The sequence below is a fragment of the Acetivibrio cellulolyticus CD2 genome, from assembly GCF_000179595.2.
GTDB classification, from domain to species: Bacteria; Bacillota; Clostridia; order Acetivibrionales; family Acetivibrionaceae; genus Acetivibrio; species Acetivibrio cellulolyticus.
The window spans coordinates 476024-532047 of sequence record NZ_JH556653.1 but is presented as its reverse complement, the minus strand read 5'-3'; the positions used below and the strand labels follow the sequence as shown (position 1 = coordinate 532047).

Below are 56024 nucleotides of genomic sequence, written 5' to 3'. Positions count from 1 at the left end.
GAGTCAGAATTACCGACAGCGCCATCATTGCATGCAGTGTGTTGTCAAACAGGTATATCAGCGACCGCTTCCTTCCCGACAAGGCCATTGATTTGATGGACGAAGCTGCGGCTATGATAAGGACTGAAATTGACAGCATGCCCACTGAACTGGACGAAATACAGAGGCGAATCATGCAGCTGGAAATTGAGCGACAGGCGCTTAAAAAGGAAGAAGACGAAGCTTCAAGGGAAAGACTTTCAACCCTGGAGAAGGAAATTTCATCCCTGAAGGAAAAATCTGACGGCATGAAAGCACAATGGGAGATGGAAAAAGAGAATATAAAAAGAGAGAAGGAATTAAAGGAGCAGATTGAGGAGGTAAAAAGGCAGATAGAAGAAGCAGAAAGGTCCTACGACCTTGACAAGCTGGCAGTCTTGAAGCACGGAAGGCTTCCTGAACTCCAGAGGAGCCTTGAGGAGGAAAAACAGCGTAAGAAATCGAACGAAGGTGTACTGCTGAAGGAAGAGGTTACCGAGGAGGAAATTGCTGAAATTGTTTCACGATGGACAGGGATACCTGTAACAAGACTGGTGGAGAATGAACGGGATAAGCTTTTAAACCTTGAAGAACTTCTGCACAAGCGTGTGGTAGGTCAGGACGAAGCGGTTACAGCAGTAAGCAATGCAGTAATTCGTGCAAGGTCGGGCTTGAAGGACCCGAGAAAGCCTATAGGCTCCTTCATATTCCTTGGCCCCACCGGAGTAGGTAAAACCGAGCTTGCCAAGGCACTGTCCCAGGCCCTCTTTGACAGCGATGAGAATGTAGTGCGAATTGATATGTCGGAGTATATGGAAAAGCATGCGGTTGCAAGGCTTATTGGTGCACCACCTGGTTATGTAGGGTATGAAGAGGGAGGACAGCTAACCGAGGCTGTAAGGAGAAAGCCCTACTGTGTGATTCTCTTTGATGAAATCGAAAAAGCACATCCTGAAGTATTCAATGTGCTTCTTCAATTACTGGACGATGGCCGGCTTACCGACAGCCAGGGCAGGACGGTGGATTTCAAGAATACGGTTGTCATCATGACCTCCAACATAGGAAGCCAGCACCTATTGAATGCTATAGGAGCAGATGGAGAAATTGATGAAAACACAAGAGAGTATGTACTGGGAGAATTGAACAGGCACTTCAAGCCTGAGTTTTTAAACCGTGTAGATGAGGTTGTGCTGTTCAAGCCCTTAAGAAAGGCAGAAATTGTTAAGATTATCGACCTGGCCTTGGCGGACATCCAAAGAAGGCTGGATGACAGGCGCATAGGGCTTAAGGTATCGGAGGCAGCAAAGCAGTACATGGCTCAAAATGCATATAATCCTGTGTTTGGTGCAAGACCTGTAAAACGGTACATGCAGAAATTCATTGAAACCGAGATAGGTAAAAGGATTATAAATGGCGAGGTAAGTGAGGGTAAAAATATTCATATAGACGTTTTGGACAATACGCTGAAAATCCATATAGATTAAGGCTTTCAGGAAAAATATTAAAAATTTTAAAAAAAATTTGAGCAGCCTTGACAGTAAATTTGAGATTTTATATCATATTATTAGCACTCTAATTGAGTGAGTGCTAAGTGATGCTTTAATATTCTATCATTGACTAAGCTTATCAGCGGGGTCTAAAACGCTATTAACCTTAAAAGTGTGAAATAGTAAGGCATTTTTTGTATCCTGGCAGGGGAGGTGGTTCCAATGTTTTAGGTAAGCACTATAAAAACTAAAGATGATTAGAAAATTAAAGCATTATTGATTGGTTTGTTGAAATCTATGTAGTGTACGGAAGGAGATGATTATCATGTTAAGAAAAGTGATATTTATATCCACTATGTGTTTCATTCTCATATTCAATTCTGTACAGGCTTTTGCCCAGGATATTCCTAATGGTATAGAACCAAGGAAGCTTACTGCGACTCTTGAAGAGGAGCATCCAGGCAGCTTTTTGGATCTTTTGCCTGACGGTACTGGAGGAAAGCTTTCCGGTCCGCTCTTTGAAGGAGCCAGAACCAGTATACCCTATAAAAAGAAATATACGCTTGAATTTTATAACGTAGGTGCTTTAAAAGGTGAGCAATACTCTGAGGCCACATTAAAGATTGAGACCATTGCAACAGGCAACGGCAAAATCAGTACAAAGGAGCTCAGCCCGAAGCTTCAGCCCCCGCTTATTCAGAAGGATGCTGAAACACGTCCTGACTTTAAGGCAAAGGAATACAAGCTAAAGTTCAGCGGCGGTCCTTATGGGAGGTTTACTTACAAGGAGGGGGACACCGAAATAAGGATGTCCATGTCAAATAACGGGAAAAATATTGTGTTTGATGTTCCAGGGTACTCAACAAAGCCGTTGGCTTTGGAGGATCAAAAAGCCTTTGAGGCATGGGTGGAGACTGTTGGAAAGCCGGCTGCTGCAAAGCAGAAAATACTTGGTATGATAAACGAGTATAAATATACTGTTCCTATAGCAGGAGCTATATTATTGCTTGCAGGGGTGGCAGTAGCTGCGTTTGTTATATGGAAATATGGAAAAGGCAAGCTTATGCCCCATTAAATACCGTAAGCCCATTCATACGATAGATAAAAAAATATATATTCTTTCGGTATATAAATGCCGGCATTTATGTGGTCAACCCGTCTGTCATATCTAAAATGCCTGATAAAAGGATTTTGTCCTTTGAAGAGGATGTGATTCCAAGGCTTGTTGAAAATAATTTCAACGTGGCGCTTTATAAAAGCGGGCACTACTTTATTGATATAAACTCAATAGAAAATTACATAAAGGTTCATAGGGATATGCTGAGCGGCCTGTATAAAATACCAGGACTTACACTCTCACAAGATATCATAATAAAAGGTGTCAACAGCAGGATACACCCCGATGCAAGAATTACAGGCCCTGTCTATATCGGCAATAATGTTGAGATTGGGCCCATAGGACCGGATACCGTTATTGGAAGCAAGGTGCGTATCAATATGGGCAGCCGGATCATAGGAAGCATTATATGGGACAATGTTATGGTAGAGCGGGACTCCAGAATTATCAATACCATTGTTACCTCAAATGCCAGAGTAGATAAAAGATATAAATATAAGAATGTCATATTTACAGGTCATGATTTGAAAGATATCGCCATTTAAACATATGAAAATCAATTAATTAATAAACAGCAAAAGAGGTGTTTATATGCTTTATCCGTATAAAATGATGCCCGTATACAAGGACTACATATGGGGAGGACATAATCTAAGAAAGCTGGGTAAATCCATACCGGATGGACAGGTGGCAGAAAGCTGGGAGTTGTCGGGCATATCAGGAAGTGAAAGTAAAATAGCCAACGGTCCGCTAAAAGGACAAGTTCTGACAGAGGTAATAAGAAGATACGGCAGGCTGGTGCTTGGAGATAAGTTCGCATCGGAAAAAATTAATGCAGGGCTGCCGGTGCTATTAAAGTTTATTGATGCAAACGACAGGCTTTCCATCCAGGTTCATCCTGATGATGAATATGCTGTAGAATGTGAGCATGGCAAAATGGGGAAAACCGAAATGTGGTACATCATAGATGCAAAACCGGAGGCTTCTGTTTTCCATGGCTTTTCTGAAGGCTATGATAAAGGCAGGATTCGTGACTGTATTCTAAAGTACAAGCATGGAGGCTTGTATAGAGAGGTCAAGGTAAAAAAGGGTGACGTGGTTTTTGTTCCAGCAGGCACGGTACATGCCTTAAATGATGGGCTGGTGGTAGCTGAAATACAACAGCACTCAGACCTGACCTACAGGCTGTTCGATTATGACAGGACGGATGCCGCCGGAAAGAAAAGACCGCTCCATATAAACAAGGCTCTTGATGTACTTGACTATAAAAACCGCAAGGCTTTGTACAAGGGCCTTACGGTATGCTATGACAAAATAGTGACAAAGTATTTAGCCTTAAGCGAATATTTCTGTGTCAGACAGCTTGAGGGTAATGGTACACCGGTAGAATTGTTTGCAGAGGGTTCCTTTTCAGCCTTCATGTTTATAACCGGTGAAGCAGAAATAATGTATGATACTGAAAAATTACACGTTGATGCGCTGGAAACAGTCTTTATTCCCGCATATATGGGAAGCTATAAAATTGATGGTGAATTTTCTGCACTTCAGATTTTCATACCAGACTCTGTGATGGATGTATATGCCTCTTTAATGGAGGAGGGCTTCTCTAGTGAAGAAATATTTAATTGCATAGCAGGGGCAGAAAACCTTTGTGTACCATTGAAAACAGCGGTTTGAAAAGAAAAGCTCAAAATAAAAACTACTGATAAAATTGGAGGGGTTTATTCATGATTACTTTATTAGATGCTATGGAACGGAAGGAAAGTGCAAAAAGAATCAGGAAACTGGGGTATGTTCCTTGCAGCATTTACGGATCGGGAGTCGACCGCAACATGGATATCCAGATTGAGGATAAGGAAATAAACAGGTTCTTGAAAAGCCATTCTATAGGTGCAAAAGCTAAGGTGAAAATTAATGCCAGCGAGCTGCCATGTGTCATAAAGAGCATACAGTATGAGCCAATAAGCAGCAAGCCTATGCATATCGAGTTTTATGCTTCCTCAGAGGATAAGCTTGTAAAAGTAAAAGTACCTTTTAAGTTTAAAGGAAAGGAGCAGCTATTCAGTAACAAGCTTGTTTTGAATATTCTCGAGGATGAAATTGAAATTCAAGGGGTATTGAAGGATCTGCCTGAATTTGTTGAGATAAATGTTTCATTAATGAAGGACGGCAGTGTAATTACGATGGAGGATATCGCCCTGCCTGAAGGCATAAGGCTTCTGTCCAGAAAGGATGAGGTAGTGGTACGGGCATCAGAGGCCTCTCAACCTACCCTGCCTGTTCAGAACGAGTTTGTCGTCTAATTGCGTTAAGTGTTGATTATACAATCATCTGAGCACTATGATAAAAAACGGAAGCAGGAGCGCTGCAAGCATCAGAATCAGGATGCCTGCAGCACCTGCCTTGTTTTTACTTTCCCAGGCATACCTGGCATAGCTGAACGTATATATATTAGGGCAAATAACAAGCAGCATAATTAAGATTTTCATTATTCCTTCCCCTCCGATGTGACGATTTCAGAGCTTTTTAAAAGACCGCCGGTTCTCCTTATTTTAAATTTGACTTTTGTAGAAACCTTTGCTTCCTTAAAATGCTTGTTCCAGTGATATGCCTCCCATTCCTCTATGGTCCAAAAATGTCTAACTGCTGTCCGCCCGAAAAAGAAGGTATCGCAGTTCAAGGCCTGGCATTTTGATATGACCTCATCCAGACTCTTCTTGAGATGGTTTCCCACAGCTTTTTCCAAGAGAGGCAGCATGTCAGGCTTTTCATAATTAATCCGACTTTGTATGGCGAGAATATCTCCCTCTGTATCAAGGGCAAGGGAAATAAGCGGAACAGCTCCTTCAAAGCTGACCTTTATTTGCGGTTTGCGTGAAAGCTGAAGCTCAATGGGGATGATAAGCTCTGGAGCCTTAGGGTCCTGTATTGTAAATATACCCCTTTGAAAGTCACCCCTTGCAAGCAGCATCATCCGTGTGTCATGACCATCCAGCTTGCCAACCATCCTGTCGCCGTCAAAAAGAGCGCTTCCCAAAAACTCAATGGAATTTCCGCCTTTTCTGGGGACTTCTCCGGCAAAATACCGTCCTGTTAGATTGAATTTGCTTCCCCATTTTTCTCCATTCTGCTGAAAATTGGCAGGGTCATGCAGCCCGCCCAATGTTACAACCGGCTGGCGATAGGTGGACTTTACGGCATTGTAGAAATCATTCAGCGTTACATGGGGGAAATAGCTGGTATTCTCCGCTTCAAAGGTTAAATCCTCAATTGCGGCAATGGGACTTCCACCCAGATAAGGCTCTGTCTTTTCCACAAAATCCTGGGCAGAGCCTTGTGAAACCACCACATCCAGCGTTCGCCTGATTTCACGGAAACGAATTAAAGGAGCAATATACTCGCCCACCAGGCCGCTTTGTGCGAGGTCCTCAGAAATAACCAGCAGCTTGGCATGCGCAAATTCAAGCTTTTGCGGCACATTTGTGTTTAACAGGTTTACTCCTCCGTAAAAGGAAGGAGCATCGATAGTGACGGATTTGCTTTCAGCAGGCTGAGCCCCTCCACTGCCGCTGCTATCCTTGCTGCAGCTATGAGTAGCGATTTTTAAGGTTAAGCGCCATTTGTCCTTTACGCCCCTGTCTATACCGATAAATTGAACATATGCAGTATCGGTTACCTCCCGTGCATCATAACAGGAGGTTAAAAGAGCAGCGAAAAGAATAAAAATGAGCAGCAATCCTGTTTTTTTCATTGGCATATATTCCTCCCTTTTTTTCGTATGCTTGCTGCCAGCAAAGTGATGGCAGGAGGGATATAGAAGAAAAGCCATCCGTATTCCCTTAAAAACTGAACCATAATGTCGGTGACCTGTGTTATACTCATGGGAAGCATGCATAATACAAGCAATATGATGGCAAAGGGAATTATAAGAGGCCTTTTATCATCAAGCCGGAACACATGAGAGTATACAACCAGGGATAAGTAAAAAAGGACTGCCACCGAGATAATTGTACTTATATTCCAGATGAAAAAGAAAACAGGCTCAATCCTTTGAATGAAATTCCCATATTCAATGAGTGAGGCCATAAGGTATATGGGTGCAGTAATTTCCTGGCCGGTATAATAGGGGAACACCAGTGAAAATGCAAGCAGGGCGGAGGATACAATCAGTCCTGATAAAGCAAGACCGATATATGCCGCTCGTTTGGCATGCCTTGCACCTTGGAGGGAGTTGACCATTATTCCGATAATGATGATTTCACCATAGGCAGAGCTTCTTCGCAATCCATGGGTAATTGTATCCCGTAGCCCATGCCCCAGTATGGGGAAAAGGCGGTGCGGCTCATACAGGGGTATGGCGAGGATTAAAACAATAACAAATCCGGCCAGCAATATATAAGCTATAAGCTTCGAAAAACGTGCGAGGGTTTCCAGACCCAGAAAAGCCAGCACCGAAGCAACGGATATAAACAAAATAAGCAAATAGCTTGGAGGGCTTGCCGGAAGCACATATACCTTCAACACATCAATAAACTCCCGCAGGTTTGCTATTGCGGTAACAAACAGAATGGCAAACAGCAGTAATGAAAAAAGCACACCTATTGGTTTGCCAAGGATGGCTTCATATATATCCAACAGGTTTTTTCCCGGAAAGCGCTTCAACAAAGTACAAAGCAGAGCAAGGGCTATAAAAGCTCCCCCCATAGAAACCAGGGTCATATACCAGCCTGCGGTTCCGGCCACGACAGCTACCAGAGAAGGGCTTGAGAAAAACACCTTTGCAGTAATGGTAATGGTTAACAGCCATACAGCTTCATGTACACCGAACTTTCCATCCTTTATCATTGGTCATCTCCCCCTTTCTCCTTGGTCCACTCCATTGCGTTATTCCCTGCTCTTTTCCTGTTAGGGGTGTTAAAGCCATCGGAACGCATTTTTTGTCTGAATATGGGGTGGCGGATGATGACGTCCGGATTTATTTTAACCCTTGGGGCGACAGGAGTTAAAAAAGGGACTCCAAAGGATTTCATATGGCAAGCAATCGCAGCAACTAGGATAAAGGCAAGGGAAATACCGTAAAATCCTGCAATTCCTCCGGCGAAAATAAAGAAGAAACGCAGAATCCTTATGGATATAGCCATGGAGAAATTGGGCATGGTGAAGCTGCCAAGTCCCGTAAGCGCCACTATAACAATGAGGAGAGGGCTTGCCAATCCCGCAGCCACCGCTACCTGCCCTAATATGAGAGCGCCCAGAATACTAAGCGTTTGACCGATAACACCGGGTATGCGTACACCGCCTTCACGAATCAACTCAAAGGAAATTTCCATTAATATAAGCTCAATAATTGTAGGAAATGGGACATTTTCACGCATTCGGGCTATGGATTCCAGCAGGGGTGTAGGAATCATTTCATGGTGATACAATGCCAACGCCACGTACATGCCCGGTATCATCAGCGCTGAAAGAACACCAACAAGCCGGATCATGCGCAGAAATGTGCCGTATTCCCAGCGCAGCATGGAATCCTCCGAGGAATGGAATAACCTGAAAAAGGACATGGGTACGGCTATGGCAAAGGGGTCGCCCTCGGTAATGATTACAACCTGTCCTTCGGCAAGGAAGGAGGATGCTCTGTCCGGCCTTTCTGTTGTCACAACCTGGGGAAAAAGCATGAAGGGATTATCCTCAATAAGCTGCTCAAGCATCCCGTTGCCTTCAATAAAATCTATATTGATGCCTTTTATTCTACGCCGGACCTCCCTGACAATTTTGGGGTTCGTTACACCCTCAATGTAAAGGATTGCACAGTTGATTTTGTTCAGCTTGCCGACAGGAATAACCTCTGTGATAAGCTTTTCATTCTTGATTATCCTTCGCAGCAGTGTCAAATTTGTGCGCAGATTTTCCGTGAAGCCCTCCTGGGAGCCCCTGACCACCTGCTCGGTAATAGGCCTGTCGATGCCGCGTTTTTCAAAGCCGCGGGTTTCAATCATCAAGGCCTCGGGACATCCGTCAACAAAAAGTATGGATAGTCCATTGAGGGCTTGTATCTTTGTAATATTAAAATCTGCAGTTTTTGTTAATTGAGTAATGGACAGGACATCTTCCATGATATAATCCAATGGGCAATCTCCGCTGAAGCCAGCCAAGCATTCGGGGTTCATTAGCTGGGGCAGCACAAATTGATTGATAGAGGTTTTATCTACCATTCCATCGATGAAAACAATAAATGCTTTCAGCTTTCTGGCGATGCGGAACTCACGAATCACTATATCCTGGTTTTTTGGCATGCTAAAGCTCTGACGGATGTATTCCTTGTTCACATTTAGGTCAGTGGAAATGATATTTTGTCTCATGTTTGAAGTTGGTATCTTTCCACCTTGATTGTTTTTTTGTTTGTTCCATTGCTCAACTTTTATAGGTTGCTTAACCGTGGCCCCCTTTTTTGATTTTTCCTGATTAGATGGATTCCCGGTATTCACACCGTATTTTTCAGAAGGTACTTCTTCGGTATCGGACTTCTCGAATTCATCCTCAAGAAGTTCAAATCCACCTTCTGTGTCAACAGGTCTCCTATATGTAAACAGCTTTCTGATATTGGTTAACAGATTTCTCAATGTAATCCCCTCCGTTCCTTGTAAAATTATTGACTGATTTTATGTCATGTATACCGAGAAAAATACTTGCTGATTGAGAATTACACTTTTATAAAATTATTTCTTGAAATTGAAATTTTCTTATTTTAAAATTATTATGAATGCCTATGGTGGCAGACTAGGACCGCTGCATTAACAAGCCTATCTGTCAGTATGGCATTCACAGCTTTTGACAATTTTAATGTACAGTTTTGTTTGAAGGTGTTGAACAGAGGATGAAATGTGAGGAGTATAATGATTTAATACATAAATTGTGCACAATTTCACAAAAATACGGATATAGCCCTGAAGGTGCTTTGAATGCAGTATTAGTCATGCAAAAGGAAAATGAAGGCATGCATGATAATAAAATGTTTTTTACCATAATTTGCAGCTGTGCCATTGCCCATGGGGTGCTTCAGAAGAAGTTTGATTTTTTGTACGAAATATACGGTCTTTTGCTGGAGTGCGGACTACTTCATGAAATTGAGTCGGCTAATAATTTCAAGGTGTTTTACTCAGAAAACGGAGAGGGAAAAAAGCAAAAAACGTTCATGGCACTGAAGAGATACATAGAGTTTTTACAGGAGCTTCACAACATTGGAGTGGAATATTCCATTTGCTAAAGCTGTAAAGAATAAAATTCTCTCAAAGGGAAAAAATAGGCATGAATAATATATTTGGGAGTGATGATATGAGTCTTGTGCCATGGAATCCATTCAGGGAAATGGATAATTTCAGCAAGGATATAAGCAGCTTGATTGATTTTTCACCCTTCAGATTTTTTGGTGGGATGAACTCGCCGAGAGTTGATGTATTCCAGACGGATACTGATGTAGTGGTTAAGGCGGAAATCCCCGGAATAACCAAGGAGGATTTGAATGTATATGTTGACGAAAACTCCATAAGGTTGTCGGGACAATCTAAACGAGACAATGAATACAAGGATGAAAACATTTATAGAACGGAAAGGTACTACGGGAGCTTCTCCAGGACGATACCTTTACCTGTGGAAATAAAATCGGAGCAGGCAAAAGCGGAATATAAAGACGGTATTTTGTCCATAACTGTTCCAAAGGTAGAGCAGGCTAAGGCAAAAGGTAAAAAGATAGATATCCAGTAAGGTTCTCAAGATAGCAAGTCCTACATTATAGAAAACATGCAAGACTTGCTATTCCTGTTTAACGGATTTCCAAATCAATCTGTTCATGGTATTTCTTATATACCTGCACTATTTGTTCTATATTGTGATTTAAGGCTTCAACAACATCAGGGTCAAAACTTTTTCCACTTTCTTTGTCAATAATCTGCAGGGTAGTTTCTATATCATAGGCATTCTTGTACACCCTCTTGGAAGTCACAGCATCAAAAACATCAGCTATTGCAACAATTCGGGCAGGAAGAGGAATGCTGTCGCCAGACAAACCGTAAGGGTAGCCTTTGCCATTGTACTTTTCATGATGTCCTTCAGCGATTTGAATGGCAAAATCAAAAAAATGCTTTCCTTTCCTTAATAGATTACTACTGGATTTTCTTAATATTTCAGCACCGATCACCGTATGCTTTTTCATAACCTCGAATTCTTCGGGAGTATACTTTGCCGGCTTCAGGAGAATCCCGTCTGCAATGCCTGCTTTGCCAATATCATGAAGGGGACTGAACTTGAAAATATTCTCAATAAAGTGCTTATCAATAATGTTTGCATATTTTTCTTTTGAAGCCAATGCTTGAGCAATAATTTTTGAATAGCTTTGCATGCGTTCAAGATGAAAGCCGGTATCGCTGTCTTTAGCCTCTACAAGCTTGGCTAAGCCTGTTACAGAGGACAATATCAAGTCATCTACAAGAAGGTTTCGTTCAAGAATTATTGCCATGTTACTGCTGATGATTTTTGCCATCGCCGCATGACTTTCGTTGTACCGGTTCTTCCTCCTGCAAGAGAACAATAATACCCCGATACATATGCTGTTGACGACTAAAGGACATGCCAGGCTTGACATTATCCCCTCACTCACCATCAGTTTGGTTGGAGCCGATTTTGGATGAAGTTTCAAATACTCTTTATAATCGTTTATAATCCTATGCTTTTTCATTTTTACAATTGTATTGAGAGAAGTTTTGCATAATTTTTCAGAGTATCCTTCGTCCAAAACGGGAGAATGGTTTGTACGAACCTCATAGGCATATATGGAACCATCGCTTTCTAAAAGGGTTATTCCAATCCTGTCAAAGGGTATATACTTTCTGAATGTGTCAAAGACATATGTCAACGCTTCGCTAATTGAAATACCTGTGTTTAGCTGCTCGTAAAGGCTAATAATTTGATTTAAAAATTGACTCATGACAACTGCTCCTTTGTAAAAAACAAAAAACGATTCCTTCAAAGTATAATTATATCAAAAACATGCACTTGGTAAAATAATACTATTTTACTAATTACATAGGAAAATAGGATGACAGCCCTATTGGGAAAGTATAATAAGAATAAAATTGCTAGGTTGGATTTTCATCCTCTTCGTCCTCAATCGCTCTAATAATTCTTATCAGTCTTTTAATAGATTCTGGAGAAAGATCTTTAACCTGTTTGAACATTATTTTCAAATCGCTTCTTTGGGAAAGCTTTTCAAAAAACTCAAGAAGAGACGGATCGTTTTGGATAGCCTCCAGTATTTTTAAACGGGAAAATTCAGCTTGAATAGCTTCTGTTTCACAATCTGGCTCGTAGAACCATGACAGGGGTTTGTTGAATTTTTCAGATATCTTTTGAAGCACCTTGTCAGATGCTTTACGAAGACCCTTCTCAACTCTGTAAAGACTTTGAGGGGTGACTATTCTGTCAATAGCCTCGACAAACTCTTCGCGCGATAGATTTCCTCTTATACCACGTATCTTGGCTCCTATTCTTTTGGCTAGAACCTGGTCTTCACATTTACTCATTTTGCAACCTCAATCATTTTGATTTCAGCTTTATTATATACCCTTTTGGAATAAGTATACAAACTAATTAAAGCAGAAAACAAAGATTTTATACCATAAAAGCTTAAAATAATGAAGCATATCTTTAAAAATCGTCAAGTTGCTTAATGAGCAAATATTAAAATGCAATCACAAAGCCTTAACGGCTAAAAGCTTAGGGATTACCATAAAGCAGCCATTCAACGGAAACATTGAGTGCGTTGGCAAGAGCGACTACTTCATAATCTGCTACAAACCTATCACCTGACTCGATTTTTGTTATGGACACCCTATCTATATGATAACCCAGTACGTCAAGCCTGGCGGACAAATCCTGCTGGGATATTTGAGGATTGGACTTCAAACGGGCTTCTCGCACTCGTTTGCCTATTATGTTTTTAGAGCCATTATGCCAATAAATTTTCATTTTCCTACCGCCTTGTTGTTCTAAAGTAGAACTTTTATATATTGATTATACAGGGATAATTAATTATAATTGTTCTAAAGAGTTACATTAACTATATAGGTTGGCAAACAGAATAGAAGATTTTTGGAGTGGAAAGGAGCTGTGAGAATAAAATTTATGAAAAAAGAACTACTTTTCGATATTGAGAAGCCACGGTATGCTAACACCCAATGCATCGGAGAGGGCAACCAGCTCAATATCGGTAACAGGGCGTGTTTGAGCCTCTATTTTGGAGATTGTTGTTTTTTCAAGCTCCACGCCTCTCACTGCAAGCCTGGCTAGCAGGTCGGACTGGGTGATCTTGGGCTTTGCATTCTCCCTGGCTTGCTTGACCCTTGGGCCTATTAAATTGCGGATTGCTTTATTTACCGGGTCTGTAATCAAAATTTAACCGCTCCTGCTTTCAAAATAATTAACTTGATTATAAAGCAAGTACTACGGTAAAATTTGCTTAATGAGCAAGTGTGGTAAATTTTAAATTGAGCAGGTCAATGGGTTGATATGCCGGATAGACAATGTAGCAGGGAGTATATCAAATAATGGTTTAGGCAAACTGCAAATGATGAAACTTAGAAGGTGATTTGATGTTGGAAATATTAAAGAGAATCGAGGCTTTGCGTGAAGAACTCCATAATGCAATAGATAAGGGAAATGCAGATGAGATTTTACAAAAAAGCAGGGAGCTTGATGAAGAAATACTTAAGCTGATAAACTCTGGTTCGTTATTGAAAAACAAGCCTTCGGATTATCAATCAAAGTTTGGCGAAAGTTTATGAATGCAAGTATCTCTGCTTTGGTTGCTTTATGCATGAGATACAGTTTATAAAAAAAGCGGAGGAAGGAGGAGCAATATGGAAAGCTATAAGTTAGCCGAGGCATATATAGAGCAAATCCATAAGAATCCTGTAGCGACTACTCTTTGGACAGCAGCAGCCGTTTTGTCAATCGCAGCAATTGTCATATACATCAAGTGGAAAGAACGAAAGAAAAACTAAAAGGAAGGTACTGGTAATACTTTCCCGAATATGTAATCTTCAATTACAATTCATGCTTGCCGCCTGTACAGACGCACAACGGATTGAAACTACAGGGAGAATGGTTGAAGGGTGCCTATGGCAGGTGACAATAAAGAAAATGAGTCTCATCCTGAACTTGATGAAGGCTCATTTTCTATGTGCAGCTACAGACAGGTTATTCAAAGAGTGATTCTTTCACGGCTTGTGATAGGCTTTTTATGACAAGCTCATAGGAATGGTCTATCATCCATGCCATCTCGTTGTCCGGCACCGAGCCGTCAATAACAACCGTATTCCAGTGCTTCTTATTAAGATGATAGCCAGCGGTGACTGCAGGGTACCTCTGTCTTAAATCCTCCGCGACAAAGGGGTCGCACTTTAATGATAAATTAATCCTGTTTTCCCTTCCTGAAACAAGGGCGAACATTTTTGAACCCACCTTTATAACAAGAACATCGGGACCAAACGGAAAATCCTCCGTAGCTCCCGGCTTTGACAGGCAGTATTCCTTTACTGCTTTTGAATCCAAATATAATTCCACCTCTCCATACACTGCATTATTCACTGCGGTGAATCATTATAGCTCGCCATGCTTTCAGCTATCTTATAAAAATCATCCGCTTCAGTTTCCATTGTATCATACTGCATGTCCATTCCAATAATGTAATTCTCCTTGGGAGCATCAAAAATAATATGCTTCAGCTCATGGAGGAAGGTTTTTTGTTTTGTGCCGTGGGGCAGTATCGAATTTATAAACACATGGTAAATCCCCTTGCGGCTTATGTACACGGCCCCCCAGAGATCAGGCTTGAAAGCAATCTCATGAAGCCTGATTCCGTGGGCGCGCAAAAGCTCATCAAAATCACATTCAGGATCATACAAGGACCTTATAAGTTTGTAGCTTTCATCAGGCAGCATCATAGCGTGAATCCTCCTCTGACCTACACCTCGGACCCTCCCGATTCCTCATCCTCGATGGCCTTTATTACCCGGATAAGCCTTCTGATTGATTCGGGGGAAAGGTCTTTCACTTGTTTGAACATAAGCTTCAGATCCTCACGTCCTACCATGCTTTCCCAAAATCCAATCAATTCAGGATCGGTCTGAAGCGCATCCATGATCTTGAGCCTTGCCATTTCGTTATGAATCTGAAGCTTGAAGCTTTCACTCGTATCGTCATCGTCATAAAACCACGAAAGCGGTTTGCCGTACTTCTCTCCTATTTTTGCAAGAACCTTGTCGGACGCCCTCCTCAAACCGGCTTCGATCCTGTAAAGGCTTTGGGCGGTGATGATGTTTTCAATACCGGCGACAAAGTCCTCCCTTGAAAGCTGACCCCTCAATTCACGGACTTTTTCACCTTGCCTTGCAGCCAGTTCGTTTCCGTTTGCAACGGTCATTTTTAAGTCTCCAATCCATATGCAGGTAAATAGCATATTTTCCACACTTATTATATACCAATATGGCATAACAACACAATATGCCTATATGGCATAAAAATAAAAAGTATTTCCAAAATACTGTAAAATATACGTTGAAAACAGAAGAAATTTAAACCTAAATGGTATATATGGCAGAAAAGAGACTTTGTATTATGCCAAGCCGCTGGAATAAAATCTATACCAAGGAGGTGAAATAATTATGCCAATTAGGAAGGAAGTTGGACAAAACATAAGAAAGGAAAGGGATAGAAAGCGGATGTCCCAGGAAGAGCTTGCCGGATTGGCAGGAACAACGCAGGAGTACATCAGCAGGATTGAAAACGGGACAAGGAATCCAAGCATGGACCTCCTGTACAATATCGCAGGGGCTTTGAAGTGTCCTGTGAAGAGGCTGGTAGGTTGAGGGGAAGGGAGGGAAACACCCATGACGGTAGGCTATGCTTCAAAACCAGATACACCAGAGACTGGAACAGAACTTTCAACAGAGATTGCTTATGATGAGGCAAGGCTCCTGTACTGGCTCAGGCAAAGAAACCTTGGAGAGTATGTCATTACTACCACAAGGGTTGCCTGGGATGAGTTCAAAAGCAAGCTGGTGCAAAAAGACGGACGACTTATCTATCCAGGCACAGGAGAGGCCGTTGACGGAGTAACCTTGGCCGCATGCCCGGCCGAACATCTACACCCTGATGAAAAGGAGGTGAACTAAATGCAAAGGCAATTTTTCAGGCTTCTTCCTGAACAGCTAATATTACAAATCCTCATGTTCGGACTTGCATGCGCAGCCCACGGCTGGCAGATGCATAAGGAATACGAACAGTCAATGAGAAAGGCCGGCTCCACCCGCCAAGATGAAAGCCAGCCCGTCCATTAGGAAAATACTTTTCCACCAACATTATACCATGAAGTTTTCTGAAAAGGTTACTAAATAATCGGAAGGAAGGATTAATTTGAAGCTTATATATATTTGCAGTCCGTACCGGGGAGATACCGAATCCAATGCCGCCAAGGCCAGAGGCTACTGCAGGTTTGCCTGTAGAGAGGGAGTGGTACCCATTGCTCCGCACCTGATATACCCTCAGTTCCTGGATGATGACATCCCGGAAGAAAGGGAAACAGCGATGCACCTTGGGACGGAGCTCTTAAAGCGCTGCGATGAGCTGTGGGTGTTCGGAGACAGGATCAGCGAGGGTATGAAGGCTGAGCTTGAAGCTGCAGAGAAGAGCGGAATAAAAATCAGGTATTTCAAGGAAAGAGGAGGAGAAATCCATGAGGATATGGCTTGAACTGACACAGGAGGAAGGAGAAAAGCTGTTTGAGGCAGTCAAAGGCTTTTCAGTGGACAGGATGCAGACTGCGGTTATGACTGCGCCTGCCGAAAAGGCAGAGAAAAAGAGTAAACAGGACAGCGGTAAAGCAGTAAAGGATGAAAAAACAGAAAAGATAGAAAAACCAGAAGACGAGCCTAAAGTCACCAAGGAAATGATAAGGGCGGTGCTCATTGAGAAAAAACTCCAGGACAAGGTTTTAAAAGACCTTTTTACCAAGTACGGAGCCAGCAACCTTTCAGGAGTGAAGGAGGAGGACTACCCGGCATTCATGAAGGATGCGGAGGCGGTGTAAATGGGAGAGCATGCTAAACTAAGCGCATCAGCCTCCCACCGTTGGATGGAATGTACTCCTTGTGTTGAACTTGAGGCCTCCTTCCCTGAAGCTAACAGTGTATATGCGGATGAAGGCTCTGCAGCACACGCTTTATCGGAATACAAGCTCAAAAGGCTTCTGAAAATCAAGTCAGGCAAAAAGCCAGTAAGCCAGTATGATTCACAGGAGCTTGAGGACTATACCGACCAGTATGTTACCTTTGCTTGTGAGTGTATAGCTGAAGCCAGAGCAAGGACAAAGGATGCCGTTATCCTGATTGAGCAGAGGGTTGATTTCAGCAGGTTTGTACCGGAGGGCTTTGGAACTGCAGACCTGGTGATTGTGGCTGATGGAATTATGGATATATGCGACCTTAAGTATGGACGCGGTGTGCCGGTATCCGCAGAACACAATCCGCAGATGCAGCTGTATGCCCTGGGTGCATACGGATTGTTTGAGGAGATATACGAGATCGAAAGAGTGCGCATGACTATATTCCAGCCAAGGCTTGACAATGTTTCCACCTACGAAATGACTGTAGATGAGCTTATGTCCTGGGCGGAAAATGAACTTAAACCCAAAGCTGAAATGGCGTCAAGGGGTGAAGGGGAGTTTAAGCCTGGAGAGCACTGCCGGTTCTGCAGAGCCAAGGCTGTCTGCAGGGCAAGAGCCAAGGCTAACCTTGAGCTTGCAAAGTATGATTTTGCAGACCCTGAACTTTTGTCGGATGAGGAAATGGGTGAAATTCTCGCCAAGGCGGAGCAGCTGCAGGCATGGGTGTCGGACCTATGGGAATACGCACAGGCAGAGGCAATCGCAGGAAGGAAGAAGTGGCCCGGCTTCAAGGTTGTGGCTGGACGGTCCAACAGAAGGTACAGCGATGAGGAAAAGGCGGCGGAAGTACTGTTGGTGAATGGCTACACCGAGAAGCAGATATTCAACAAAAAGCTGCTGGGGATAGGAGACATGGAAAAGCTGACCGGGAAGAAGCGGTTTGAAGAGCTATTGAAGGATTATATTGAAAAGCCCGCAGGGAAGCCTGCACTTGTTTCTGAGACGGATAAGCGCCAGGAATGGAACCGTGCGGCAGCTGATTTTGATTAATAAAAATTATGGAGGATGAGTGATATGGATAATAAACAAAAAGTTACTACCGGCAAGGTAAGGTTTTCATATGCAAATGTATGGAAGCCAAAGAGCATCAACGGCGGAGAAGAAAAATACTCGGTCAGCTTGATCATACCCAAGTCCGACAAGGATACCATCAGGAAGATTAATGAAGCGGTTGAGGAAGCGAAGAAAGCCGGGGCTGAAAAGTTCGGACAGAAATTCCTGTCAGGGAACCTCAAGCTGCCGCTGCGTGACGGAGATACCGACAGGGCGGACGATGAGAACTATGAAAACGCATATTTTATCAATGCGAATTCAACAACAGCTCCCGGTATCATCAACAGGCAGAAGGAAGAAATCCTCGACCAGACCGAGGTGTACAGCGGTTGTTACGGAAGGGCGAGCGTCACCTTCTACCCGTTTAATACAAACGGCAACAAGGGTATCGCCTGCGGCTTGAACCATCTGCAGAAGCTGGCAGACGGTGAACCGCTCAGCGGAAGAGGCAGGGCAGAAGATGATTTTGACGATCTGCCATATGACGATGAAGATGATTTATTGTCATGAGAACGCTGGCAATCGACATTGAGACCTTCAGCAGTGTTGATTTGACAAGCTGCGGTGTATATACATATACCGCAGCCCCCGACTTTCAGATATTACTGTTCGGCTATGCCTGGGACGATGATCCGGTAGAACTCATAGACCTTGCATGCGGAGAACGGCTGCCGGATGCGATAGTAAATGCTATTGAAAGCCCCGAGGTTATAAAGACAGCCTTCAATGCAGGGTTTGAACGGATATGCCTGTCAAAGCATTTAAATAAACATTTGAAAGCAGATTCGTGGAGATGTACGGCGATCCAGGCGGCAATGCTTGGGCTGCCCCTTCACCTTGATGGAGTAGGCACAGCATTAAAGCTTAAGGTACAAAAGGACAGAGCGGGTAAGGACCTTATTCGATATTTTTCAATTCCCTGCAAATCAACCAAGTCAAACGGAGGAAGAACAAGAAACCTTCCGCACCACGCACCTGAGAAATGGCAGAAGTTCAAGGATTATTGTGTCCGGGATGTAGAGGTAGAGCGTGAGGTCAGAAGAAAAATCGAACGCTACCCTATTCCTGAAAAGGAACTGAAGCTTTGGCTTCTGGACCAAAAAATAAATGACACAGGAGTGCTTGTGGATATGGCTCTTGTAAATCAAGCGGTAAAATGTGACACACAGTATTCATCAAGGCTTGAGGTTGAAGCAAAGACACTTACAAAGCTTGATAATCCAAATAGTGTGGCACAGCTGAAGGAATGGCTGAAGGAGCAGGGGCTGGAGGTGGAGAGCCTGTCAAAGCAGGCGGTGCAGAATCTTCTCACCGATGCAGATGGCGAAATTGAAAGGCTACTCACATTAAGACAGGAAATGGCGAAGTCATCCATTGCAAAGTATGCAGCCGTTCAGCGGTCGGTGTGTCCTGACAGCAGAGTAAGAGGGCTGTTCCAATTCTACGGGGCAAATAGAACCGGCAGATGGGCCGGTAGAATTTTTCAAATTCAAAATTTACCCCAAAACCATATGAAGGATTTGGAGATTGCACGGATGCTTGTTAAGCAAGGAAGGTTTAAAGAACTGGAGCTATTGTATGAAAGCGTCCCCATTGTGCTGTCGGAGCTTATACGGACAGTTCTTATTCCAGAACAAGGGTGCAGGTTCATCGTAGCCGACTTTTCTGCCATAGAAGCGAGGGTGCTTGCCTGGCTTGCGAACGAAGCATGGGTGCTGGATACCTTCAAAGGCCACGGCAAGATATATGAACAGACAGCCTCCCGTATGTTCGGAGTGCCGGTTGAAAAAATTGCAAAGGGCAATCCCGAGTATGAGCTGAGGGCAAAGGGCAAAGTGGCGGTTCTGGCATGCGGTTACCAAGGAGGAGTTAATGCTTTAAAGGCGATGGGTGCAGATAAGATGGGCTTAAGCGATACTGAACTGGATGACATTGTTCGGGCCTGGAGAAGCGCCAATCAAAGAATCGTCAGGTTCTGGTATGACGTTGAAAAGGCTGCTGTTCTCGCAGTACGGGAAAGAGAGCCTCAAAGGGTAGGTATTTTAAGGTTTAAGGTTGAGAACGGCATACTTTTTATAACCCTTCCGTCAGGAAGAAGGCTTGCATATATACGTCCCAAAATAGAAAAAGACCTGCGTTTTGACAAGGACGGACTCACATATGAAGGATTGGGGATTAACAAGCAGTGGTGGAGGCAGAAGACATACGGAGGCCGCCTGGTCGAAAATATAGTGCAAGGAGCAGCCCGAGACTGCCTTGCGGAGGCAATGCTGAGGGTGGATGCAAAGGGCTATAAAATTGTAGGTCATGTACATGATGAAATAATCACCGAGATGCGGAAAGGTCAGGGCTCCCTTGAAGAGCTGTGTGGCATTATGGGACAGGAGATACCTTGGGCATTAGGGCTTCCGCTAAGGGCGGACGGATTTGAAACCATGTTCTATAAAAAAGAGTAAGGAGTGATGAGTCGATGAAAACAGGAAAAACCATAAATGAACTAGCTCGTGAGCTTAATTGGCAGAACATCGTAAAGCGTGACTTTTTAGTGGATACACCAAAGCTTCTGATGGATGTGGAGGAGGATACCAACAGGATAAGGCTCAGGTTTGAGGACCCTGTGACAGGAGTATTTGATGACGGGTTTTCTATCACCCGTCTCGCCCATAGGCAGATCGGAGAGACGTTAGAAATACCAGCAAAATATTATGACCGTATGTTGGAGGAAAACCCGGAGCTGCTCATCCATAACACCAACAGCTGGTTCAGAGAGCAACCATCAAGAAGGATGGTGCGTACCCTTGATGGTCATGCCAGGGCTTTTCTAAGTGACAGATACAGAAGAATAGACAATTATGATATTGCACAGGCGGTACTTCCCATAATCCGAGAGATGCCCGATGCAAGAGTGGAATCCTGCGAGCTTACCGAAAACCGTATGTATCTGAAGGTGGTAAACCCAAGGCTTGAGGCTGAGGTTAAAAAGGGTGATATTGTACAGGCCGGCATTGTCATCAGCAATTCGGAGGTCGGCTTGGGTGCTGTTTCAGTACAGCCGCTGGTATATCGTCTGGTCTGCCTTAATGGCATGACAGTAAATGACCTTGGACAGAGACGGTATCATGCGGGACGGATGAACCAAGCCAACGAGGATTATTCCCTTTTCAGCGATGAAACCCTTAAAGCCGATGACAAGGTCTTCATGCTGAAGGTGCAGGACTTGGTAAGGACAGCAGTGGATGAAGTAAAATTCAAGGTGGTTGTAGACAGGCTGAAGGAAACAACGGAAGTGAAAATAACGGGGCATGTTCCACAGGTGGTGGAGCTTGCAAGCCGGGAATTTGGCATTACTGCCAACGAGGAAAAAGGGATACTTCAGCACCTCATAGAAGGCGGAGATTTGAGCCTTTACGGATTTGCTAATGCAGTAACCCGTCAAAGCCAGGAGGTTGAAAGCTATGACCGGGCTTCCGAGCTTGAGGGAATCGGCTGGCAGATCATCAATATGCCAAAGGACCTGTGGGCAAGGGTTAACTCGGAGGTGGTATGAATGGTACTGTCAGATGACGATTTGATTTTATTGGCAGAGTATATGATTATAAATAGGGCTACTGTGAGACAGGCTGCGGCAAAATTCGGAGTTTCCAAGTCAGGAGTGCATTCAGCGGTGACCCTAAGACTGAAGCAGATTGATACTGGAAGGGCGCATGAGGTAAGCGGAGTTTTGCAGGAAAACAGAGAGGCACGGGCCAGAAGAGGCGGGCTTGCAGTCTGGCAGAAGAAACGGAGCATAAATGACAGGGAGGTTTTAATGGTATGAAGATAAAAATAGCAGTGGCAAACAGCAGGATGGAGAAATTCTGGAGAAACAGGGATCTTTCGTGGGATGAGCTGACTTATAGATTGAGTAGCACCTACCGCACTGGAGAAACGGTTCAGGAATACCGGAATATGCCCAAAGCACAGCAGGATGCCGTAAAGGACATCGGTGGTTTTGTAGGAGGAGCCTTGAAAGACGGCCGACGCAAGAAGGGGCATGTGGAGTCGCGTTCAATTTTAACCCTTGATGCGGATTACGCAAGTTCCGACTTCTGGTCTTGCGTTAAGGATAAATTCACCTGCTGCATCTACAGTACACATAAGCATACTGAAGAAAAGCCCCGACTCAGGCTAGTGGTGCTTTTGAAGAGGGCTGTGTCTGAGGAAGAGTATCCGGCGGTGGCAAGAATGGTGGCAAAGGATATCGGACTTGAGATGTTTGATGATACCACCTATGAGCCTTCAAGGCTGATGTACTGGCCTTCCACATCAAGTGACGGGGAGTTCGTGTTTGAAAAAAGCGATGCAGGAGTTCTTGACCCTGACAAAATACTGGCCATGTATAAAGACTGGCGGGACAGCTCCCAATGGCCTGTGTCTGATCGCCAGAGGAAGCTTATAAAAAGCACTCTTGATAAACAAGCGGACCCATTGGAGAAGCCGGGTATTGTCGGAGCCTTCTGCCGTACTTACAGTATTGAAGATGTTATAGAAAAATTCCTTGAAGATGTGTATGAGCCTTGTGGGTATTTCCCCGGAAGGTACAGCTATATCCCAGCAGACAGTACTGCCGGGGTGCTGGTCTATGACGGGAAGTTCGCATACTCGCACCATGCCTCCGACCCTGCATGCGGAAAGCTTTGCAATTCATTCGACCTGGTAAGGATACATCGGTTTGGAGAGCTTGACGAGAAAGCTTCGGAGGATACTCCTATAGGCAAGCTGCCTTCTTTTATCGCCATGCAGGAGTTTGCTTCAAAGGATGCCGAGGTAAAAAAGCTGCTTGCGGAGGAAAGGACCAAAGAAGCGAAGGATGAGTTTGACGAAGAGAACTGGCAGGATGCATTGGAGCTTAACAAAAAGGGAACGGTAGTGGATTCTCTCACCAACCTCATCCTCATACTAAGCCACGATCCTATGCTGAAAAACATCGTGTTCAACCAGCATATTGACGGCATGGAAATCACGGGAGAGGTTCCTTGGAAACATCCAGAGCGCTGGTGGAGGGACGCTGATGACGCCCAGCTAATAAGCTACATTGACAGAACCTACGGATTGTTTTCAAAAGGCAAGTATAACATTGCGGTTACCAAGGTTAGTGATGATCGCTCGTACCATCCGATAAAGGATTTCTTAAACGGTCTGCCGGAATGGGATGGGGTACCGAGGGCGGACACCCTTCTCATAGAGTATTTCGATGCAGAGGATAACGAATATGTCAGGGAGGTTACAAGAAAAACCCTTTGTGCAGCGGTAGCAAGGGTGTTTGAACCGGGGATAAAGTTTGACTATATGCTTGTTTTGAACGGCAAGCAGGGCATCGGGAAAAGTACGCTCTTTAGAAAGCTGGGCAGTCCATGGTTCTGCGACTCCCTGCAGCTTTCGGACACCCATGACAAGACCGCTGCGGAGAAACTCCAAGGATACTGGATACTTGAGGTAAGCGAGATGGCGGGAATGAAAAAGACCGACATTGAAACGCTGAAGGCCTTTATCACAAGGCAGGAGGATGTGTACCGTGCCACCTTCGGAAAAAGGGCGGTACCGCACCCAAGACAGTGTATATTTGTCGGTACTACCAACAGTGACAGGGGATTCCTGCGGGATATCACCGGAAACAGGAGGTTTTGGCCTGTTAAGGTTCAAATGGGAAAGAAGGACCCCAGGGATATAACGCTGGAGGAAGTAAGGCAGGTATGGGCCGAGGTCATGGTGAGGTATAGAGCCAATGAACTTTTGTGCCTAAAGGGAGAAGCTGAAAGGTATGCGGAAGAGATGCAGCGTGAGGCTATGGAAACAGATGAACGTGAGGGTGTGATCGAAGCGTACCTTGACAAGCTTTTGCCTGAAAACTGGCAGAATTGGGATATGTACAGGCGCAAGGAGTATATCCGTGAATATGACGAGAAGGACTCCGTACTGCCAAAGGGAAAAACGGAAAGAAAGACAGCAAGTGTCCTTGAAATATGGTGCGAGGCCTTTGGGAATGTTCCCGGAACCTTAAAGCGTACAGACTCCTATGAAATATTCGGTATTATGAGGAAGCTGAAGGGCTGGGAATACAAAGGAAGGATTGTTACCTGTGGACCCTATGGCAGGCAGAAGGTGTTTGAACGGGCGCAACCGGAAGCAAAAAGCATTAAACCGTGAAAGTAAATAACGGTAGTGCTTTAGCAGTTGTGTGAAACCAACGAAACCAAATATATATATAAATAAAATATGTATATTTATAAGAATAAGGCACACGGGCATGCACACATATACACGTATATATATAATAGGGATTTTTGAGTTCAACAGTTGCAATAAGAATAAAAGCACTGAAAATACTGCATTTAAGCAGCAACTGAAAATGAACTGTTTTTTTACCAGATGCGAGGTGATAAACATGCTGGAAAAAGAACTTGAGAAAAAATTGAGAACAGCTGTAAAAGCAATAGGAGGCCTGGCTCTTAAATTCGTATCACCCGGTATGGCAGGGGTACCTGATAGAATGGTGCTTCTGCCTAACGGTAGAATATACTTCTCTGAATTGAAAAGGCATGGAGAGAAACTGCGGCCTTTGCAGCAAAAGAGGAAGCAACAGCTTGAGATGCTTGGTTTCAAGGTTTACTGTATTGATTCTGCAAGCAGCCTTGAAGGCTTCCTTCGGGAGGTGGGACTGTGATTTACGAACCTCATGATTACCAGAAATACGCACACGATTTTATTATAGACAAACCGGCATCAGCGCTTCTGCTTGACCTTGGGCTTGGAAAAACAGTAATAACATTGACTGCCATAAACGAACTTCTGTATGACAGCTTTGAGGTGAAAAGAGTATTGGTAATCGCGCCCCTTCGGGTGGCACAGGACACATGGGGAAGGGAGTGCCAAAAGTGGGACCATCTGAAGCAGCTTAGGATATCCAAAATTCTAGGAAACGAAGAAAAGAGGATTAAGGCTGTAAACACCAAAGCTGACATCTATATTATCAACCGTGAAAACGTTGAATGGCTGGTTGATTTGTACAAGGGTAGCTGGCCTTATGATATGGTTGTGGTAGACGAGCTTTCAAGCTTCAAGTCGGCAACGGCAAAAAGATTCCGGGCGCTTCGGAAGGTGCGGCCATATATCAAGAGGATTGTGGGGCTTACAGGAACTCCGGCACCCAACGGATTAATCGACCTGTGGTCACAGGTGTATCTCCTTGACAGAGGGGAGCGGCTTGAAAAAACACTGGGCGGTTACCGTGAAAAGTACTTCCTTCCTGACAAGCGGAGTCAAAACGTAATATTCAGCTACAAGCCCAAAGATGGTGCAGAAAGGGAGATTTACAGGAAGATATCCGACATCTGTATCAGCATGAAGGCCTGTGACCATTTGAAAATGCCGGAGCGGATAGACAATTTTGTACCGGTTCATATGTCCGAGAAGGAGGAAGAACTGTATAGAAAGCTTGAAAGGGAAGCACTCTTGCCTTTTGTAGACGGTGATGTTGATGCGGTAAATGCGGCGGTTCTGGCAGGAAAGCTTCTGCAGATGTCAAATGGAGCGGTATATGATGAAAACGGTGGGGTACGCAGCATTCACAGAAGAAAGCTTGAAATGCTGGAGGACTTGATAGAGTCAGCAAACGGAAAACCCGTGCTTGTATATTATGCATATAAGCATGACAGGGAAAGGATTCTAAAAGCTTTTAAGGCAAGGGATATAGATACACCAAAGGATATCAGCGACTGGAATGATGGAAGGATCGGAATTGCAATTGCACATCCGGCATCTGCCGGACACGGTTTGAACCTTCAGGCAGGCGGCAGCACCATCATATGGTTCGGGCTTACATGGAGTCTTGAATTATATCAGCAGGCCAACGGGAGAATCCACCGACAGGGACAGACCGAGACAGTGATAGTGAACCACATCATAACGGCAGGAACAATGGATGAACAGGTGATGGCGGCCTTAAACCGAAAGGAGACAGGGCAAACGGCTTTGATAAATGCAGTGAGGGCAAGGATGAAAGGAGGAGTGGCTGTATGATACCAAGATGCGAATACCCGGTATGCATAAGAATATCCGAAGAGGCAGTAAAGCAATGCAGGAAGCTTTTTGGCAGGCTTCCCAGAATGGAGATTGAGTGCGAGTTGACCTATTTCATCCGAAAACATGAAGAGGCAGGCAGAGTTTTTGGCGATAGTCTTAAACTAAACTTAGATTATAAAAGGACTGTACTTCTGAACCGGGTGGATGAAAGGAAATGGGAAGTTACAGGATTTGAAAGCAGGAAGGAGGAGAAGCACTGTGGACAAAAAAGCACTGGAAACAATCGTAGAAAAAGGATGCAGCCGGAGCTTCAAAAGAGTCCTTGTTGAGCTGACCTCTGCAGTGAACAAGGCAAGTCGGGATTACTACAAGGAAACCGAGAGCCTGCTTTACAAATACTCGGTTTTAAAGCAGAAGGTGATTGAAGATGAAAGGGATATACAAGAGGGCGAAATCCGTCTAAAGGAAAAATCAAAGGACATTATTCGTTTTTCCGGGAATGGAGGAGCAAAGCCGCCGGAAGACCAGGTGGCTGAGGAGTATTACAGAAGCCGCAGAGCCAGCATGGAAAGGACAAAGCTAAGAGTGAAGGAAATTGAAAGAGGCATTGATCGATTCCGTTCCGACAGGTACTTTCGGATTGTAGAGCTAAAATACGGCATACCTCCCGAGAATTTTGACTGGGAAGGAGAAAATCTTTCACAAAGGCTGGCAGAATTTGAGCCTTTATCGGTAGAGGAAATAGCATTGGAATTAGGCTGTGGGGAAAGCACTGTCAAGAGGAATCGCAACAGGCTGGTAAATGCCTTGAAAGTGGCTATATTCGGGGGCGATGCCACATAAAGAGGAAAATAAAAGTGGTCTTTTTGTGAACTTTTTGCGGTCTTTTTGCGGCCTTTTCATGAGCTTTTAAATGTGATATGATTTTAGTATCGAATTTTATAATCAAAAAAGAGCAGCCCTTCGACTGACAATCGAGGGGTTTTTGTTTTTGGGGGGATTTTATGAAGAGGCATATAGGAAATGATGATGTGATGCTGATTACGCGTGAGGCTGTAAAAGGGCTTGCGGGCAAAGACATAAATGAACCGAAGATAAGGCGCAGGCTGAACAGAATCATGGAATGTCCTGTGAAAATATCTGTTGACAATTTTACCTTCTGGGTTGACCCCGACTATATTGCTTATAGTAAAGGCGGAGGAGACTGCCATTACATATTTGCCAGGAAAAGCTTTATTCGGCGAGAGCTAGAGGATTTTAACAAAGCATTGGAGAAGCTTGCCGATGAGGAAGTTCAAAAGAGAGATCAGTATATTGCAATCATACACCAGTTCCGTGCTTTGATTGAAGAGGCTGAAAAAAAGGAAGTTGGACATTATTTGGATAAAGCATATGAAAAGCTGTTTGATAAGAGTCTTCTGAAAATTTCAGGGGACTTTTTTAATGGGGTTGGTAAGGATGCCTAAGAAACCACCGAAGCCCTGTGCAAAGCAGGGATGTCCAAGGCTTACCCATGAGAGGTTCTGCGAGGAGCATCAACGGGAGGAATGGCAGACATATAATAGGTTTTATCGAGATGAGTTCAGTAAAAGGTTTTATAGCAGCAGGGCATGGAGGAAGGTGCGGGAAAGGAAGCTTATGATAAACCCACTTTGTGAGCTTTGCATGAAAGAGGAAAGGCTGGCTGCAGCAACCGTTGTTGACCATATTATTCCCATCAAGGACGGCGGAGAGGTTTGGGATTTGGAGAACATGCAGAGCCTTTGCAAGACATGCCATGAACGAAAAGGTGCAATGGAGCGGTTCAACAGGAAATAAGCATTTGACTTTAAACAAGGTCGAGTGCTTTTTTTTATGCTTTGAAAGAGGAGAAGGGAGCTGTAGTATGATTACAATTAACGATTTGAAAAAGGACGAAAGCCTTCTTGAGGAGTTTATCAGGGAAAATCAGAGACTGGTTAGTATGGTTATCAGGAAGCAATTCAGCTATGTATACAACACAGCTGAATATGAGGATTACTTCCAGTCGGGATGCATCGGGCTTGTCAACGCGGCAAAACGGTTCAAGCCTGAATACGGAACGGCTTTTTCAACCTATGCGGTGTCATTGATAGCGGGTGAGATCATGCGGTATAGAAGGGACTACTGTGCAAGCGGCATCCATTCATCAAGGAATATCAAGGATAAATATTATAGGTACCAAGCGTTAAGGAATAGAGGAGTTGCTGAGGCTGAGGCATGCAGGGAGCTGGGGGTGGATTCAGCGGAGTTGAATAAGGTGATAAATGCAATGGAGCCTGGCTATTCGTTGGATGCAGTTATATATGACAATGACAGCGGAACTCCGTTAACCGGAGGGGATATCACTGCCGATGATTTTAATCTTGAAGAAGAAGCTATGGACTGGTTGGAGCTTGAAGAAATACTGAGGCATGTAAAAAATATACTTTCTGAGTCAGACCGTAAAATATTCAACCTTTATCTGCAAAAGAAAACACAAACCCAAATGAAAACAATGCTTGGAATGTCCCAGGCGAATATAAGCAGACGGATTAGAAAGATAAAGGAACTCTGCCGGTATGTAAAGGATTGCTATGATAAAGGCTTGAGTCTTAAGAATATAAGAGGATTGAATTCTATTCCAAAAGCTGGCTAATAAATGGAATATTTATGCATATTTTGATAAGCCCCCACCGGGTCAAAAAGCTACAACTTTTGAGCCTGTAAGGCGGGCGGCCCCTCAAACAAATAAATTCGCAAAATCAAAAATCAAAAAGGAAAAATCAAAATGAAACCTTCGGGGCGATGCATAGCAGAGGTTTTGAGTAATTTGGCAGGACATAAACACATTGGAGTTTTGAAAATAAAATCAAAACAATCAAAAATATTTGATTTATTTTTGATTTCATAGAGAGGATGAAGAGAAATGGGGAGCGGAGGAAGCAGACCCGGTGCCGGGAGACCTAAAAAGGCAGCTACGGAAAAAATACTGGAGGGGAATCGCGGCAAGCGTCCTATACATATACTTGATTTCGGTCAGGGGGCGGAGCTGCCGGAACTGCCGGAAACACCGCCTGATTATCTGCCGGATGATGCAAAGGCGATTTATTCAAAGGTGCTGGAGTGGCTTAAGCAGATAGGCTGCACCAAGGGGATACTGCCGTACAATCTTGAAGAGTACGCATTCCTCAAGGCAAGATGGATGGCTTTGGAGCAAATGAACACCAAGCACGGCTTTCTTGTGAAAAACCCTGTAACGGGCCAGGCAACAACCTCTCCATATGTACAGATGGCGCATCAGTACCTTAAGCTTACCAACGAGGTGTGGACAAAAATTTATGCGGTTGTAAGGGAAAGCAAGCTTAAGCAATATGACGGCTATACACCGAATGACAGTGTAATGGAAGCCCTGCTCTCAAGGAAAAAGGCATAACCAAAAAAATATTGAAAGGCAGGCCGATGCAATGGGTAACAGGCATGAACTGTGGGAACTTCGGCAGATGCAGAGCCTGCCTTTGGAAGTGAAGATAGAAAAGAGTAGGCTCCGCATCCGGGAGTTTTATGAACACTTCAACGGCAAGGTTACGGTAAGCTTCAGCGGCGGGAAAGACAGCACCGTGCTCCTCCATCTGGTGCGGAGTATATATCCAGAGGTGGGTGCAGTGTTCTCGGATACCGGGCTTGAATTTATAGAAATAAAAGAATTTGTAAAGACAATTGAAAATGTAACATGGGTTCGTCCTGACATGAGCTTTCGGCAGGTAATAGAGAAATATGGCTACCCTGTTGTGAGCAAGGAACAGGCCGACCTTATTGAAAGGGTACGGAATGGGGCAACAGGCAAAAAGATACGGCAGGCATTAACAGGGCTTAATGAGGATGGGAGTCCCACAAAGTACAAGATATCCGAGCAGTGGAAGTACCTGCTGTCGGCACCATTTAAGATAAGCTGCCAATGCTGCAAGATAACTAAAAAAATGCCTATGGACAGCTTCTACAAGGAAAGCGGTACATTTCCCTATATTGGGACCATGGCATGTGAGAGTATGCTCAGGCAGACCTCCTGGCTTCAAACCGGATGTAATGTGTTTGACGGAAATAAAATTTCATCAAAGCCGCTTTCATTCTGGATGGAAGATGACATATGGAAATACATCAATATATTTGATGTGCCGTACTGCAAAATATATAAACCCGAATTCGGAGGCTATTTAAGGACTGGATGTGTTTTTTGCATGTTCGGTGTCCACCTTGAGGAACAGCCCAACCGCTTTCAAAAATTGCAGAAAACTCATCCAAAGCTATGGCGCTATTGTATGCGGGACTGGGAGGACGGCGGTCTTGGACTTCGACAGGTGCTTGACTATATGGGAGTACCCTATGAAAACTATATGCTGTAAAGGAGCTGGAGATATGGAATTAAAAACAATAAAAATATCCGAACTGAAAGAGCATCCCAAAAATCCAAGGGTGCATCCCGACTCGGCACTAAAAAAGCTTGAGGTGTCAATTGCACAGTTCGGCTGGACAAATCCCGTCCTTGTCAGTAAGGACGGATACATTCTTGCAGGTCATGCCAGGGTAAAGGCTGCACAGCGGATGGGAATCACCGAGGTTCCTGCGCTGTTTTTAGACCTGGAGGGTGAACGGGCTACAGCATATCTGATTGCAGACAACCGCCTGCAGGATGAGACCTTTTGGGATGAAGGGCTGTTGGCTGAACTGTTTACAGGCTTTGAAGAAACGGGATTTGATGTGTCCCTGACAGGCTTCTCGGAGGAGGAAATATTTGATTTGCTGAACGGTGCTTCTGCAGATCATGCAGTGGAGGATGACTTTGACACTGGGAAAGCCAAATCGGAAATAGAGGCAAAGGGTGCTAAAACAAAGCCGGGTGATATTTGGATGCTTGGAAGGCACAGATTGATGTGTGGATACAGCGGCAGCCAGGAGGATGTTATAAGGCTGATGGATGGAAAGCATGCACAGCTTTGTGTGGCTTCTCCACCAGTGGGATGTATAAAGGATTATGAGGAAAAAGGTATTGATGCTTGGTTTGAAGCAATGCGGCCAGCCATAGGCAACATATGTAGGCATTCGGATATCGCAGTTATAAGCATTGACGATTTAATGGTGACGGGAAGCCAGTTCATAGAGCCGACCAGTGACTACAGCATACAGCTGTTTAGGGAAAACGGGTTTCGTCCCATATGGAAGCGTATCTGGCAGAAGCAGGGTATATCGTCAGGCATGCCTTCCTACCATACTGTGAGCAATAAGCCGCAGCCGCAGAGCGAGGATATCATTGCCTTTACCATGAACGGCGAAACAGTGGAGTGTGCGGTTGATGAGTATGCCGGGGTTTATGGCTTTGCCGGGCATGCATACAGGTTTGTTAAAAGGCTGACCAAGGATGAGCGTAAAGCCTGGGGCTTTAAGAAGATATGGCAGATTGCTGTTGTGCAAAAGAGGGAGGGTCAGCCTGCAACATTTCCGGTGGAGCTGCCATGGCGGTGCATCAAGCTTCACAGTGACAGGGGCGGAATAGTGCTTGAGCCGTTCTCAGGTAACGGTACGGTAATTATTGCCTGTGAGCAGACCGACAGGGTCTGCCATGCCATGGAGAAGGAATCGTTATATGTCGACCTTGCGGTTAAGCGCTGGGTACAGTTTACCGGCGGGGAGGATGAAGTATTTCTGCTTCGAGGCAATGATAAAATTCCGTATTCAGAATTAAAATAGGAGACCGCCGCAGGTCTCTTTGGGGACACAGTGCAAACACACCGCCAACCGCTCCGGGCGGGTGCTGGTTTACTCCTTTTCCCACTGTGTCCTCAAAAAGACCTGCGGACATATGAAGGGGACTCACTTTTATTTGGTGGGTTCTTTTTATTTTGCGCCGGGGGAGGTGGATGCTTTGAGGGTGGGCTTGATTAATATGGAGCCGCAGTACATCAATATTGCAATAGAAAAGCTGAGGCTGTTCCATCAATGCAGCGGAGACAGCGTGGAGGACTATATGCCGGAAAGCAGGGACTGTTATGACAAAATTTACTGCAGCAGCATTTTCAGCTTTACCGACAAAACCCAAGTTCCCACGGATGCCGTATGCGGCGGCACGGGATTTGATATTACAAGCAGGCTGCCTCCTGAGGTTGAGGAGATGAAACCAAAGCTGAATATTGGTTTTACCACACGGGGCTGTATACGGAATTGTGGTTTTTGTGTGGTGCCGAAAAAGGAAGGTGCAATTCGGGCGGTGGGAGATATCTACGATTTTTGGGACGGTGTGTCAAAGAAAATCATTATTTTAGACAACAACCTCACCGCACTGCCCGAGCAGTTTTACAAAATATGCGGGCAGATACGCAAGGAAAATCTCAAGGTTGACTACAACCAGGGTCTGGATATTCGGCTCATAACAAAGGAAATGACGAGAGAGCTTGCCTCAATCAAACATGAAGAGTATCATTTTGCATTTGATTATCCAGGACTTGAGCCGGTAATCAGAGAAAAGACAGCCACTCTTATAGGAAACGGTATCAAAAGAAGCACCTTTTATGTCCTTGTAGGCTATAACACAACCATACAAGAGGATTTGCACCGGCTCAGGGTATTGAGGGAGCTTAAGCAAAATGCCTATGTCATGCGGTACAAACGGGAAAGGGTGTATATTCCCATCGCAAGATGGGCGAATAACCACAGCTGGTTTCAGGCAATCAGCTTTGAGGATTTTTTGAAACGGCCAGAAAATGAAAAAGCCTACAGAGATTTGATAGAGCTATATATTTAAATTCGAAGGAAGTGACTTGTGATATGGAAATACGGAAAATTGAAACATTGAAAATAAAGCCTGCAGAATACAATCCGAGAAAAGACCTTAAACCGGGAGACAGGGAGTATGAACAGATAAAGCGCAGTATAAAGGAGTTCGGATATTTGGACCCTGTGATCGTCAACAGCGACCTTACAATTGTAGGGGGCCACCAGCGCTGGAAGGTTCTCAAGGACTTGGGATACAAGGAAATTGACTGTGTGGTGGTGGAGCTTGACAAGACAAAGGAGAAGGCGCTAAACATTGCCCTCAACAAGATTTCCGGCGAATGGGACATACCCCTTTTGAAAGAATTGATTGATTCTCTGGACAAAGAAATGTTTGATGTTTCACTTACCGGCTTTGATGCCGCCGATATTGACGAGCTGTTCGGAAAAGGCGGTGACAAAGAAGTCAAGGAGGACGATTTTGACGCGGATAAGGCTGCGGAGGAAATATCAAACCCTGTTACAAGAAATGGAGACATTTGGCTTCTCGGGAAGCACAGGCTGATGTGCGGAGACAGCACCATTTTACAGGATGTGCTTACACTGATGGACGGTAAAAAGGCTAATACCTGTGTTACCGATCCTCCGTACAATGTAGACTACACCGGGGCTACCAAGGATGCTCTGAAAATAAAGAACGACAGGCTGGAGGACGGAAAATTCTATGAATTTCTGCTTTCGGCTTTTAAAAATGTATTTGAAGTATTGGATAACGGCGGAGGCATTTATGTGTTCCATGCGGACACCGAAGGTTTGAACTTCAGGAAGGCTTTCAAGGATGCTGGATTCCACCTTGCCAATGTATGTATATGGGTTAAGCAGTCCATGGTACTCGGTAGGAGCGACTACCAGTGGCAGCATGAGCCTGTGTTGTATGGTTGGAAGCCGACAGGTAGCCATAAGTGGTATTCAGACAGGAAGCAGACCACTATCTGGAACTTTGACAGACCGTCAAAGAATGTGGAGCATCCGACAATGAAGCCTGTTAACTTGGTAGCTTACCCTATAAAAAACAGCAGCCTTTCAAACTGTATCGTGCTGGACCCCTTTGGAGGTAGCGGTTCAACTCTGATTGCCAGTGAGCAGTTGGGGCGTATCTGCAACACCATGGAGCTTGATGAGAAATACTGCGATGTAATTGTAAAAAGATTTATCAACCAAGCTGAGAGAACCGATGATGTTTTCCTACTAAGGAATGGAAGTAAGCTTTCATGGGATGAAGTTGAAAAAGAAAAACAGACAATTAAACAGTAAGTGGGTGGTGAGGATATGAGTGATAAGCTGACACTGGGTAGTTTGTTTGATGGAAGCGGAGGCTTTCCTCTAGGGGCACTGCTAAACGGTATCGTCCCCATATGGGCAAGTGAAATTGAGCCATTTCCTATAAGGGTGACAACAAAGAGACTTCCGTTTGTCAAACACTATGGTGATATACGAAAAATAAACGGTGCGGAGATAGAGCCAGTGGACATTATAACCTTCGGCTCACCCTGTACCGATATGTCGGTAGCTGGGAAAAGAGCCGGGCTTGACGGAAAGCAGTCGGTGCTTTTCCATGAAGCCATCAGAATCATCAAGGAAATGAGGTGTAAAACCAATGGAATGTATCCAAGATTCATCGTGTGGGAAAACGTGCCGGGCGCGTTCTCAAGCGGAAAGGGAGAGGATTTTAGGGCAGTCCTTGACGAAATCGCAAAAATCAAGGATGAAGCCGCTCATGTTCCTTTGCCTGACAAAAATAAATGGCTGTGCGCAGGAGAGGTCTTGGGAGATGATTTTTCCATTGCATGGCGAACTGTTGACGCCCAATTTTGGGGAGTCGCCCAGAGACGCCGTAGAATCTACCTTGTCGCAGATTTTGCAGAAGGATGTGCCGGAAAAATATTATTTGAGTTCGAAGGCCTGTCAGGGTATTCTCCGAAGGGCGTCTGCCCGTGGGAAACAGCTTCCCGAAATGCTGAGGATTGCATTGGAATGCCAGTCAGCTTTGAACCTGGAGCCGCCTCAAGATTAGGAGGACACTATTGGGATAATTCCACCTGCAGCCTTCGGGCGCAAATGGGTGACAATCAGCTTGCTGTTGCAATTGAAAATCATCCTTCTGATAGCAGAGTAGGCATTGATGACAGCGGAACCATCCAAACCCTGACCGGACGGATGGGAACTGGAGGCGGGAATGTTCCCCTTGTCATGAATGAATGCAAGGAAAATGATAAAATTGCTCCTCCCATTCACAATGAGCAGTGTGTTAATATTCCATTCTGCAAAGGAACAAGACCTCATAATAAGGAAGAAGCACAAAAATGGGATCATGCTAAAAAGGCAAACACAATAAATACCTTTGATGTAGGGGAGCAAAGGGCGAATGAACTTATTGTCAAAGCTTACGGCATCTGCTCCGACAAGAGCAATTCGATGCTTTCTGATAATCCGAACAGCGGTATCTATGAAGCGGACACCAGCAGGACACTTGACGGTACGGGTGGAAATCCGGCATGCAACCAGGGAGGGATAGCAGTGGTTGCACTGCAGGGGAACATGATCGGCAGAGAAGATAAAAATGGCCCGCGGGGTGATGGAATCAATGAGGATATAAGCTTCACCTTAAATACAATAGACCGGCATGCCGTGGCATTTGCCATGACTACTGGCTGTTATGCAGAAGTCAATGAGGAAGTTGTTGCACCGCTGATGGCAAGGGATTACAAGGATGCACAGATTGTAACCGAGCCGGCCAGCTTTTATCCTCAAATGAAAGCGGAAAGCCAGTGCTTTCGTCAGGACGGAAAAGCTAACACCCTTGTTAACGGCACAAATCCCGGCTGCCATAACGGAGTTGTAGGAACTGAATATACAGTAAGAAGATTAACACCCACTGAGTGTGCATTGCTCCAAGGCTTTCCTGCCGATTGGTGTTCAAGATTGGAAACTAAAAATCCAACAGAAGATGAAATAAACTGGTGGAGCAAGGTCTTTGAAGAACACCGTATAATTATGGGAACAAGTACAAAGCCCAAAAGCAGAAGCCAGATCATTAAATGGCTTAGGAATCCTTACTCGGATGCTGCTGAATATAAAATGTGGGGCAACGGTGTTTGTGTAAACATAGTGATTATGGTAATGGCAGCAATAAAATTTGCGGCAGAGGGCGGGTTTGAAGAAAAATAGCTTTCCATAATAAAATCAATTTTTCTGCGAACCAAAGTTTTTCAGCCATGAAAGCATATCATTGTTCTGCACCCACGATGGGAGATCCGGCACAGGTGAATCCGATACCTTTTCAAGTGCTTGGCGTTTCATGTTAAGGCTTGTTCTTGCATATACCCCAGTCGTACTGATATCGGCATGACCTAAGAAATCACGGACATAGATTAGGTTGTTGCCTGATTCATAAACATGCATGGCTTTGGTATGACGAAAAACATGGGGAGATATCCTTTTAGATATCACATCACCATTTTCCTCTGTCTGCTGAACATATTTTGTCAGGATATATCTTAATCCAGCACGGGTAAGGTGGTTTCCCTCACGGTTAGGGAACAAGGGGCAATGATTTTTCTCGGGGTCAAGCAGACGATTTTCGGATAAATAATTTTTCAAATTCTGCATGGTTGCCGGGAGTAAAGGAACCACTCTGGTTTTTCGCCCTTTGCCTGTAATCCTAACGTTTGCAGGATGTTCCAATCGAACATCAGCGACACGTAGATCGCATAATTCCTGTGCTCTTGCTGCTGTGTCATAAAGAACGCACAGTATTGTAGCATCTCGCCTGCCATGGAGAGTTAAAATATCGGGTTGACGAAGGATAACAGCAACTTCCTCCTTCGTCAAATGCCGTGGCGGTTTACTTGCCTTCTTTTTAATAGGGATATCCAGTATCTTCTGAAAGTTAAGAAGCAACTTAGGGTCTTGGGTCTGGACAAATCTAACAAAAGAATGTATTGCTGCCAATCTCTGATTACGAGTGGAGATGCTGTTTTTCCTCTCGTTTTCAAGCCATTCAAGAAAGCTGGCAACAAGCTCTGGCTTAATATCACAGAGTGACATTTTGTGGATTTTCATTCCCTCAGTGTCTCTGCAGTATTCAAGGAACAATCGGAATGTATCGCAATAGGAGGAAATGGTATTGCTGCTGACATTCTTTAGTTCTGGCAGATACTGGCTTAAAAACTCTGTTAAATATGCAGCAAAATCCTTAGACTTCATACACCCACCTCCCAAACCGGGATTGTGTCACCGAGATATTCGCACTGCTTTTGTATGATTTCCGGGTAGTGCTCTGCAATTAGATGCAGATACTTCTGTGTCTTGGATATATCGTAATGCCCTAAATATGCTGAAAGGTAGGGTAGTGACAGTACAATATCCTTTTTGTTTTTATCAAACTTCTGCATACAGCGAACCGCAAATGTATGGCGTAAATCATGGACTCTGGGACCGAAACCACGCCCCTTGTGTTCGATTCCGCAGTGCCATAAGGCTTCTCGGAATCTATTGTAAAAATGATTTGAGGCATATACACTTTTCCTTGCATTGGGAAAGAAGTAGTCTTCTTGTTCACTGCATTTGTGGATTGTTTCGTAAAAGTCCAAAAAGTCATTTGTCAATTTTGGAGACAGCGGCACATACCTCTTTTTGTCATTTTTGGCTTCACGGATTAACAGAACACCTTTTGTAAAATCAACATCTTTTAGCTTAAGATTAGTTGCTTCAGAAACCCGAAGTCCACAGCAAGCCAGTGTTCTGAAGAGCAGTGGAATCACAAGATGACCATTAGGATATTGTCGACTGGGCTTCATATTGTTGAAATATGAAAACAATTTACATATTTCATCATTGCTAAAGATATATGGGGTAAAATCGCTATCATCACGGGCAGTGATTGTTAAGTTCGGAAAATAAGCAGTAAATCCGTTTTTATTGAGATAAAGTATAAACCTTTTGGTGAAGTTGAGTCTGTATCGCTGGTTTTTACGTTTTTCGTTTGGTCGCTTCGTTATCCAGTCCTCGACAATACTTTTTGGGAGTTCAGCATCTTGGAGAGAGTGCTTTTGTAGAAACATATCAAATTCATAAAATGTTTTACTCTCCTTATCGTATTTGTGACCGAGTGCACGCTTGGTGGAAATATATTCTTGTATTGGTTTTGCCAGTTTGCTCTGATAATTGTAAATTTTGTTCATATCAGTGCACCATCCTCAAAAGAAAGTGCACATTCGCGCAGGTTTTCAATGTCCATGCGAATGTAGGCATGGAGCGTTTGATTCCCCGAATGTCCTAAGAAAGGGACGATAACATCTGGAGAAACATCGGCAGCTAAAAGTTTAGTTGCAACGGTCGCCCTAAGCGAATGGAGTCCATAATGAGCCTCACGTTTAACTTCAATCCCTGCCCGATGGACATAATTGTGAAAGGATGAGTTGAATTTAGCCATCTGTCCATATGGAGGAATTAAGCTGACAAAAATATAAGGTGAATCTGTTTCAGGGCGTACCCTAAGATAATCAATAATAGCTGTACCGAGTTTCTCGCTTAATGGCAATACATTGGGTTTTCCAGTTTTGCTCTGCACAAAAGATATGGAGCAGCTTTCCCAATTAATGTCTGTTAGTTTTAAGTTTCGGATATCGGCGCTTCTAACACCCAATTCAGAGGCGATTAGAATAAACGCTGTATCTCTTTTGCCTTTAGTGCTGGACTTGTCAATTGTTTGGAGCACCTGATCAAGCTCTTTGGATTCCCATATTTTTGACATGCTGTTTGCTTGCCCTAAATTGTACGAAGGAACCTCTTTTGAGAAGTCTTTGGAATTATATTGTAAAAGATACATGTACTTCAGTGTTTGCCTGAGACGGCTTAGTTCCCCGCGAACAGTACTTTTAGCATGCCCGTTTAGGGTGAGTAGGTACTTGGATACCAGTTCCCAAGTAACCCCAGACAGTTTGTCTAAGCCCATACTCAGCAAAAAAGCCATGAATCTATTGCAGAATTTATATGCTGTCTCACGTGTGCTTTCTGAATATGCTTTTTTTATAAACATTTCATCTTGGGCAGTGAGAAAGGCAGTAAAATTTTCAGGCAAGGGTTCTTTTTGTTTTACAATACCTTTTTTAAATCCTCGGGTTTTTGCAAAAGCATCAAATTTCTTCATGCATGAAATTTTCCGCAGAATAGTTTTATGTTTAAAAAGCGGATTAGGTGAATTTAAATCATTACAGAACGCTTCGCTCATGGCAGAACTGTAATATGAAATTTGCATATGAAGGCAGTAATTTTCAAATTGCTTCCAAGTGGCGACCGTGTATTCTATGACTCTGGGCGAATATTCCAGGTCATAAAGGGTTTTAGTCGCTTCGGCGATTAAATCGGTAATTTCAATAGTAGGCAATATACCACTTCCTTTCAAAAGGATACTGCCCACTATTGGTATTATCTATACATTATGGAAAGCTATTTTTCTTCAAAACCGCCTTCTGCCGCGAACTTTATAGCCGCCATTACCATAATCACTATGTTTACACAAACACCATTATGTGTTGCAAAACATAACGGTGTCGCTCTCCCATGCGTATACTTCCTGCTTTCCGGTATTGTGTGGTCTGCCCGTAATAATGGCGGCAAAACCTCCGAATAATTGTGTTATATATTTCGCAGAAATGACTGGATATATCTGAACACTGACGGTAATATCACACTACCAAATTGAAGGAGGAATTGTACATGGCGACATTCACATTCAGATTCAATGTGAACGGTACGGAGCGAAAAAAGCTCGTCAGCGCAATCAGCAAAATCACCGGAGCCGTAGCGAAATACCTCGGTATGCCATCGATGGCATACCAGGTGGACTATTTCACCATTGACAAGAATGGTGCGGTCAGCTTCGATGACAGAGCCGACAGCGAGGAAATTGAAAACCTTGTGGCGCGCCTTGCCGAACAGGGCTTTGAGCCCGAACCATCGGAAAACACCACAGCGGAGAGAAATATCCCCGACACGGGCGAACAGCGCGCCGACAGCGGCAATGAAACAGGACTCGTTATAACCCTTCCACTTGACAAGGTGTCGGTCGGCAACCTCACGAAGCTGCTTGAAGCCAAAGGCAGTCTCATCAGCAAAGCGCTCGGCATCCCGGTAACACCAATTGAGGTCAACGAGGATACGATATCCTTCCCCTGGTTTGATGCCATACCAGACTCGGACGAGGTCAATGCCTACAGCCAATTCATCAGCGCACTGTGTGCTATGAGCAAGAATCAGAAGCGGGTCAACGCCACCGAAAAAGAAGTCGATAACGAAAAATATGCCTTCCGCTGTTTTCTTCTTCGCCTCGGCTTCATCGGTGAGATGTATAAAAAGGAGCGGAAAATCCTGCTGCGGAATCTGACCGGCTCCTCCGCTTTCAAAGGAGGTGCGAAAGATGCCCTTTCCGAATAAAAACATCGTAGAAATGATTCGCAGGCAGTATCCGAAGGGTTGCCGGGTGGAGCTTGTCCGCATGGACGATGTGCAGGCACCGCCAGTCGGCACCAAAGGTACTGTCATCGGGGTAGATGACACGGCGAGCGTCATGGTGAAATGGGACAACGGCTGCGGTCTGAATGTGGTCTACGGTGAGGATTCCTGCCGCAGAATCGAGGAATAATCTGCTGCGTTTTCGATGGAAACACCTCAGAATGATTGTGTAGTTTATGATGGTTTATATAGATAAAATGACTGGATATATCCTCTGAGTGACGGTAATATACACACAACCTAAAGAACGGAGGAACACCACCATGACAGAGAAACAGATTAAGCAAATCGAGAACCAGCTCCAGCAGGGCGAGAAAATCGACAGAATGTACAAAGCCTTTGAAGGCGGGATTCGAGTGATTACAAAAAACGCTGACGGCTGCGAAATCCGCTACAACGTAAACTTCGATGCTGATGATAACGCCAGCATTAAGCTGTTTTAAGGAGGACACGGGAATGTGGAAAGAAGGAAGCCTGAAAATTAACGAAAGCGTTTTTCATTACTGGATGAAGGTGTACGAGGAAGGCAGTCAGTTCGGCATCGACGGCGGCAAGGTCAGCAAGCTGATGCTCAAGCGTGACGACACGGTTGTATGCAACTATGACAGAGGCTGGGACATTGAACCCGCTGATCCCGACACACAGCTTGCGGTCGAAATCCTGCTGCACGGCAACAATTACTAAGTAAAACAAAAGCATCAGAGCCGGACGGCTCTTTTGCTCGTAGTACGGCACCTATCGAGGGTGTCTTTTATTTTGTCCGTAAGGAGGCGGCAACTCTGAGAAAACTCAAAAAATACATTCCAACACGGTTTATGGCTGAAGACAGTCATTATGACAAGGATGCCGCCGACCACGCTGTGTGTTTTATCGAAAACTTCTGCTGCCATACCAAAGGTACATGGGACGGTAAGCCTTTCGAGCTTATCGACTGGCAGGAACAGATTATCCGGGATATATTCGGAATTCTGAAACCGAACGGATACCGGCAGTTCAACACGGCATATATCGAGATACCGAAAAAGCAAGGAAAAAGTGAACTCGCGGCGGCTGTCGCGCTGTATCTTCTCTGCGCGGACTTTGAACCCGGTGCCGAAGTATACGGCTGTGCTGCGGATAAAGACCAGGCGCGTATCGTATTCGATGTGGCGATGGATATGGTCAAACGCTGTCCTCATCTGTTTAACAAAATGAGCATCCAGGCAAGCCTGAAAACTATGAATTATGTTCCGACGGGCAGTAAATACAAGGCACTGTCAGCGGATGTGGCGAACAAGCATGGCTTCAACACACACGGCGTTATATTTGATGAGCTGCATACCCAGCCGAACAGGAAACTGTACGAAGTTATGCTCCAGGGCAGTGGTGATGCGAGAATGCAGCCGCTGTATTTTCTTATTACAACGGCCGGAAACAATCAAAACAGCATCTGCTGGGAGGTTCATCAAAAGGCGCTGGATATCATCGACGGCAGAAAACATGACTCGTCCTTTTATCCTGTCATTTATGGAGCAGCGCAGGAAGACGACTGGTCAGACCCTAAGGTGTGGAAAAAGGCAAATCCCTCTCTCGGCATTACGGTGAGTATGGACAAGGTAAAAGCGGCTTTTGAATCGGCAAGGCAGAACCCCGCCGAGGAGAACAGCTTTCGGCAGCTCCGCTTGAACCAGTGGGTCAAACAAGCCGTGCGATGGATGCCGATGGATAAATGGGACGACTGCGCTTTTACGGTCGACCCGGAAAGTCTACAGGGACGTGTATGCTACGGCGGACTTGACCTATCCTCCTCCACAGATATAACTGCTTTCGTCTTGGTGTTTCCGCCGATTAATGAGGATGATCAGTATATCGTGCTTCCGTTCTTCTGGATACCGGAAGATAACATCGATTTGCGTGTGCGCAGAGACCATGTGAATTATGATGTCTGGAAGAAGCAAGGGCATCTGAAAACTACCGAGGGCAATGTCGTCCATTACGGATACATAGAAAAGTTCATCGAGGAACTCGGCACAAAATATAACATCCGTGAGATTGCTTTCGACCGCTGGGGCGCAGTTCAGATGACACAGAATCTTGAGAACCTCGGTTTCACAGTGGTACCTTTCGGGCAGGGCTTCAAAGATATGTCGCCACCTACTAAGGAACTGATGAAGCTTACACTGGAAAAGAAAATCGTACACGGAGGACACCCGGTTTTACGCTGGATGATGGATAACATCTACATTCGCACCGATCCTGCCGGAAACATTAAAGTAGATAAAGAGAAATCCACCGAGAAAATAGACGGCGCGGTAGCAACCATTATGGCGCTTGACCGGGCGATTCGGTGCGGCAACGATAATGGCGAGAGCGTCTACGATAATCGAGGACTGCTTGTGTTATAAAAAAGCGCAGGACACCTTGATGTCCAGAGCTTAATTTATTATGTTCTACAAATCGGAATTTATCAGTCGATCATTATCATACAGGGTGTCGATGAAGGCAAAATCAATATTCCTGCGCATGATGCAGCTTGTAAGAATAGAGATAAAGCGGAATTGCAGCCAATTGAGCAACCACGGAAACTACTATCATCGCGGGAATGCTGATATCATACAAAACGCCAAGCAACCAGCTTCCGAGGAACCAAAAGATACCAAAGGAGCATTCAAAAATGCCATAGCCTGTAGCTCGGTTTATTTTCGGAACCATGCTTGTAACGGCAGCTTTCAAAATCGATTCCTGTGCTCCCATACCGATACCCCACAAGCCTATGCCAAGCAGTACCATTGGTAATGAATTGAAAGCAAAAACAAACATGGCAAAAGGCGCAGAAATGATTGTGGACAGTACAAGTGCCTTGACGCCCTTTTTGTCGTACATATAGCCGAAGAACAGCGCTGCGACTGCGTCAACGAGCATTGCTCCTGCATAAAGAAGCGGAATCGTACCACTGTTGACAATCGATGATGTTTCAGCCAGCCCAGAAGCAATACCGGTAAATGTTCTTGAGATATGCATGATAATAATGGAATAGTCTATAAAGCCAAAAGCAAACAGGCTGATCCCTGCGATGTATAGCACAAACTCTTTCTTCATTTTGAAAGGGATGTACTCTTTCGGCTCAGGCTCGAAATGTTCCGGATTGGGGAATTTATGCTTTGTGACAAACAGAAGAATGATTGTTATTGCTCCGGGAATTGCAAGGAAAGCAAAACAGGTGGAATAGATCTGAAATGTTGTTCCCTCGGTTTTGAACAACATAACAATGTATAGTAGCACTGGGCCAAGGAACGCACCAATCTGGTCAAGTAGTTCCTGTATACCGAAGCTTTTTCCGACGCCTTCCTGCGAAGCTGCGAAAGACATGATCGTATCCTTGGCAGGTTTCTTGATTGCTTTCCCCATCCGCTGAATTACAAGAAGCATACATGCCAGAATCCAACCGTGATCGCCCACAAGCGCCAGTGCTGGAACAGCAATTATATCAAGCAAATAACCTAAGATGGTCATTGGCCAGTACTTTTTTGTTTTGTCGGTAAGCTTACCAAAAAAGTATCGCATGGAATAACCGATCAGTTCACCAAGTCCTGATATGAAGCCGATGGTTCCGGCGGAAGCGCCGAGAAGCGAAAGATATGAGCCTCGGATGCTTGATGCACCTTCATGGGTCATATCTGAGAAGAGACTCACGATGCCGAACAAGACAATAAACAGCATCGCCTGTGATAGCCGGTGTTTATTCTTTGTGTCACGCATATCATTTCTCCTCCTTCATTATTTCGCTAATGGTCGAAAAGTCTGCTTTGCTCTCATTCTTGCATCGCTGATACAGAATATCAAGCAGCTTGGCAAATTCATCGCGCTCGTTTTCGCTTAATACCGCTGCCAGCCACTCATAAAATTCTGCTTCAACACGCGCTTTTGAGTTTTTCAGATTTTCTGATTTTTCCGTCGCATACAAGAGTTGGCTGCGACCGTCTGCCGGATTTGGCTTTCGTATTAGATACCCTTTCGCCTCAAGGCTTGATGCCTGCCGAGCAACAGCACTTTTATCAATTCCAAGCTTTTTACAGATTTCTGCTTGTGTGATGCCCGGGGTCTTGCGAACGGCATGAATAAAATCAAATTCTGAAGTTCCGATTCCGTCAGCTCTTAAAGTCCTCGTGGTGAACTTGCTGACCTCTCGGGCAATCTTTGTAATTTTTCGCTGAGTAATATCCAAAGCAATCCCTCCTATACTAGTTGATAGGTCAACCAATATAGATGATACATCAACTGGTATAGGAATGCAATAGTAGATATAAATATTTCTTTAAATTCTGCAACAGTCCGTCAATTCGCTTGTGCCAACGAGATGCCCTCGCTTCTGCGATGCTTTTTTCATACCCATTTTTAAGGAGAGTGATGTCTATGGGAATACTGCAAGGAATATTCAAGGCGCGCGACAAGCCCCAAAACAGCCTTGGTGGCAGCCGTTACAGCTTCCTGTTCGGCGGTACGACAGCCGGAAAACCTGTCAACGAACAGACCGCTATGCAAATGACGGCGGTGTACTCCTGCGTAAGGATACTGTCCGAAACGGTGGCTGGACTGCCGCTCCATGTTTACCGCTACAACGATTCGGGCGGTAAAGAGAAAAATCTGACCCATCCGTTATATAAGCTGCTCCACGACGAGCCAAACCCTGAGATGACTTCATTCGCGTTCCGGGAAACGCTGATGAGTCATCTTTTATTATGGGGAAACGCATACGCGCAGATTATCCGAAACGCCAGAGGCGAGGTCATTGCCCTCTATCCGCTGATGCCGAACAAAATGACGGTCGACCGTGATTCAAACGGCCGGCTTTTCTATTTGTATCAGCGAAGCACCGATGATGCACCAACGCTCGGAAAAGACAGTCAAGTCTACCTCGCACCATCGGATGTGCTGCATATCCCAGGCTTGGGTTTTGATGGTCTGGTCGGTTATTCACCGATTGCAATGGCGAAAAACGCCGTGGGATTGGCAATGGCCACCGAGGAATACGGAGCGAAGTTCTTCGCCAACGGCGCCGCACCGGGCGGCGTGCTGGAACATCCCGGAACCATTAAAGACCCGCAAAAAGTCAAAGAATCCTGGAACGCCGCCTACCAAGGCTCAGCCAACTCACACAGGGTGGCCGTTCTCGAAGAAGGCATGAAGTACCAATCCATTGGCATCTCGCCCGAACAGGCGCAGTTTCTGGAAACGAGGAAGTTTCAAATTAATGAGATCGCCCGTATTTTCAGAGTGCCGCCGCATATGCTCGCCGACCTTGAAAAATCATCCTTCAGCAACATCGAGCAGCAGAGTCTTGAGTTCGTGAAATACACACTCGATCCGTGGGTGGTCCGCTGGGAGCAGTCCATGTGCCGCGCCTTGCTTTCTGATACCGAAAAGCCGACGGTGTTTATCAAGTTCAACGTGGACGGACTGCTTCGCGGTGACTATGTCAGCCGGATGAGCGGTTACGCCACGGCAAGGCAGAACGGCTGGATGAGTGCAAACGACATCCGTGAGCTTGAAAACCTCGACCGCATCCCTGCGGAACTGGGTGGCGATCTCTACCTCATCAATGGCGCGATGACCAAATTACAGGACGCGGGCGCGTTCGCAAATACTACAGGAACGGAGGATACAACCAAATGAAGAAATTCTGGAACTGGGCACGGGATGAAGATTCCGGTGCCCGAACGCTCTACCTTGACGGTACGATTGCCGAGGAAAGCTGGTTTGACGACGATGTCACCCCGAAAGCATTCAAAACAGATTTGATTGCCGGAGAGGGTGACATTGTTATTTGGATCAACTCACCCGGCGGCGACTGTATCGCGGCAAGTCAGATTTACACCATGCTCATGGATTACAAAGGCAGGGTTACCGTGAAAATCGACGGTATTGCAGCTTCGGCGGCAAGCGTTATTGCTATGGCGGGAACCGAGGTGTTGATGGCTCCAACGGCGCTCATGATGGTGCATAACCCGCTGACCATCGCAATCGGCGACAGCGAGGAAATGCAGAAAGCAATCTCTATGCTGGACGAGGTCAAGGAGAGTATCATCAACGCCTATGAAATCAAGACCGGGCAGTCCCGTGCGAAGCTTTCCCACCTTATGGACGCCGAAACCTGGCTCAATGCCAACAAAGCAATTGAACTGGGCTTTGCGGACGGCCTTCTGGAAGATGAGAAAAAGCGGATTCAACCAGATGACGTCACCTATGCTTTCAGCCGTCGGGCGGTAACGAACTCACTGCTGAACAAGGTTAAACCCAAGATACCCAAACAGAACAAGGGCACACCCGTTGAGTCGCTGGAAAAGCGGCTCTCTTTAATTTCACACTAAATTTTATGGAGGTAACATCAATGAACAGAATTCTTGAACTGCGCGAAAAGCGCGCAAAAGCATGGGAAGCCGCAAAGGCTTTCCTTGATACCAAGCGCGGTACCGACGGTTTGGTTTCCGCTGACGACACGGCCACTTACGACAAAATGGAAGCTGACGTGGTCGCTCTCGGCAAGGAAATCGACCGTCTCGAAAAACAGGAAGCACTCGACCGTGAGCTTTCCAAGCCTCTGAACACTCCCCTCACAGGCAAGCCTGCCGTCCCCGGCATGGAAACCAAGACCGGCAGAGCGTCAGATGAGTACAAAGCAGGAATGCTGCAGGCGCTCCGCTCCAACTTCCGTCAGGTCAGCAATGTCCTGCAAGAGGGTGTTGACACGGACGGCGGTTATCTTGTCCCCGTTGAGTATGATGACCGTCTTATTCAGGGTCTGAAGGAAGAGAATATCTTCCGTAAGCTGGCTACCAGAATCACGACCAGCGGTGAACATAAAATCAATATCGCAGCCACAACTCCTGCGGCGGCATGGATTGATGAGGGTGCTGCGCTTACTTTCGGTGACGCGACCTTCGCGCAGATTCTGCTTGACGCCCACAAGCTCCATGTGGCTGTAAAGGTTACGGAGGAACTGCTCTACGATAATGCTTTCAATCTTGAAAGCCACATCCTCGACCAGTTCACCAAGGCTCTGTCCAATGCTGAAGAGGATGCTTTCCTTAACGGAGACGGTCAGGGTAAGCCCCTCGGCATCTTTGCCGCAACTGGCGGAGGTCAGATTGGCGTTACCACTTCCGGTGCTTCGATTACGGCAGACGAGGTATTAAACCTCATCTATGCCCTCAAGCGTCCGTATCGTAAAGAGGCCGTATTCATCACCAATGACCAGACGCTTGCCGTTCTCCGCAAGCTGAAAGACGGCAACGGCGCATATATCTGGCAGCCGTCCTATCAGGCTGGTGAACCCGACAAGCTAGCAGGCTACTCCATTTACACCTCTGCTTTCGTTTCCACCATTGCACCGGGGGTGCCTGTTATGGCATTCGGTGATTTCAGCTACTACAACATCGGTGACCGTGGTTCCCGTTCCTTTGCACAACTCAAGGAACTCTACGCAGGCAACGGCATGATTGGCTATGTGGCAAAGGAGCGTGTCGACGGCAAACTGGTACTACCCGAAGCCGTACAGATTCTTAAGATGAAGGCCTAAGGAGGTAGCGATATGAGCGAATATAATGCGAAGAACTACACCGAACAGGGCGGCGAGAAAACCGTCATCGGCGGAACGTTGGAAATCAAGGAGGGAGCCTCGGTAACGGGACTTCCTTCTTCTCAAGTACCCGTCACTACAGAAACCACACTTGGCGGAGTAAAGGCAACCGCCAAAACTGAAACGGATACTGTTCCGGCGAAAATCGGATCTGATGGAATCCTTTATGTTCCGACTTACCCAGCTGTGCCGGAAGTGCCTGTCGCGGTAAACCAGGCGGCAAGTGTGGCGGAGGATATCACTTTACTGCTTGCCGATTTCAATGCCCTGCTCGAAAAACTGAAAACCGCTGGGCTTATGGCTCCGGACGCGCAGGAATAAAGAAAGGACGGTGGCGGTATGACGCTGCTTGAAAAAGTCAAAGCAAATCTCATCCTTGAACACACGGCAGACGATGAACTCCTTCAGCTGTACATCACCGCCGCCGTTAAATACGCTGAAAGCTATCAGCATCTCACAGAAAACTACTACACAGATCATCAGATGCCGCCTACCACAGAGCAAGCCGTCATTATGCTGTCGTCCCACTTCTATGAATCCAGGGACGGCAGCACGGGCGGCTTTTTTGCGGATAATGTGCAAGCCGGACAGCAGGTATGGAATACGGTCAATCTTCTTCTAAGACTCGACCGGGATTGGAAGGTGTGAATATGAGTTTTGGGAAGATGAGTTCCTTCATCGACATCATTTCAGCAGAACCGGTCAAGGACGCTGATGGCTTTATAAATCACGGGGACACAGTTCTTGCTTCAGTCAGAACATATTTTGAGCAAAAGAACTCCACAGAAAAGTGGCGTAATATGGCGCAGTCAGATGAGGTGAATGCCTTGTTCCGACTGCGCACCATTCCCGGCATCGAACTAAATACTCGCCACGTTATTGTCTGTGAAGGCAAACGCTACAACATATACTCGGTTGAAAATGTAAAGGTTCGAGGGATATATCTTGAAGTATTGGCGGTGAGCACTGATGGCTAAGGTCGACTTCAAAATGCCGGATGACTTCCTCCTCAAGGTGTCAAGGCTGGCTGAAAAAACCGACGAAATCGTACCAAAGGTTCTTGAAGCCGGTGCCGAAGTCGTATATGACAAGGTAAAAAGCAACCTTTCATCCGTGGTCGGTAAAAACACGAAGATTGAAAGCCGTTCCACTGGCGAACTTGAATCAGCGCTTGGAGTATCTCCGGCCAAGCAGGACAGAGATGGTAATTTCAACGTGAAGATAGGCTTCAAAGAGCCGCGTTCGGATGGCGGCAGTAACGCTAAAATTGCTAACATCCTCGAATACGGCAAGCATGGTCAAACCCCGAAGCCTTTTCTGAAACCTGCAAAGAGCAAATCAAAAGACGCTTGTATCGAGGCTATGACTGACAAGCTGGAAAGCGAGATTGATAAGCTATGAGTATATTGTCCGATTTGAACGCACTGTTTGAAACCACAAATATCCCTGTTGAAACAGGTGTCTTCAGCGGCGTGCCTCCCGATGAATATTTGGTGCTGACGCCCTTAAGCGACACATTTGCTGTTTTTGGTGACAATAAGCCGCTTGCGGATATAAACGAGGTCAGGATTACGCTGTTCAGCAAAAACAACTATTTACAAAGAAAGAATCAGCTTGTGAGGATGCTCCTCCAGGCTGATTTTGTTATAGCCGACCGCCGGTATGTAGGACACGAGGATGATACCGGCTATCACCATTACGCCATTGATGTGGCGAAATATTACGAATTGGAGGAATAGTAAATGGCTACTATCGGGCTTGATAAGCTCTATTATGCAAAGATAACGGAAGGCACGGACGGAACCGAAACTTACAGCACGCCCATCCAGCTTGCTAAAGCTATGAAAGCTGATCTGTCGGTTGAACTGGTGGAAGCGACTCTTTACGCTGATGACAGTCCCGCCGAGGTTGTGAAGGAATTCAAATCCGGAAAACTTTCACTGGGTGTCGACGATATCGGCACAACCGCTGCCGAGGACCTGACCGGGGCAAAGATTGACGACAACCATGTCGTGATATCCGGAGGTGAGGACGGTGGCGCTCCCGTTGCTATCGGGTTCCGCGCAAAGAAATCCAACGGCAAATACCGTTACTTCTGGCTTTACCGTGTCGTATTCGGAATCCCGGCAACCAACCTGCAGACCAAGGGTGACAGCATCACCTTTTCCACGCCGACCATCGAGGGTACGGTATACCGCCGTAATAAACTGGACGGCAATGGCAAGCATCCGTGGAAATCCGAAGTCAACGAGGACGACACGAGCGTTCCGGCATCTGTTATCACAGGCTGGTGCACGCAGGTTTACGAGCCCACATTCGCCGCTCCTGTCGGAGGTGGCGAATAATGACTGATGAAAGAAGCGCAAAAATTGCTATCGGTGGCCAGGATTACGAACTGATCCTTACCACCAAAGCGACAAAAGAGATTGCCAAGAGATACGGCGGTCTTTCTAATCTGGGCGAAAAGCTCATGAAGTCAGAGAACTTCGAGATGGCACTCGACGAGGTGGTGTGGCTCATTACGCTGCTTGCCAACCAATCAGTACTGGTACACAACCTACAGAATCCCGCCAAAAAACGAGATCTGCTCACAGAGGATGCGGTCGAACTGCTCACCTCGCCGCTCGAGCTCTCCGACTACAAAAACTGCATTATGGAAGCAATGTTCAAGGGAACGAAGCGCAATATAGAAAGCGAGGACGAGTCCTCAAAAAACGCACAGGTCGGGTAAACGACGAGGAGTTGTTTGCCCGGCTGATTTTTTACGGTGTAACTCTGCTGCACCGGTCAGAGCCGGAGGTCTGGCTCATGCCGCTGGGTCATCTGCTCGACCAGTGGGAGATATATAAGCAGTTTAACGGTCTGGCAAAACCGAAGCGTGAGCATTACATCGATGAAATCATTCCAAGCGGTATCTAAGGAGGTGGTGAGATATGGCAGATAATTTTGGCTTGAAAATCGGCGTCGAGGGTGAAAAGGAGTTCAAGAAAGCCCTTTCTGACATCAATCAGTCGTTCAAGGTACTCGGTTCGGAAATGAAGCTGGTCGAGTCCGAGTTCGGCAAAAATGAAAACAGCGTCCAGTCCCTCACCGCCAAAAACGAGGTTCTGACAAAGCAGATCGATGCGCAGAAAGAGAAAATCGAAACCCTCCGCAAGGCGCTTGAAAACGCCTCCGATTCCTTCGGCGAGAATGACCGCCGCACACAGCAGTGGGCTGTTCAGCTGAACAATGCGCAGGCAGAACTCAACGGCATGGAACGCGAGCTCAAGTCGAATGAAAAGGCGCTTGACGGTGTGGCAGACGAGTTTGACGATGCTGAAAAACAAGCAGACCAGTTCGGCGACGAGCTTAAAGACGCGGGTGATAAAGCCGACGATGCTGGCGGGCGGTTTCAAAAACTGGGCGGTGTTCTAAAAGGTATAGGAGCCGCAATGGGCACCGCTTTTGTCGCGGTGGGAGCAGCCGCCATCGGAGCAGCAAAATCCCTGACCGATATGACGGTCGGCGCCGCTGCCTACGCCGACGAAATTCTCACGATGTCCACGGTTACGGGAATGTCAACCGAAAGCCTGCAGGCATACAAATACGCCGCTGAACTGGTCGATGTCTCAATGGAGACCTTAACCGGTTCTATGTCCAAGCAGGTCAAGTCGATGGCTAACGCGAGGGACGGCTCGGCTAAGTTTGCCGATGCTTATGCAAAACTCGGCATATCCGTGACAGACAGCAGCGGACAGCTCAGGGACAGCGAAACCGTGTATTGGGAAACCATTGATGCGCTTGGTAAAATCTCGAACGAAACCGAACGTGACGCCCTCGCTATGCAGATTTTCGGCAAGAGTGCTCAGGAACTGAATCCGCTCATCGCCCAAGGCAGCGAAGGCATTGCAGCTTTGACGGAAGAAGCGAAGCGCATGGGTGCAGTCATGTCCGACGATTCCCTGAACGCTCTGGGTAAATTCGACGACAGCGTCCAGCGTCTAAAGGCGGGCGCCGGCGCAGCGAAAAATGCAATGGGTACCATTCTTCTGCCCCAGCTGCAGACGCTTGCAGACGATGGGGTATCCCTGCTGGGTGATTTCACACGCGGACTCAATGAAGCGGGCGGCGACTTCGGAAAGATATCCGATGTAATCGGCAATGCAATCGGTGGAATTGCGGATATGGTCCTTGAAAACCTCCCCAAGATTATGGAGGTCGCTGTCGATATCGTTATGGCGCTGGTAAACTCCATAACGGATAACCTGCCTATGATTATTGAAGTGGCCAGTTCGGTTATTTTCACCCTGCTCCAAGGTCTGGTCGAAGCCTTACCGCAGATTACACAGGGAGCCGTACAACTGGTCATGTCCTTAGTGGATGGAATTATTGACAACCTGCCTATGCTCATACAAGCAGCCATCGACATGATTATTACCCTTGCGCTCGGTATCGCGGACGCACTCCCGGAACTGATTCCTTCTATCATAGAAGCAATCATTCTGATTGTGGACACTCTGCTTGCCAACATGGATAAAATCCTCGAAGCGGCTTTCGCTATCATCGCCGGTCTGGCTGAGGGACTTTTGAATGCGCTGCCAAGGCTCATGGAAGCGCTGCCACAGATTATTACGACTATTATCGAATTCATTACCAGCAATCTACCCGCCATCATCGAGATGGGTATCACGCTTATTGTTCAGCTTGCAGCGGGTCTGATTCAGGCAATCCCACAGCTGATAGCCGCCCTACCTCAGATTATTGTAGCAATCGTCAGCGGGCTTGGCAGCGCGGTTGGTTCAGTGATGCAAATTGGTATTGATATTGTCAAAGGTCTGTGGGAAGGCATCAAGTCGATGGGCAAATGGCTGTCCGATTCGGTCGGCAACTTCTTTGGCGGGATTGTCGATGGGGTTAAAGGGCTTCTCGGCATCCACTCCCCGTCGACCGTGTTTGCCGGAATCGGTGGCAATATGGGCGAAGGCATTGGTGTCGGCTTCCTTAACGCCATGAACGGCGTGGAAAAAGATATGCAAAAGGCTATCCCAACAGAATTTGATGTCAACGCCACTGTAAACGGCAAAGGCAATGCCGATAAAACCATAAACCACACTGGGGTTATCCGGGTTGAGGGTGTCAACAACCAAAATGAGATGACCTCGGTGGTAGATATCATCATCAATCAGTTAAGGGGTGAGGTGCGGATATGACGGAACTGAAAAACATGGATAACGGAATTGTTATCACCCCGTTCGTTTCATTGAAAGAAAAACAGGAGGTTATCCGCACTCTCCATAAAACCCTTGACGGCAGGCAGTTGATTTCACGTTTCGGCGAGCCTGCCGTCTCATATGAGCTGACCGTTTATGTAAAAGAGGACGGCAGACAGGCTTTGTTCTCCGCCGAGGACCAGCTTTCGCTTTTGAAGGTTACTTTGGGCGGAAAGGTGTACTTCGGCAGGATTACCAAACTGTCCGAATTCGACCGTATTTCAAGGGAGTATTTCAAAGCTGAAATCACGCTCGCAAAGGAGACGGATGTATGAGAAGTGTTCCTCTTGACCTAAAGCAGAAGCTCCTAAAACGCTTTTACGGAACATCAACCGACAACCTGCCCCAAATACAGGTTATTGCGAAACAAGCAAGTATCAACACACTGATCACCGAGGTGATCCATGAAGATATCCCGGCGAACTTCGGTGATGTGGCCATCAGACAGCTTCCGGGAGAAGCACAGCCGAGCCTTGTTTATGCAGTTTGTGTTGATAACGGCACGGGCAGTGTTTACTCCCGAAAAATGCCAGCTTATGCCGAACAGGAATGGGAGTTCGTTTGGAGTATCGGTTCGGTCAAGGACGTTGCAATCGAGTTTGACGGTGACTGGCGTATCAATCCAAAAAAGCGGTATTACGAGCTGATGACCGAGGAAACGCCGTACATCTTTTTCATAGACGGCAGCAATAACCTGTATGTACAGAAATGGAGCGACGTATCCACAAGGATACCGCTTGCTGAAGGTGTCTCACAGATTTCCGTTTGTCGTGGCTGGCAGTCGACACTCGACACAGGAGTCGACCAGGGCTTAATCATCGGTTATCTGCGGGATGATAAAGTGTTCTATCGCGCCTATTGTCAACAAAGCAACGGTGAGTATATCTGGGAAACTGAGAATGAGGTTACGGAGCTTGGTACAGGCAACGCGACCCTCTGTGTATTCCGAACTAATGATTTCAGGGTTGGTTTTCTCACCGAAAACGCAGGCGTGATGAACTATGTCCTCTCCGATCGCACCTACGCGGGACAGGCGATGCCTCCCGAATACGCGGAAAGCTGGCCGCAGGACGTAAAGGTATGGATGAACAATGTACAGTATTATTATCCTGTCTTTTCGGAACATGGAGAAGCTATCCCAGATATGCCATACCTTGCCTGCTATGCAAAAGATGAACCCGCTCTCTCAGTTATCGAGCATGAACGCATCGGACTTCGCGAGATTGTTATCACCTTCAACCGCATGGTTGGAGGCATAAACGGTGCGTTTGAGAACTACTTCACAACCTTCCCGGTGCGCCCGGTGGAATCCTGCGTCTGGCAGAACGACAACCAGCTGAAGTTGACCCTCGCACAGGATTTAGGGCAAAGTGTTGACTTTACGATTACAGTCAGTGAGTGCCACGAGGCGTGGCAAGTTATAGACGGTCACAGAATGCCGATTGAAGCGACAGCGTTTGTCCTTGCCGGGCTGCCGATACAGACCATTCTCAGGGAAACAGCTATGGTAACGCCAATCGCCGGGATGTACATCAATATCAAGACCGACCATCGTGCATACCTTAACGAGAGCGTTACGGTTAATGTTGAAAGCACCGTTACTCTGCCGCCGGTAGGCATATTACCGATTTAGGAGGAGAAGTCATGGAATTTAAACAAAAAGCGGTCATTCATAACCGATTCGATGTTGAGGTACGCGATGCTAAGACAAACGAACTGAAGCAGACCGCCGTCGCCTACAATATTATTCTGAACCGCTGGTTTCATTATTTCACAAACACCGGCGGAGTAAGCTACTATGCCGACCCATTGAAGGCAATCGGCGTGGGAAAAGGAACAGGAACGCTGAGTGTCACTCGCACCGATGTATTCAGCTATCTTGGCAGAAAGATACCGACCACGATTGAAACCGTGTATGTATATCCGACCTCGTATATTACGAAGGAAATCCGCCTTGAGGCAGACCAGTTTAATGGAAATAACATTACTGAAGTGGGCTTTCTGGCCGCCTATTATGATACCTATTATCACTTTGTGACCCATGCGTTCCTGCAGGACAGCGAGGGTAATCAGATAGCTATCCAAAAGACAGACACCGAGTCGGGTAGGTTAGAGACTTTACAGCCTCCTTCCCCCCTAAGAACCGTGCGTGAAAGTTTCCCCTCACACGGCTCAAGCACTTGTAAACTTACTCAACTCTATGAGTAAGCCAGCTCAATCGGGTTTTGTATATAACCATGTAGGCTATTATGACATTTTGAATGCACTATGTATTTCTTGTTTGCTTGCTCGTCCTTATGCATTCTCCACGTCCCTTTTTCAACTACTCTTTCGCCACATATTGGGCATAATCCTTTTTGTCTGTTCCACATTCTTCTTAAGGCATTTCTTCCGCTCATACTTTCAAAGAGTTTGTAACCTTCCCTTTCTTCAAAATATGATTTCCATTCTGTATCATAAGGGTTTGCTTCTTTTCTTATCTTTACATGCCTTAATATTTTAGTATCAGAAGCTCTTTTTAACTTTACCAATCCTTTGTCGGTCTTTGCTGCAAATACCCAGTTTCTTGTCTCTATACTATGGAAGTATCTATTCTTTATCCACTTCTTGCCCTTCTTTGGATGTCTCCTGCAACACCACTGCCATAATTTAAGGAATATCTGATTATCAACATGACCAAATGCCTTCTTTGATACTTTATGTCTGTGATGATTTGCCCATCCTTGTATTTTAGGGTTCAGTAGTCTTATTAAGTCCTCCTGTTTAACCATTTTGTGCTTTTCTATAGTCTCTCTTATACTTGTCAGAA

The 56024-nt window shown here is 45.5% G+C and carries 70 protein-coding genes (1 of these 70 cut by a window edge); 52 read left to right on the top strand and 18 right to left on the bottom strand.

What is annotated here, in order from left to right:
• From clpB to ACECE_RS0204660, 5 genes are all read left to right on the top strand, one after another.
• A protein-coding gene (gene clpB, locus ACECE_RS0204680) for an ATP-dependent chaperone ClpB (RefSeq protein WP_010244741.1) crosses the window boundary here: on the top strand, positions 1-1502 show its 3' portion. Its footprint begins 1090 nt before the window's first position; the window shows 1502 of its 2592 coding nt (coding positions 1091-2592); its start codon lies off the left edge, out of view; the stop codon is at positions 1500-1502.
• 328 nt (positions 1503-1830) lie between these two features.
• Entirely contained in the window at positions 1831-2580 is a 750-nt protein-coding gene (locus ACECE_RS0204675; protein WP_010244739.1) for a hypothetical protein, read from the top strand.
• Between the two features lie 98 nt (positions 2581-2678).
• Positions 2679-3167, top strand: coding sequence for a GlgC family sugar phosphate nucleotidyltransferase (locus ACECE_RS26620; protein WP_050753696.1), 489 nt, complete (start codon positions 2679-2681; stop codon positions 3165-3167).
• Positions 3168-3213: 46 nt separating this feature from the next.
• On the top strand, positions 3214-4299 hold the full coding sequence (locus ACECE_RS0204665) for a type I phosphomannose isomerase catalytic subunit (protein ID WP_010244733.1): 1086 nt from the start codon (positions 3214-3216) through the stop codon (positions 4297-4299).
• A 50-nt stretch (positions 4300-4349) separates the two neighbouring features.
• On the top strand, positions 4350-4925 hold the full coding sequence (locus ACECE_RS0204660) for a 50S ribosomal protein L25 (protein ID WP_010244729.1): 576 nt from the start codon (positions 4350-4352) through the stop codon (positions 4923-4925).
• Between the two features lie 24 nt (positions 4926-4949).
• Here ACECE_RS0204660 and ACECE_RS30965 read toward each other — a convergent pair whose 3' ends face one another.
• Genes ACECE_RS30965 through ACECE_RS0204640 form a run of 4 tightly spaced genes read right to left on the bottom strand, consistent with a single transcriptional unit; the run spans position 4950 to position 9242 of the window.
• The gene (locus ACECE_RS30965) at positions 4950-5111 is read right to left on the bottom strand and encodes a hypothetical protein (protein WP_154673420.1); all 162 of its coding nucleotides are present in this window, start codon (positions 5109-5111) and stop codon (positions 4950-4952) included.
• A complete protein-coding gene (locus ACECE_RS0204650; RefSeq protein ID WP_010244725.1) occupies positions 5111-6373 on the bottom strand; it encodes a Ger(x)C family spore germination protein in 1263 nt (420 codons plus the stop codon). The genes ACECE_RS30965 and ACECE_RS0204650 overlap by 1 nt, the downstream gene beginning before the upstream one ends.
• Positions 6370-7467 (bottom strand): GerAB/ArcD/ProY family transporter, encoded by a 1098-nt coding sequence (locus ACECE_RS0204645; RefSeq protein WP_010244723.1) that lies wholly within the window; start codon positions 7465-7467, stop codon positions 6370-6372. The genes ACECE_RS0204650 and ACECE_RS0204645 overlap by 4 nt, the downstream gene beginning before the upstream one ends.
• Positions 7464-9242 carry a spore germination protein gene (locus ACECE_RS0204640; RefSeq protein WP_010244720.1) on the bottom strand — a complete coding sequence of 593 codons (1779 nt, stop codon included), beginning with the start codon at positions 9240-9242 and terminating at the stop codon, positions 7464-7466. Before ACECE_RS0204640 ends, ACECE_RS0204645 begins: the two co-directional genes overlap by 4 nt.
• Positions 9243-9472: 230 nt before the next feature.
• Here ACECE_RS0204640 and ACECE_RS0204635 point away from each other — a divergent pair, with 230 nt between their 5' ends.
• Both ACECE_RS0204635 and ACECE_RS0204630 read left to right on the top strand, forming a co-directional pair.
• Positions 9473-9886: a hypothetical protein gene (locus ACECE_RS0204635; RefSeq protein WP_162862482.1), complete on the top strand. Its 414-nt coding sequence runs from the start codon at positions 9473-9475 to the stop codon at positions 9884-9886.
• Positions 9887-9927: 41 nt separating this feature from the next.
• Positions 9928-10383 (top strand): Hsp20/alpha crystallin family protein, encoded by a 456-nt coding sequence (locus ACECE_RS0204630; RefSeq protein ID WP_010244715.1) that lies wholly within the window; start codon positions 9928-9930, stop codon positions 10381-10383.
• 58 nt (positions 10384-10441) lie between these two features.
• Here ACECE_RS0204630 and ACECE_RS29060 read toward each other — a convergent pair whose 3' ends face one another.
• The 4 genes from ACECE_RS29060 to ACECE_RS0204610 all read right to left on the bottom strand — a co-directional run bounded on the left by ACECE_RS29060 (position 10442) and on the right by ACECE_RS0204610 (position 13065).
• Entirely contained in the window at positions 10442-11602 is a 1161-nt protein-coding gene (locus ACECE_RS29060; protein ID WP_010244713.1) for an HD domain-containing phosphohydrolase, read from the bottom strand.
• 151 nt (positions 11603-11753) lie between these two features.
• Positions 11754-12197, bottom strand: coding sequence for a helix-turn-helix transcriptional regulator (locus tag ACECE_RS26610; protein ID WP_010244710.1), 444 nt, complete (start codon positions 12195-12197; stop codon positions 11754-11756).
• Positions 12198-12390: 193 nt separating this feature from the next.
• Positions 12391-12579, bottom strand: a complete 189-nt coding sequence (locus ACECE_RS0204615) for a helix-turn-helix domain-containing protein (protein ID WP_328285604.1) — start codon at positions 12577-12579, stop codon at positions 12391-12393.
• 231 nt (positions 12580-12810) lie between these two features.
• Complete coding sequence (locus ACECE_RS0204610; protein WP_010244704.1) at positions 12811-13065, bottom strand: helix-turn-helix domain-containing protein; 255 nt, start codon at positions 13063-13065, stop codon at positions 12811-12813.
• A gap of 200 nt (positions 13066-13265) precedes the next feature.
• On the opposite strand from ACECE_RS0204610, the gene ACECE_RS0204605 reads away from it, so the two are divergent.
• Entirely contained in the window at positions 13266-13457 is a 192-nt protein-coding gene (locus ACECE_RS0204605) for an aspartyl-phosphate phosphatase Spo0E family protein (RefSeq protein ID WP_010244702.1), read from the top strand.
• Between the two features lie 75 nt (positions 13458-13532).
• Positions 13533-13676 (top strand): hypothetical protein, encoded by a 144-nt coding sequence (locus ACECE_RS30960; RefSeq protein WP_154673421.1) that lies wholly within the window; start codon positions 13533-13535, stop codon positions 13674-13676.
• Between the two features lie 196 nt (positions 13677-13872).
• Here the strand turns inward: ACECE_RS30960 and ACECE_RS0204595 are convergent, their stop codons facing one another.
• Genes ACECE_RS0204595 through ACECE_RS29055 form a run of 3 tightly spaced genes read right to left on the bottom strand, consistent with a single transcriptional unit; the run spans position 13873 to position 15097 of the window.
• On the bottom strand, positions 13873-14226 hold the full coding sequence (locus ACECE_RS0204595) for an MmcQ/YjbR family DNA-binding protein (protein WP_010244700.1): 354 nt from the start codon (positions 14224-14226) through the stop codon (positions 13873-13875).
• 32 nt (positions 14227-14258) lie between these two features.
• The gene (locus tag ACECE_RS26605) at positions 14259-14618 is read right to left on the bottom strand and encodes an ImmA/IrrE family metallo-endopeptidase (RefSeq protein WP_010244697.1); all 360 of its coding nucleotides are present in this window, start codon (positions 14616-14618) and stop codon (positions 14259-14261) included.
• A gap of 20 nt (positions 14619-14638) precedes the next feature.
• Positions 14639-15097: a helix-turn-helix transcriptional regulator gene (locus ACECE_RS29055; RefSeq protein WP_010244694.1), complete on the bottom strand. Its 459-nt coding sequence runs from the start codon at positions 15095-15097 to the stop codon at positions 14639-14641.
• A 241-nt stretch (positions 15098-15338) separates the two neighbouring features.
• Here ACECE_RS29055 and ACECE_RS0204580 point away from each other — a divergent pair, with 241 nt between their 5' ends.
• From ACECE_RS0204580 to ACECE_RS0204465, 24 genes are all read left to right on the top strand, one after another.
• A complete protein-coding gene (locus ACECE_RS0204580) occupies positions 15339-15542 on the top strand; it encodes a helix-turn-helix domain-containing protein (protein ID WP_010244691.1) in 204 nt (67 codons plus the stop codon).
• Positions 15543-15563: 21 nt separating this feature from the next.
• Positions 15564-15848, top strand: coding sequence for a hypothetical protein (locus tag ACECE_RS0204575; protein WP_010244688.1), 285 nt, complete (start codon positions 15564-15566; stop codon positions 15846-15848).
• A complete protein-coding gene (locus ACECE_RS30955) occupies positions 15849-16013 on the top strand; it encodes a hypothetical protein (protein WP_154673422.1) in 165 nt (54 codons plus the stop codon). It abuts the gene before it with no gap.
• Between the two features lie 76 nt (positions 16014-16089).
• On the top strand, positions 16090-16425 hold the full coding sequence (locus tag ACECE_RS0204565) for a DUF7768 domain-containing protein (protein ID WP_010244684.1): 336 nt from the start codon (positions 16090-16092) through the stop codon (positions 16423-16425).
• Positions 16409-16762: a hypothetical protein gene (locus ACECE_RS29050; RefSeq protein ID WP_010244682.1), complete on the top strand. Its 354-nt coding sequence runs from the start codon at positions 16409-16411 to the stop codon at positions 16760-16762. Before ACECE_RS0204565 ends, ACECE_RS29050 begins: the two co-directional genes overlap by 17 nt.
• On the top strand, positions 16763-17887 hold the full coding sequence (locus ACECE_RS0204555) for a DUF2800 domain-containing protein (RefSeq protein WP_010244678.1): 1125 nt from the start codon (positions 16763-16765) through the stop codon (positions 17885-17887).
• A 24-nt stretch (positions 17888-17911) separates the two neighbouring features.
• Entirely contained in the window at positions 17912-18460 is a 549-nt protein-coding gene (locus ACECE_RS0204550) for a DUF2815 family protein (RefSeq protein ID WP_010244676.1), read from the top strand.
• The gene (locus ACECE_RS0204545; protein WP_010244674.1) at positions 18457-20406 is read left to right on the top strand and encodes a DNA polymerase; all 1950 of its coding nucleotides are present in this window, start codon (positions 18457-18459) and stop codon (positions 20404-20406) included. Before ACECE_RS0204550 ends, ACECE_RS0204545 begins: the two co-directional genes overlap by 4 nt.
• 14 nt (positions 20407-20420) lie before the next feature.
• Positions 20421-21497, top strand: coding sequence for a DUF932 domain-containing protein (locus ACECE_RS0204540; RefSeq protein WP_010244670.1), 1077 nt, complete (start codon positions 20421-20423; stop codon positions 21495-21497).
• Positions 21498-21767 (top strand): sporulation transcriptional regulator SpoIIID, encoded by a 270-nt coding sequence (locus tag ACECE_RS0204535; protein ID WP_010244665.1) that lies wholly within the window; start codon positions 21498-21500, stop codon positions 21765-21767.
• On the top strand, positions 21764-24136 hold the full coding sequence (locus ACECE_RS0204530) for a virulence-associated E family protein (RefSeq protein ID WP_010244662.1): 2373 nt from the start codon (positions 21764-21766) through the stop codon (positions 24134-24136). Before ACECE_RS0204535 ends, ACECE_RS0204530 begins: the two co-directional genes overlap by 4 nt.
• A gap of 238 nt (positions 24137-24374) precedes the next feature.
• Entirely contained in the window at positions 24375-24653 is a 279-nt protein-coding gene (locus ACECE_RS0204525; RefSeq protein ID WP_026073694.1) for a VRR-NUC domain-containing protein, read from the top strand.
• Positions 24650-26008 (top strand): DEAD/DEAH box helicase, encoded by a 1359-nt coding sequence (locus ACECE_RS0204520; protein WP_010244658.1) that lies wholly within the window; start codon positions 24650-24652, stop codon positions 26006-26008. The genes ACECE_RS0204525 and ACECE_RS0204520 overlap by 4 nt, the downstream gene beginning before the upstream one ends.
• Positions 26005-26340, top strand: a complete 336-nt coding sequence (locus tag ACECE_RS0204515) for a hypothetical protein (RefSeq protein WP_010244656.1) — start codon at positions 26005-26007, stop codon at positions 26338-26340. The genes ACECE_RS0204520 and ACECE_RS0204515 overlap by 4 nt, the downstream gene beginning before the upstream one ends.
• A 13-nt stretch (positions 26341-26353) precedes the next feature.
• The gene (locus ACECE_RS0204510) at positions 26354-26854 is read left to right on the top strand and encodes a helix-turn-helix domain-containing protein (RefSeq protein WP_010244654.1); all 501 of its coding nucleotides are present in this window, start codon (positions 26354-26356) and stop codon (positions 26852-26854) included.
• Between the two features lie 161 nt (positions 26855-27015).
• Positions 27016-27477, top strand: a complete 462-nt coding sequence (locus ACECE_RS0204505) for a hypothetical protein (RefSeq protein ID WP_010244652.1) — start codon at positions 27016-27018, stop codon at positions 27475-27477.
• Positions 27470-27829, top strand: a complete 360-nt coding sequence (locus ACECE_RS0204500) for an HNH endonuclease (protein ID WP_010244650.1) — start codon at positions 27470-27472, stop codon at positions 27827-27829. Before ACECE_RS0204505 ends, ACECE_RS0204500 begins: the two co-directional genes overlap by 8 nt.
• Before the next feature lie 67 nt (positions 27830-27896).
• On the top strand, positions 27897-28667 hold the full coding sequence (locus ACECE_RS29045) for a sigma-70 family RNA polymerase sigma factor (RefSeq protein WP_010244648.1): 771 nt from the start codon (positions 27897-27899) through the stop codon (positions 28665-28667).
• A 270-nt stretch (positions 28668-28937) separates the two neighbouring features.
• A complete protein-coding gene (locus tag ACECE_RS0204490) occupies positions 28938-29444 on the top strand; it encodes a hypothetical protein (RefSeq protein ID WP_010244647.1) in 507 nt (168 codons plus the stop codon).
• Positions 29445-29532: 88 nt separating this feature from the next.
• A complete protein-coding gene (locus ACECE_RS0204485; RefSeq protein WP_456048990.1) occupies positions 29533-30411 on the top strand; it encodes a phosphoadenosine phosphosulfate reductase family protein in 879 nt (292 codons plus the stop codon).
• Positions 30392-31753, top strand: a complete 1362-nt coding sequence (locus tag ACECE_RS26590; RefSeq protein WP_010244643.1) for a site-specific DNA-methyltransferase — start codon at positions 30392-30394, stop codon at positions 31751-31753. Before ACECE_RS0204485 ends, ACECE_RS26590 begins: the two co-directional genes overlap by 20 nt.
• 175 nt (positions 31754-31928) lie before the next feature.
• Positions 31929-32804: a radical SAM protein gene (locus ACECE_RS0204475; RefSeq protein WP_050753695.1), complete on the top strand. Its 876-nt coding sequence runs from the start codon at positions 31929-31931 to the stop codon at positions 32802-32804.
• Positions 32805-32827: 23 nt separating this feature from the next.
• A complete protein-coding gene (locus tag ACECE_RS0204470; protein WP_010244640.1) occupies positions 32828-34087 on the top strand; it encodes a site-specific DNA-methyltransferase in 1260 nt (419 codons plus the stop codon).
• Positions 34088-34102: 15 nt separating this feature from the next.
• A complete protein-coding gene (locus ACECE_RS0204465; protein ID WP_010244638.1) occupies positions 34103-36001 on the top strand; it encodes a DNA cytosine methyltransferase in 1899 nt (632 codons plus the stop codon).
• Between the two features lie 15 nt (positions 36002-36016).
• Here ACECE_RS0204465 and ACECE_RS0204460 read toward each other — a convergent pair whose 3' ends face one another.
• The 4 genes from ACECE_RS0204460 to ACECE_RS30950 all read right to left on the bottom strand — a co-directional run bounded on the left by ACECE_RS0204460 (position 36017) and on the right by ACECE_RS30950 (position 39454).
• A complete protein-coding gene (locus ACECE_RS0204460; protein WP_010244636.1) occupies positions 36017-37039 on the bottom strand; it encodes a site-specific integrase in 1023 nt (340 codons plus the stop codon).
• Positions 37036-38016, bottom strand: coding sequence for a tyrosine-type recombinase/integrase (locus ACECE_RS0204455; RefSeq protein WP_010244634.1), 981 nt, complete (start codon positions 38014-38016; stop codon positions 37036-37038). Before ACECE_RS0204455 ends, ACECE_RS0204460 begins: the two co-directional genes overlap by 4 nt.
• Entirely contained in the window at positions 38013-39221 is a 1209-nt protein-coding gene (locus tag ACECE_RS0204450; protein ID WP_010244633.1) for a tyrosine-type recombinase/integrase, read from the bottom strand. The genes ACECE_RS0204455 and ACECE_RS0204450 overlap by 4 nt, the downstream gene beginning before the upstream one ends.
• A gap of 62 nt (positions 39222-39283) precedes the next feature.
• The gene (locus ACECE_RS30950) at positions 39284-39454 is read right to left on the bottom strand and encodes a hypothetical protein (RefSeq protein ID WP_162862481.1); all 171 of its coding nucleotides are present in this window, start codon (positions 39452-39454) and stop codon (positions 39284-39286) included.
• 99 nt (positions 39455-39553) lie between these two features.
• On the opposite strand from ACECE_RS30950, the gene ACECE_RS0204440 reads away from it, so the two are divergent.
• The 5 genes from ACECE_RS0204440 (at position 39554) to ACECE_RS0204420 (ending at position 42732) form a co-directional block, all read left to right on the top strand.
• Complete coding sequence (locus ACECE_RS0204440) at positions 39554-40270, top strand: hypothetical protein (RefSeq protein ID WP_010244629.1); 717 nt, start codon at positions 39554-39556, stop codon at positions 40268-40270.
• Complete coding sequence (locus tag ACECE_RS0204435; RefSeq protein WP_010244626.1) at positions 40254-40478, top strand: DUF4314 domain-containing protein; 225 nt, start codon at positions 40254-40256, stop codon at positions 40476-40478. The genes ACECE_RS0204440 and ACECE_RS0204435 overlap by 17 nt, the downstream gene beginning before the upstream one ends.
• Before the next feature lie 133 nt (positions 40479-40611).
• On the top strand, positions 40612-40791 hold the full coding sequence (locus ACECE_RS0204430; protein ID WP_026073693.1) for a hypothetical protein: 180 nt from the start codon (positions 40612-40614) through the stop codon (positions 40789-40791).
• Positions 40792-40804: 13 nt separating this feature from the next.
• A complete protein-coding gene (locus tag ACECE_RS0204425) occupies positions 40805-41032 on the top strand; it encodes a DUF7678 domain-containing protein (RefSeq protein WP_010244623.1) in 228 nt (75 codons plus the stop codon).
• 95 nt (positions 41033-41127) lie between these two features.
• Positions 41128-42732: a terminase large subunit gene (locus ACECE_RS0204420; RefSeq protein ID WP_026073692.1), complete on the top strand. Its 1605-nt coding sequence runs from the start codon at positions 41128-41130 to the stop codon at positions 42730-42732.
• 103 nt (positions 42733-42835) lie between these two features.
• Here ACECE_RS0204420 and ACECE_RS0204415 read toward each other — a convergent pair whose 3' ends face one another.
• Positions 42836-44086, bottom strand: coding sequence for an MFS transporter (locus ACECE_RS0204415; protein WP_010244617.1), 1251 nt, complete (start codon positions 44084-44086; stop codon positions 42836-42838).
• 1 nt (position 44087) lies between these two features.
• Positions 44088-44552: a MarR family winged helix-turn-helix transcriptional regulator gene (locus ACECE_RS0204410; protein ID WP_010244614.1), complete on the bottom strand. Its 465-nt coding sequence runs from the start codon at positions 44550-44552 to the stop codon at positions 44088-44090.
• A gap of 188 nt (positions 44553-44740) precedes the next feature.
• Between ACECE_RS0204410 and ACECE_RS0204405 the strand changes: the two genes are divergently transcribed.
• From ACECE_RS0204405 to ACECE_RS30945, 14 genes are all read left to right on the top strand, one after another.
• Positions 44741-46000: a phage portal protein gene (locus ACECE_RS0204405; RefSeq protein WP_010244611.1), complete on the top strand. Its 1260-nt coding sequence runs from the start codon at positions 44741-44743 to the stop codon at positions 45998-46000.
• Positions 45997-46695, top strand: a complete 699-nt coding sequence (locus ACECE_RS0204400; protein ID WP_010244608.1) for a head maturation protease, ClpP-related — start codon at positions 45997-45999, stop codon at positions 46693-46695. Before ACECE_RS0204405 ends, ACECE_RS0204400 begins: the two co-directional genes overlap by 4 nt.
• Before the next feature lie 20 nt (positions 46696-46715).
• Positions 46716-47903 carry a phage major capsid protein gene (locus ACECE_RS0204395; protein WP_010244605.1) on the top strand — a complete coding sequence of 396 codons (1188 nt, stop codon included), beginning with the start codon at positions 46716-46718 and terminating at the stop codon, positions 47901-47903.
• A gap of 12 nt (positions 47904-47915) precedes the next feature.
• A complete protein-coding gene (locus ACECE_RS0204390) occupies positions 47916-48284 on the top strand; it encodes a hypothetical protein (protein WP_010244601.1) in 369 nt (122 codons plus the stop codon).
• An 18-nt stretch (positions 48285-48302) separates the two neighbouring features.
• Complete coding sequence (locus tag ACECE_RS0204385) at positions 48303-48611, top strand: head-tail connector protein (RefSeq protein WP_010244598.1); 309 nt, start codon at positions 48303-48305, stop codon at positions 48609-48611.
• Positions 48612-48613: 2 nt separating this feature from the next.
• Positions 48614-48940 carry a head-tail adaptor protein gene (locus ACECE_RS0204380; protein ID WP_010244596.1) on the top strand — a complete coding sequence of 109 codons (327 nt, stop codon included), beginning with the start codon at positions 48614-48616 and terminating at the stop codon, positions 48938-48940.
• Positions 48933-49364 (top strand): HK97-gp10 family putative phage morphogenesis protein, encoded by a 432-nt coding sequence (locus ACECE_RS0204375; RefSeq protein ID WP_010244593.1) that lies wholly within the window; start codon positions 48933-48935, stop codon positions 49362-49364. Before ACECE_RS0204380 ends, ACECE_RS0204375 begins: the two co-directional genes overlap by 8 nt.
• On the top strand, positions 49361-49702 hold the full coding sequence (locus ACECE_RS0204370; protein WP_010244590.1) for a hypothetical protein: 342 nt from the start codon (positions 49361-49363) through the stop codon (positions 49700-49702). The genes ACECE_RS0204375 and ACECE_RS0204370 overlap by 4 nt, the downstream gene beginning before the upstream one ends.
• A gap of 3 nt (positions 49703-49705) precedes the next feature.
• Positions 49706-50308, top strand: coding sequence for a major tail protein (locus ACECE_RS0204365; protein WP_010244587.1), 603 nt, complete (start codon positions 49706-49708; stop codon positions 50306-50308).
• Positions 50308-50694: a hypothetical protein gene (locus tag ACECE_RS0204360; protein ID WP_010244585.1), complete on the top strand. Its 387-nt coding sequence runs from the start codon at positions 50308-50310 to the stop codon at positions 50692-50694. Before ACECE_RS0204365 ends, ACECE_RS0204360 begins: the two co-directional genes overlap by 1 nt.
• A gap of 202 nt (positions 50695-50896) precedes the next feature.
• On the top strand, positions 50897-53155 hold the full coding sequence (locus ACECE_RS0204350) for a hypothetical protein (RefSeq protein ID WP_010244579.1): 2259 nt from the start codon (positions 50897-50899) through the stop codon (positions 53153-53155).
• Positions 53152-53490 (top strand): hypothetical protein, encoded by a 339-nt coding sequence (locus ACECE_RS0204345; RefSeq protein ID WP_010244576.1) that lies wholly within the window; start codon positions 53152-53154, stop codon positions 53488-53490. Before ACECE_RS0204350 ends, ACECE_RS0204345 begins: the two co-directional genes overlap by 4 nt.
• Complete coding sequence (locus ACECE_RS0204340) at positions 53487-54848, top strand: hypothetical protein (protein ID WP_010244572.1); 1362 nt, start codon at positions 53487-53489, stop codon at positions 54846-54848. The genes ACECE_RS0204345 and ACECE_RS0204340 overlap by 4 nt, the downstream gene beginning before the upstream one ends.
• Before the next feature lie 11 nt (positions 54849-54859).
• Positions 54860-55423 (top strand): hypothetical protein, encoded by a 564-nt coding sequence (locus ACECE_RS30945; RefSeq protein ID WP_010244569.1) that lies wholly within the window; start codon positions 54860-54862, stop codon positions 55421-55423.
• Here ACECE_RS30945 and ACECE_RS26585 read toward each other — a convergent pair.
• The coding region (locus ACECE_RS26585; protein ID WP_040427979.1) for a group II intron maturase-specific domain-containing protein at positions 55414-56024 on the bottom strand (611 nt) is incomplete at its 5' end. The genes ACECE_RS30945 and ACECE_RS26585 overlap by 10 nt on opposite strands.

Bases quoted from the DNA above. Each gene is read 5' to 3' on its own strand.
- ACECE_RS0204675 (WP_010244739.1), top strand. From the start codon at position 1,831: ATGTTAAGAAAAGTGATATTTATATCCACTATGTGTTTCATTCTCATA.
- ACECE_RS26620 (WP_050753696.1), top strand. From the start codon at position 2,679: ATGCCTGATAAAAGGATTTTGTCCTTTGAAGAGGATGTGATTCCAAGG.
- ACECE_RS0204665 (WP_010244733.1), top strand. From the start codon at position 3,214: ATGCTTTATCCGTATAAAATGATGCCCGTATACAAGGACTACATATGG.
- ACECE_RS0204660 (WP_010244729.1), top strand. From the start codon at position 4,350: ATGATTACTTTATTAGATGCTATGGAACGGAAGGAAAGTGCAAAAAGA.
- ACECE_RS30965 (WP_154673420.1), bottom strand. From the start codon at position 5,111: ATGAAAATCTTAATTATGCTGCTTGTTATTTGCCCTAATATATATACG.
- ACECE_RS0204650 (WP_010244725.1), bottom strand. From the start codon at position 6,373: ATGAAAAAAACAGGATTGCTGCTCATTTTTATTCTTTTCGCTGCTCTT.
- ACECE_RS0204645 (WP_010244723.1), bottom strand. From the start codon at position 7,467: ATGATAAAGGATGGAAAGTTCGGTGTACATGAAGCTGTATGGCTGTTA.
- ACECE_RS0204630 (WP_010244715.1), top strand. From the start codon at position 9,928: ATGAATAATATATTTGGGAGTGATGATATGAGTCTTGTGCCATGGAAT.
- ACECE_RS29060 (WP_010244713.1), bottom strand. From the start codon at position 11,602: ATGAGTCAATTTTTAAATCAAATTATTAGCCTTTACGAGCAGCTAAAC.
- ACECE_RS26610 (WP_010244710.1), bottom strand. From the start codon at position 12,197: ATGAGTAAATGTGAAGACCAGGTTCTAGCCAAAAGAATAGGAGCCAAG.
- ACECE_RS0204605 (WP_010244702.1), top strand. From the start codon at position 13,266: ATGTTGGAAATATTAAAGAGAATCGAGGCTTTGCGTGAAGAACTCCAT.
- ACECE_RS30960 (WP_154673421.1), top strand. From the start codon at position 13,533: ATGGAAAGCTATAAGTTAGCCGAGGCATATATAGAGCAAATCCATAAG.
- ACECE_RS26605 (WP_010244697.1), bottom strand. From the start codon at position 14,618: ATGATGCTGCCTGATGAAAGCTACAAACTTATAAGGTCCTTGTATGAT.
- ACECE_RS29055 (WP_010244694.1), bottom strand. From the start codon at position 15,097: ATGACCGTTGCAAACGGAAACGAACTGGCTGCAAGGCAAGGTGAAAAA.
- ACECE_RS0204580 (WP_010244691.1), top strand. From the start codon at position 15,339: ATGCCAATTAGGAAGGAAGTTGGACAAAACATAAGAAAGGAAAGGGAT.
- ACECE_RS0204575 (WP_010244688.1), top strand. From the start codon at position 15,564: ATGACGGTAGGCTATGCTTCAAAACCAGATACACCAGAGACTGGAACA.
- ACECE_RS30955 (WP_154673422.1), top strand. From the start codon at position 15,849: ATGCAAAGGCAATTTTTCAGGCTTCTTCCTGAACAGCTAATATTACAA.
- ACECE_RS29050 (WP_010244682.1), top strand. From the start codon at position 16,409: ATGAGGATATGGCTTGAACTGACACAGGAGGAAGGAGAAAAGCTGTTT.
- ACECE_RS0204555 (WP_010244678.1), top strand. From the start codon at position 16,763: ATGGGAGAGCATGCTAAACTAAGCGCATCAGCCTCCCACCGTTGGATG.
- ACECE_RS0204550 (WP_010244676.1), top strand. From the start codon at position 17,912: ATGGATAATAAACAAAAAGTTACTACCGGCAAGGTAAGGTTTTCATAT.
- ACECE_RS0204545 (WP_010244674.1), top strand. From the start codon at position 18,457: ATGAGAACGCTGGCAATCGACATTGAGACCTTCAGCAGTGTTGATTTG.
- ACECE_RS0204540 (WP_010244670.1), top strand. From the start codon at position 20,421: ATGAAAACAGGAAAAACCATAAATGAACTAGCTCGTGAGCTTAATTGG.
- ACECE_RS0204535 (WP_010244665.1), top strand. From the start codon at position 21,498: ATGGTACTGTCAGATGACGATTTGATTTTATTGGCAGAGTATATGATT.
- ACECE_RS0204530 (WP_010244662.1), top strand. From the start codon at position 21,764: ATGAAGATAAAAATAGCAGTGGCAAACAGCAGGATGGAGAAATTCTGG.
- ACECE_RS0204525 (WP_026073694.1), top strand. From the start codon at position 24,375: ATGCTGGAAAAAGAACTTGAGAAAAAATTGAGAACAGCTGTAAAAGCA.
- ACECE_RS0204515 (WP_010244656.1), top strand. From the start codon at position 26,005: ATGATACCAAGATGCGAATACCCGGTATGCATAAGAATATCCGAAGAG.
- ACECE_RS0204505 (WP_010244652.1), top strand. From the start codon at position 27,016: ATGAAGAGGCATATAGGAAATGATGATGTGATGCTGATTACGCGTGAG.
- ACECE_RS0204500 (WP_010244650.1), top strand. From the start codon at position 27,470: ATGCCTAAGAAACCACCGAAGCCCTGTGCAAAGCAGGGATGTCCAAGG.
- ACECE_RS29045 (WP_010244648.1), top strand. From the start codon at position 27,897: ATGATTACAATTAACGATTTGAAAAAGGACGAAAGCCTTCTTGAGGAG.
- ACECE_RS0204490 (WP_010244647.1), top strand. From the start codon at position 28,938: ATGGGGAGCGGAGGAAGCAGACCCGGTGCCGGGAGACCTAAAAAGGCA.
- ACECE_RS26590 (WP_010244643.1), top strand. From the start codon at position 30,392: ATGAAAACTATATGCTGTAAAGGAGCTGGAGATATGGAATTAAAAACA.
- ACECE_RS0204470 (WP_010244640.1), top strand. From the start codon at position 32,828: ATGGAAATACGGAAAATTGAAACATTGAAAATAAAGCCTGCAGAATAC.
- ACECE_RS0204465 (WP_010244638.1), top strand. From the start codon at position 34,103: ATGAGTGATAAGCTGACACTGGGTAGTTTGTTTGATGGAAGCGGAGGC.
- ACECE_RS0204460 (WP_010244636.1), bottom strand. From the start codon at position 37,039: ATGAAGTCTAAGGATTTTGCTGCATATTTAACAGAGTTTTTAAGCCAG.
- ACECE_RS0204455 (WP_010244634.1), bottom strand. From the start codon at position 38,016: ATGAACAAAATTTACAATTATCAGAGCAAACTGGCAAAACCAATACAA.
- ACECE_RS0204440 (WP_010244629.1), top strand. From the start codon at position 39,554: ATGGCGACATTCACATTCAGATTCAATGTGAACGGTACGGAGCGAAAA.
- ACECE_RS0204435 (WP_010244626.1), top strand. From the start codon at position 40,254: ATGCCCTTTCCGAATAAAAACATCGTAGAAATGATTCGCAGGCAGTAT.
- ACECE_RS0204430 (WP_026073693.1), top strand. From the start codon at position 40,612: ATGACAGAGAAACAGATTAAGCAAATCGAGAACCAGCTCCAGCAGGGC.
- ACECE_RS0204425 (WP_010244623.1), top strand. From the start codon at position 40,805: ATGTGGAAAGAAGGAAGCCTGAAAATTAACGAAAGCGTTTTTCATTAC.
- ACECE_RS0204415 (WP_010244617.1), bottom strand. From the start codon at position 44,086: ATGCGTGACACAAAGAATAAACACCGGCTATCACAGGCGATGCTGTTT.
- ACECE_RS0204405 (WP_010244611.1), top strand. From the start codon at position 44,741: ATGGGAATACTGCAAGGAATATTCAAGGCGCGCGACAAGCCCCAAAAC.
- ACECE_RS0204400 (WP_010244608.1), top strand. From the start codon at position 45,997: ATGAAGAAATTCTGGAACTGGGCACGGGATGAAGATTCCGGTGCCCGA.
- ACECE_RS0204395 (WP_010244605.1), top strand. From the start codon at position 46,716: ATGAACAGAATTCTTGAACTGCGCGAAAAGCGCGCAAAAGCATGGGAA.
- ACECE_RS0204390 (WP_010244601.1), top strand. From the start codon at position 47,916: ATGAGCGAATATAATGCGAAGAACTACACCGAACAGGGCGGCGAGAAA.
- ACECE_RS0204385 (WP_010244598.1), top strand. From the start codon at position 48,303: ATGACGCTGCTTGAAAAAGTCAAAGCAAATCTCATCCTTGAACACACG.
- ACECE_RS0204380 (WP_010244596.1), top strand. From the start codon at position 48,614: ATGAGTTTTGGGAAGATGAGTTCCTTCATCGACATCATTTCAGCAGAA.
- ACECE_RS0204375 (WP_010244593.1), top strand. From the start codon at position 48,933: ATGGCTAAGGTCGACTTCAAAATGCCGGATGACTTCCTCCTCAAGGTG.
- ACECE_RS0204370 (WP_010244590.1), top strand. From the start codon at position 49,361: ATGAGTATATTGTCCGATTTGAACGCACTGTTTGAAACCACAAATATC.
- ACECE_RS0204365 (WP_010244587.1), top strand. From the start codon at position 49,706: ATGGCTACTATCGGGCTTGATAAGCTCTATTATGCAAAGATAACGGAA.
- ACECE_RS0204360 (WP_010244585.1), top strand. From the start codon at position 50,308: ATGACTGATGAAAGAAGCGCAAAAATTGCTATCGGTGGCCAGGATTAC.
- ACECE_RS0204350 (WP_010244579.1), top strand. From the start codon at position 50,897: ATGGCAGATAATTTTGGCTTGAAAATCGGCGTCGAGGGTGAAAAGGAG.
- ACECE_RS0204345 (WP_010244576.1), top strand. From the start codon at position 53,152: ATGACGGAACTGAAAAACATGGATAACGGAATTGTTATCACCCCGTTC.
- ACECE_RS0204340 (WP_010244572.1), top strand. From the start codon at position 53,487: ATGAGAAGTGTTCCTCTTGACCTAAAGCAGAAGCTCCTAAAACGCTTT.
- ACECE_RS30945 (WP_010244569.1), top strand. From the start codon at position 54,860: ATGGAATTTAAACAAAAAGCGGTCATTCATAACCGATTCGATGTTGAG.